Annotated in this window: 58 protein-coding genes (1 of these 58 only partly in view); 45 read left to right on the top strand and 13 right to left on the bottom strand. The window is 65.2% G+C overall.

The window, feature by feature from the left end; translation table 11 throughout:
• Window positions 1-34 precede the first annotated feature (34 nt).
• Window positions 35-613 (top strand): heme NO-binding domain-containing protein, encoded by a 579-nt coding sequence (locus Q4G22_RS01400; RefSeq protein WP_303384101.1) that lies wholly within the window; start codon window positions 35-37, stop codon window positions 611-613.
• Window positions 610-1,623: a GGDEF domain-containing protein gene (locus Q4G22_RS01395; protein WP_303384100.1), complete on the top strand. Its 1,014-nt coding sequence runs from the start codon at window positions 610-612 to the stop codon at window positions 1,621-1,623. Before Q4G22_RS01400 ends, Q4G22_RS01395 begins: the two co-directional genes overlap by 4 nt.
• A 367-nt stretch (window positions 1,624-1,990) precedes the next feature.
• Here Q4G22_RS01395 and Q4G22_RS01390 read toward each other — a convergent pair whose 3' ends face one another.
• Both Q4G22_RS01390 and Q4G22_RS01385 read right to left on the bottom strand, forming a co-directional pair.
• Window positions 1,991-3,010, bottom strand: a complete 1,020-nt coding sequence (locus Q4G22_RS01390) for a zinc-dependent alcohol dehydrogenase family protein (RefSeq protein ID WP_303384099.1) — start codon at window positions 3,008-3,010, stop codon at window positions 1,991-1,993.
• Window positions 3,011-3,156: 146 nt separating this feature from the next.
• Window positions 3,157-5,559 carry a penicillin acylase family protein gene (locus Q4G22_RS01385; RefSeq protein ID WP_303384098.1) on the bottom strand — a complete coding sequence of 801 codons (2,403 nt, stop codon included), beginning with the start codon at window positions 5,557-5,559 and terminating at the stop codon, window positions 3,157-3,159.
• 125 nt (window positions 5,560-5,684) lie between these two features.
• Here Q4G22_RS01385 and Q4G22_RS01380 point away from each other — a divergent pair, with 125 nt between their 5' ends.
• Window positions 5,685-6,548, top strand: a complete 864-nt coding sequence (locus tag Q4G22_RS01380; protein WP_303384097.1) for an NAD(P)-dependent oxidoreductase — start codon at window positions 5,685-5,687, stop codon at window positions 6,546-6,548.
• Window positions 6,549-6,638: 90 nt separating this feature from the next.
• Here the strand turns inward: Q4G22_RS01380 and Q4G22_RS01375 are convergent, their stop codons facing one another.
• From Q4G22_RS01375 to Q4G22_RS01365, 3 genes are read right to left on the bottom strand one after another with little or no spacing between them, the layout of a single operon-like run.
• Window positions 6,639-7,559, bottom strand: a complete 921-nt coding sequence (locus Q4G22_RS01375; RefSeq protein WP_303384096.1) for a pseudouridine-5'-phosphate glycosidase — start codon at window positions 7,557-7,559, stop codon at window positions 6,639-6,641.
• On the bottom strand, window positions 7,556-8,428 hold the full coding sequence (locus Q4G22_RS01370; RefSeq protein ID WP_303384095.1) for a PfkB family carbohydrate kinase: 873 nt from the start codon (window positions 8,426-8,428) through the stop codon (window positions 7,556-7,558). Before Q4G22_RS01370 ends, Q4G22_RS01375 begins: the two co-directional genes overlap by 4 nt.
• A complete protein-coding gene (locus Q4G22_RS01365; protein ID WP_303384094.1) occupies window positions 8,421-8,774 on the bottom strand; it encodes a helix-turn-helix transcriptional regulator in 354 nt (117 codons plus the stop codon). Before Q4G22_RS01365 ends, Q4G22_RS01370 begins: the two co-directional genes overlap by 8 nt.
• Before the next feature lie 177 nt (window positions 8,775-8,951).
• Here Q4G22_RS01365 and Q4G22_RS01360 point away from each other — a divergent pair, with 177 nt between their 5' ends.
• The 5 genes from Q4G22_RS01360 (at window position 8,952) to Q4G22_RS01340 (ending at window position 11,659) form a co-directional block, all read left to right on the top strand.
• On the top strand, window positions 8,952-9,323 hold the full coding sequence (locus Q4G22_RS01360; protein WP_303362329.1) for an AtpZ/AtpI family protein: 372 nt from the start codon (window positions 8,952-8,954) through the stop codon (window positions 9,321-9,323).
• 41 nt (window positions 9,324-9,364) lie between these two features.
• Window positions 9,365-10,072, top strand: coding sequence for a F0F1 ATP synthase subunit A (locus tag Q4G22_RS01355; protein ID WP_303362337.1), 708 nt, complete (start codon window positions 9,365-9,367; stop codon window positions 10,070-10,072).
• Between the two features lie 64 nt (window positions 10,073-10,136).
• A complete protein-coding gene (locus Q4G22_RS01350; RefSeq protein WP_090611015.1) occupies window positions 10,137-10,373 on the top strand; it encodes a F0F1 ATP synthase subunit C in 237 nt (78 codons plus the stop codon).
• Between the two features lie 81 nt (window positions 10,374-10,454).
• Window positions 10,455-11,090 carry a F0F1 ATP synthase subunit B' gene (locus tag Q4G22_RS01345; protein ID WP_303384093.1) on the top strand — a complete coding sequence of 212 codons (636 nt, stop codon included), beginning with the start codon at window positions 10,455-10,457 and terminating at the stop codon, window positions 11,088-11,090.
• Entirely contained in the window at window positions 11,087-11,659 is a 573-nt protein-coding gene (locus Q4G22_RS01340; RefSeq protein WP_303384092.1) for a F0F1 ATP synthase subunit B, read from the top strand. Before Q4G22_RS01345 ends, Q4G22_RS01340 begins: the two co-directional genes overlap by 4 nt.
• A gap of 73 nt (window positions 11,660-11,732) precedes the next feature.
• On the opposite strand, the gene Q4G22_RS01335 is transcribed toward Q4G22_RS01340, so the two are convergent.
• Together Q4G22_RS01335 and Q4G22_RS01330 are read right to left on the bottom strand one after the other, a co-directional pair.
• Complete coding sequence (locus Q4G22_RS01335) at window positions 11,733-12,497, bottom strand: FadR/GntR family transcriptional regulator (protein ID WP_303384091.1); 765 nt, start codon at window positions 12,495-12,497, stop codon at window positions 11,733-11,735.
• 132 nt (window positions 12,498-12,629) lie between these two features.
• Window positions 12,630-13,286: an OmpA family protein gene (locus Q4G22_RS01330; RefSeq protein WP_303384090.1), complete on the bottom strand. Its 657-nt coding sequence runs from the start codon at window positions 13,284-13,286 to the stop codon at window positions 12,630-12,632.
• Between the two features lie 192 nt (window positions 13,287-13,478).
• Here Q4G22_RS01330 and nth point away from each other — a divergent pair, with 192 nt between their 5' ends.
• The 25 genes from nth to cysE all read left to right on the top strand — a co-directional run bounded on the left by nth (window position 13,479) and on the right by cysE (window position 35,015).
• Window positions 13,479-14,141 carry an endonuclease III gene (nth, locus tag Q4G22_RS01325; protein WP_303384167.1) on the top strand — a complete coding sequence of 221 codons (663 nt, stop codon included), beginning with the start codon at window positions 13,479-13,481 and terminating at the stop codon, window positions 14,139-14,141.
• A complete protein-coding gene (locus Q4G22_RS01320) occupies window positions 14,138-15,145 on the top strand; it encodes an adenosine kinase (RefSeq protein ID WP_303384089.1) in 1,008 nt (335 codons plus the stop codon). Before nth ends, Q4G22_RS01320 begins: the two co-directional genes overlap by 4 nt.
• Window positions 15,146-15,308: 163 nt before the next feature.
• Window positions 15,309-16,568 (top strand): beta-ketoacyl-ACP synthase II, encoded by a 1,260-nt coding sequence (gene fabF, locus Q4G22_RS01315; RefSeq protein WP_303384088.1) that lies wholly within the window; start codon window positions 15,309-15,311, stop codon window positions 16,566-16,568.
• Window positions 16,568-17,749, top strand: a complete 1,182-nt coding sequence (gene mltG / locus Q4G22_RS01310) for an endolytic transglycosylase MltG (RefSeq protein ID WP_303384166.1) — start codon at window positions 16,568-16,570, stop codon at window positions 17,747-17,749. Before fabF ends, mltG begins: the two co-directional genes overlap by 1 nt.
• A 118-nt stretch (window positions 17,750-17,867) precedes the next feature.
• A complete protein-coding gene (locus Q4G22_RS01305; protein ID WP_303384087.1) occupies window positions 17,868-18,311 on the top strand; it encodes a hypothetical protein in 444 nt (147 codons plus the stop codon).
• A 378-nt stretch (window positions 18,312-18,689) separates the two neighbouring features.
• Window positions 18,690-18,953 carry a hypothetical protein gene (locus tag Q4G22_RS01300; RefSeq protein WP_303384086.1) on the top strand — a complete coding sequence of 88 codons (264 nt, stop codon included), beginning with the start codon at window positions 18,690-18,692 and terminating at the stop codon, window positions 18,951-18,953.
• A 349-nt stretch (window positions 18,954-19,302) separates the two neighbouring features.
• A complete protein-coding gene (locus tag Q4G22_RS01295) occupies window positions 19,303-19,668 on the top strand; it encodes a permease (protein ID WP_303384085.1) in 366 nt (121 codons plus the stop codon).
• A 34-nt stretch (window positions 19,669-19,702) separates the two neighbouring features.
• Window positions 19,703-20,965: a DNA-packaging protein gene (locus Q4G22_RS01290; RefSeq protein WP_303384165.1), complete on the top strand. Its 1,263-nt coding sequence runs from the start codon at window positions 19,703-19,705 to the stop codon at window positions 20,963-20,965.
• Between the two features lie 204 nt (window positions 20,966-21,169).
• Window positions 21,170-22,312, top strand: a complete 1,143-nt coding sequence (locus tag Q4G22_RS01285) for a phage portal protein (RefSeq protein WP_303384084.1) — start codon at window positions 21,170-21,172, stop codon at window positions 22,310-22,312.
• A gap of 4 nt (window positions 22,313-22,316) precedes the next feature.
• Complete coding sequence (locus Q4G22_RS01280) at window positions 22,317-22,550, top strand: hypothetical protein (protein WP_303384164.1); 234 nt, start codon at window positions 22,317-22,319, stop codon at window positions 22,548-22,550.
• A 2-nt stretch (window positions 22,551-22,552) separates the two neighbouring features.
• Window positions 22,553-23,083, top strand: coding sequence for an HK97 family phage prohead protease (locus Q4G22_RS01275; RefSeq protein WP_303384083.1), 531 nt, complete (start codon window positions 22,553-22,555; stop codon window positions 23,081-23,083).
• 132 nt (window positions 23,084-23,215) lie between these two features.
• Entirely contained in the window at window positions 23,216-24,367 is a 1,152-nt protein-coding gene (locus tag Q4G22_RS01270; RefSeq protein ID WP_303384082.1) for a phage major capsid protein, read from the top strand.
• 201 nt (window positions 24,368-24,568) lie between these two features.
• Entirely contained in the window at window positions 24,569-25,174 is a 606-nt protein-coding gene (locus tag Q4G22_RS01265; RefSeq protein WP_303384081.1) for a head-tail connector protein, read from the top strand.
• A complete protein-coding gene (locus Q4G22_RS01260) occupies window positions 25,174-25,515 on the top strand; it encodes a head-tail adaptor protein (protein ID WP_303384080.1) in 342 nt (113 codons plus the stop codon). Before Q4G22_RS01265 ends, Q4G22_RS01260 begins: the two co-directional genes overlap by 1 nt.
• Window positions 25,512-25,931 (top strand): DUF3168 domain-containing protein, encoded by a 420-nt coding sequence (locus Q4G22_RS01255; RefSeq protein ID WP_303384079.1) that lies wholly within the window; start codon window positions 25,512-25,514, stop codon window positions 25,929-25,931. The genes Q4G22_RS01260 and Q4G22_RS01255 overlap by 4 nt, the downstream gene beginning before the upstream one ends.
• A 10-nt stretch (window positions 25,932-25,941) precedes the next feature.
• On the top strand, window positions 25,942-26,355 hold the full coding sequence (locus tag Q4G22_RS01250; protein ID WP_303361909.1) for a phage major tail protein, TP901-1 family: 414 nt from the start codon (window positions 25,942-25,944) through the stop codon (window positions 26,353-26,355).
• Window positions 26,355-26,669, top strand: coding sequence for a gene transfer agent family protein (locus tag Q4G22_RS01245; RefSeq protein WP_303384078.1), 315 nt, complete (start codon window positions 26,355-26,357; stop codon window positions 26,667-26,669). Before Q4G22_RS01250 ends, Q4G22_RS01245 begins: the two co-directional genes overlap by 1 nt.
• The gene (locus Q4G22_RS01240; protein ID WP_303384077.1) at window positions 26,666-26,875 is read left to right on the top strand and encodes a rcc01693 family protein; all 210 of its coding nucleotides are present in this window, start codon (window positions 26,666-26,668) and stop codon (window positions 26,873-26,875) included. Before Q4G22_RS01245 ends, Q4G22_RS01240 begins: the two co-directional genes overlap by 4 nt.
• Window positions 26,876-26,904: 29 nt before the next feature.
• Window positions 26,905-27,558 (top strand): phage tail tape measure protein, encoded by a 654-nt coding sequence (locus Q4G22_RS01235; protein ID WP_303384076.1) that lies wholly within the window; start codon window positions 26,905-26,907, stop codon window positions 27,556-27,558.
• Window positions 27,559-27,568: 10 nt separating this feature from the next.
• Window positions 27,569-28,201: a DUF2460 domain-containing protein gene (locus tag Q4G22_RS01230; RefSeq protein ID WP_303384075.1), complete on the top strand. Its 633-nt coding sequence runs from the start codon at window positions 27,569-27,571 to the stop codon at window positions 28,199-28,201.
• A complete protein-coding gene (locus Q4G22_RS01225; RefSeq protein WP_303384074.1) occupies window positions 28,198-29,091 on the top strand; it encodes a DUF2163 domain-containing protein in 894 nt (297 codons plus the stop codon). Before Q4G22_RS01230 ends, Q4G22_RS01225 begins: the two co-directional genes overlap by 4 nt.
• Window positions 29,081-29,521, top strand: a complete 441-nt coding sequence (locus tag Q4G22_RS01220) for a peptidase (protein ID WP_303384073.1) — start codon at window positions 29,081-29,083, stop codon at window positions 29,519-29,521. Before Q4G22_RS01225 ends, Q4G22_RS01220 begins: the two co-directional genes overlap by 11 nt.
• 16 nt (window positions 29,522-29,537) lie before the next feature.
• Complete coding sequence (locus tag Q4G22_RS01215) at window positions 29,538-33,407, top strand: glycoside hydrolase/phage tail family protein (RefSeq protein ID WP_303384072.1); 3,870 nt, start codon at window positions 29,538-29,540, stop codon at window positions 33,405-33,407.
• The gene (locus Q4G22_RS01210) at window positions 33,394-34,110 is read left to right on the top strand and encodes a DUF2793 domain-containing protein (protein ID WP_303384071.1); all 717 of its coding nucleotides are present in this window, start codon (window positions 33,394-33,396) and stop codon (window positions 34,108-34,110) included. Before Q4G22_RS01215 ends, Q4G22_RS01210 begins: the two co-directional genes overlap by 14 nt.
• A 77-nt stretch (window positions 34,111-34,187) precedes the next feature.
• Window positions 34,188-35,015 carry a serine O-acetyltransferase gene (cysE, locus tag Q4G22_RS01205; RefSeq protein WP_303384070.1) on the top strand — a complete coding sequence of 276 codons (828 nt, stop codon included), beginning with the start codon at window positions 34,188-34,190 and terminating at the stop codon, window positions 35,013-35,015.
• A 68-nt stretch (window positions 35,016-35,083) separates the two neighbouring features.
• Here the strand turns inward: cysE and Q4G22_RS01200 are convergent, their stop codons facing one another.
• Both Q4G22_RS01200 and Q4G22_RS01195 read right to left on the bottom strand, forming a co-directional pair.
• Entirely contained in the window at window positions 35,084-36,142 is a 1,059-nt protein-coding gene (locus Q4G22_RS01200) for a quinone-dependent dihydroorotate dehydrogenase (RefSeq protein WP_303384069.1), read from the bottom strand.
• Window positions 36,139-36,468, bottom strand: coding sequence for a DUF952 domain-containing protein (locus tag Q4G22_RS01195; RefSeq protein ID WP_303384068.1), 330 nt, complete (start codon window positions 36,466-36,468; stop codon window positions 36,139-36,141). The genes Q4G22_RS01200 and Q4G22_RS01195 overlap by 4 nt, the downstream gene beginning before the upstream one ends.
• Before the next feature lie 113 nt (window positions 36,469-36,581).
• Between Q4G22_RS01195 and Q4G22_RS01190 the strand changes: the two genes are divergently transcribed.
• Window positions 36,582-38,186, top strand: coding sequence for a bifunctional UDP-sugar hydrolase/5'-nucleotidase (locus tag Q4G22_RS01190; protein ID WP_303384067.1), 1,605 nt, complete (start codon window positions 36,582-36,584; stop codon window positions 38,184-38,186).
• Here the strand turns inward: Q4G22_RS01190 and Q4G22_RS01185 are convergent.
• Together Q4G22_RS01185 and Q4G22_RS01180 are read right to left on the bottom strand one after the other, a co-directional pair.
• Window positions 38,179-38,595 carry a carboxymuconolactone decarboxylase family protein gene (locus Q4G22_RS01185; protein ID WP_303384066.1) on the bottom strand — a complete coding sequence of 139 codons (417 nt, stop codon included), beginning with the start codon at window positions 38,593-38,595 and terminating at the stop codon, window positions 38,179-38,181. The two genes, Q4G22_RS01190 and Q4G22_RS01185, sit on opposite strands and share 8 nt — an antisense overlap.
• Complete coding sequence (locus tag Q4G22_RS01180; protein ID WP_303384065.1) at window positions 38,595-39,410, bottom strand: cyclase family protein; 816 nt, start codon at window positions 39,408-39,410, stop codon at window positions 38,595-38,597. Before Q4G22_RS01180 ends, Q4G22_RS01185 begins: the two co-directional genes overlap by 1 nt.
• A gap of 193 nt (window positions 39,411-39,603) precedes the next feature.
• On the opposite strand from Q4G22_RS01180, the gene Q4G22_RS01175 reads away from it, so the two are divergent.
• From Q4G22_RS01175 to ispG, 5 genes are read left to right on the top strand one after another with little or no spacing between them, the layout of a single operon-like run.
• Window positions 39,604-40,896 (top strand): adenylosuccinate synthase, encoded by a 1,293-nt coding sequence (locus Q4G22_RS01175; RefSeq protein ID WP_303384064.1) that lies wholly within the window; start codon window positions 39,604-39,606, stop codon window positions 40,894-40,896.
• On the top strand, window positions 40,896-41,492 hold the full coding sequence (locus tag Q4G22_RS01170) for an NAD(P)H-dependent oxidoreductase (protein ID WP_303384063.1): 597 nt from the start codon (window positions 40,896-40,898) through the stop codon (window positions 41,490-41,492). Before Q4G22_RS01175 ends, Q4G22_RS01170 begins: the two co-directional genes overlap by 1 nt.
• A gap of 2 nt (window positions 41,493-41,494) precedes the next feature.
• Window positions 41,495-41,710: a DUF2842 domain-containing protein gene (locus tag Q4G22_RS01165; RefSeq protein ID WP_303384062.1), complete on the top strand. Its 216-nt coding sequence runs from the start codon at window positions 41,495-41,497 to the stop codon at window positions 41,708-41,710.
• Entirely contained in the window at window positions 41,707-42,369 is a 663-nt protein-coding gene (locus Q4G22_RS01160; protein ID WP_303384061.1) for a thiamine diphosphokinase, read from the top strand. The genes Q4G22_RS01165 and Q4G22_RS01160 overlap by 4 nt, the downstream gene beginning before the upstream one ends.
• Window positions 42,370-42,394: 25 nt before the next feature.
• Window positions 42,395-43,519: a flavodoxin-dependent (E)-4-hydroxy-3-methylbut-2-enyl-diphosphate synthase gene (gene ispG / locus Q4G22_RS01155; RefSeq protein ID WP_303384060.1), complete on the top strand. Its 1,125-nt coding sequence runs from the start codon at window positions 42,395-42,397 to the stop codon at window positions 43,517-43,519.
• Between the two features lie 204 nt (window positions 43,520-43,723).
• Here the strand turns inward: ispG and Q4G22_RS01150 are convergent, their stop codons facing one another.
• Window positions 43,724-44,464: a DsbA family protein gene (locus Q4G22_RS01150; RefSeq protein WP_303384059.1), complete on the bottom strand. Its 741-nt coding sequence runs from the start codon at window positions 44,462-44,464 to the stop codon at window positions 43,724-43,726.
• A 140-nt stretch (window positions 44,465-44,604) separates the two neighbouring features.
• Here Q4G22_RS01150 and Q4G22_RS01145 point away from each other — a divergent pair, with 140 nt between their 5' ends.
• The 4 genes from Q4G22_RS01145 (at window position 44,605) to Q4G22_RS01130 (ending at window position 50,089) form a co-directional block, all read left to right on the top strand.
• The gene (locus Q4G22_RS01145; RefSeq protein ID WP_303361896.1) at window positions 44,605-45,030 is read left to right on the top strand and encodes a GNAT family N-acetyltransferase; all 426 of its coding nucleotides are present in this window, start codon (window positions 44,605-44,607) and stop codon (window positions 45,028-45,030) included.
• 61 nt (window positions 45,031-45,091) lie between these two features.
• Window positions 45,092-46,228 carry a pyridoxal phosphate-dependent aminotransferase gene (locus tag Q4G22_RS01140; protein WP_303384058.1) on the top strand — a complete coding sequence of 379 codons (1,137 nt, stop codon included), beginning with the start codon at window positions 45,092-45,094 and terminating at the stop codon, window positions 46,226-46,228.
• The gene (locus Q4G22_RS01135) at window positions 46,225-47,463 is read left to right on the top strand and encodes an N-acetylmuramoyl-L-alanine amidase (RefSeq protein WP_303384057.1); all 1,239 of its coding nucleotides are present in this window, start codon (window positions 46,225-46,227) and stop codon (window positions 47,461-47,463) included. The genes Q4G22_RS01140 and Q4G22_RS01135 overlap by 4 nt, the downstream gene beginning before the upstream one ends.
• 79 nt (window positions 47,464-47,542) lie before the next feature.
• Window positions 47,543-50,089 (top strand): penicillin-binding protein 1A, encoded by a 2,547-nt coding sequence (locus Q4G22_RS01130; protein WP_303384056.1) that lies wholly within the window; start codon window positions 47,543-47,545, stop codon window positions 50,087-50,089.
• Between the two features lie 124 nt (window positions 50,090-50,213).
• Here the strand turns inward: Q4G22_RS01130 and Q4G22_RS01125 are convergent, their stop codons facing one another.
• Window positions 50,214-51,596 carry a dipeptidase gene (locus Q4G22_RS01125; RefSeq protein WP_303384055.1) on the bottom strand — a complete coding sequence of 461 codons (1,383 nt, stop codon included), beginning with the start codon at window positions 51,594-51,596 and terminating at the stop codon, window positions 50,214-50,216.
• Window positions 51,597-51,751: 155 nt separating this feature from the next.
• On the opposite strand from Q4G22_RS01125, the gene hemA reads away from it, so the two are divergent.
• Together hemA and Q4G22_RS01115 are read left to right on the top strand one after the other, a co-directional pair.
• Window positions 51,752-52,981, top strand: a complete 1,230-nt coding sequence (gene hemA, locus Q4G22_RS01120) for a 5-aminolevulinate synthase (protein WP_303384054.1) — start codon at window positions 51,752-51,754, stop codon at window positions 52,979-52,981.
• Window positions 52,982-53,092: 111 nt separating this feature from the next.
• Window positions 53,093-54,299: the 5' portion of a helix-turn-helix domain-containing protein gene (locus tag Q4G22_RS01115; protein ID WP_303384053.1), read on the top strand. The gene runs 56 nt beyond the window's last position; only the first 1,207 of its 1,263 coding nucleotides appear in the window; the start codon lies at window positions 53,093-53,095; its stop codon lies beyond the right edge, outside the window.

Here is a 54,299-nt window from a genome sequence, read left to right as displayed (position 1 = left end):
ATTTAGTGCTAGTTCCGCTGTGCAAGGGGGCACAATGCACGGATTGATAAATCGCTCGATCGAAGGTTTCCTGCGCCATACCTATGGCGATTCGTTCTGGCATGATGTCGCCGGGGCCTCGGGGATTGATGCGCGCGGCTTTCAGACGATCCGCAACTATCCCGATGCAGTCAGCTTTGGGCTTATCAATCAGGCGGCGCTGCGGCTGGACAAGCCCGAGGCCGAATTGCTTGAGGATCTGGGCGCGTGGCTGGCGGCGCGCGAACCCTTGCGGCGGCTGCTGCGGTTTTCGGGGCGTGATTTCGCGGATTTCCTGTTCTCGCTGGAAGAATGGCCGGGCCGGGCGCATATGGTGATCCCGGATCTGGGGATGCCGCGCATTCGGATCGAGCCGAAATCGGGGGATGAATTGCGCGTGGTGATGCCGGACTGTTTCAACGAATGGCGCAGTGTGATGGCGGGGCTGATCCGCGCGATGGCCGACGATTACGGCGCGCTTGGCTTGATCGCGGTCGAGGGTAACGGCGTGCGGGTGCAGATTTCCGATGATGCCTTTGCCGAAGGCCGCGCCTTTGAACTGGGCGCGTTCCCCGCGCCCGAGGCGGCAAGATGAGCGGCGCCTTGCCCCCCGCCATCGCCATGGCCCTTGCAGCGCTGGATGCCTTGTTGCCGATGCACCTGCGGTTGGATGCCGATGGCGCGGTGCTGGGGGCCGGGCCGACGTTGCGCAAGCTGTTGCCCGAAGATTGCCAGCGGCTGAGCGATGCCTTTGTGCTGACGCGGCCCGTCTCGGCCGAGGATGATCTGATCGTGCTGGCGGCAGCGGCGCGGCGTGGGGACCGGGTGTTTTTGCGAATGACGCAGCCGCCGGGCCTGTCGTTGCGCGGCCATGCGGTGCCGTTGAATGATGGTGCGCTGCTGGTCAATCTGGGGTTCGGCATCGGGCTGGCTGATGCGGTGCGCGATCTGGCCCTGACCGATGGCGACTTTGCCCCGCCGGAACTGGCGATGGAGCTGATGTTTCTGCACGAGGCGAACCGTGCCGTCATGGACGAACTGTCCCGCTTTAACCTCCGCCTGGAAGAAGCGCGCGAGGCGGCGGAAATTCAGGCCTTCACCGATCCGCTGACCGGGCTTTACAACCGGCGCGGGCTGGAACTGGCGCTGTCGGTCGCCCTTCGTTCCGCCGAGGCGGCGCGGGGGCAGGGCGAGCGTGGCGGCTTTGCGCTGGCGCATCTGGATCTGGACCGCTTCAAAGAGGTGAACGACCGTCTGGGCCATGCCGCGGGCGATGAGGTGCTGATCCACGTCGCCGATGTGCTGCGCGCCGCGACCCGCAGCAATGACACGGTGGCGCGGGTGGGCGGGGATGAATTCGTGCTGATCCTGTCCGGCACCACCGCCCCCGAGGCGCTGAACGCGCTGTCCCGCCGCATCATCAGCGGCATCGAACAGCCGGTCGAGGTGGATGGCAACGCCTGCCAGGTCTCGGCCAGTATCGGCATCGCCATTTCGTCGCGCTATCGCCACCCGAACCCGGAACGGATGCTGTCCGATGCCGACGAAGCGCTGTATGCCTCCAAGAACGCGGGGCGGGGCAGGGCGACGCTGCACGACGGCTGACTGCCCGGCTTTGCGCTGTTTGCAGATGAGTGGGGCATCCCGTGGCGCAAGCGATAAAACAATGTGCTGAGGTTGGTGAACGTCGCGGTGATACACCGTCCGCATATGGGCTGATTTGATCCGCCGCTGCCACCGGGACCATTTTCCACCGGCAGAAACACTGGTGCGGGCAGCCTGTGCGACTGTGGTAAGCGGGGGATTGCTGATGAAATCCGGCACCAACGGGTGTGGTCATGCGCAAAGGCACCGCCGCGCCCTGGGCCGGTTTGCTGCGCCAGCGCATCCGACAGCGGTGCACAAACGCAACCGCCCCCCGCTGCCACATGGGCACCGCCACGCCAGATCGACCGGCGCGGCGGTTTGATGGTTACGATACCGTCAGCATCGTCTTGATGGCGCGGCGTTCGTCCATGGCTTTATAGCCCTCGGCGACCTCGGCCAGTGGCAGGACCAGATCAAAGACCTTGCCGGGCTGGATCTGGCGGTCCAGCACGCGGGCCATCAGGTCGGGCAGGAAGCGGCGCACCGGGGCCGGACCGCCCAGCATCCGCTGTTGTTTAAAGAACAGTTGCTGCCCTTCCAGATTAACCCCATGCGGCACGCCGACATAGCCGATGGTGCCGCCCGGACGGCAGACACCCATGGCCTGCTCCATGGATTCCGCCATGCCGACGCATTCCAGCACCGATTCCGCGCCCACCCCGTCGGTCAGGTCCATGATACGGGCGATGCCATCGGCACCGCGTTCGGCCACGATGTCGGTTGCGCCGAACTCCAGCGCCAGTTTCTGCCGGGGTTCGTGGCGCGACATGGCGATGATGCGTTCCGCGCCCAGCTGCTTCGCGGCCATGACGCCCATCAGCCCCACCGCGCCGTCACCCACCACGACCGCCGTGCCGCCCGGACGCACGCCCGATGCAACGGCGGCATACCAGCCCGTCCCCAGCACATCCGACACGGCCAGCATATGCGGGATCATGTCGGCGTCGGGCGTGTGTTCCGTCGCGACCAGCGTGCCGTCGGCCAGCGCCACGCGGGCAAAGGGGGCCTGCGCGCCCAGCATGAATTCGCGCTGCACGCAGGATGACTGGAACCCGAACTGGCAATGCGGACAGGTGTTGTCCGACAGACAAAAGCTGCCCACGACGAACTGACCGGGGCGCAGGGTTTTCACCTCGGAACCGACCTCGATCACGGTGCCGCAATATTCGTGCCCCATATGCATCGGCTGATCCAGCGCCTGCGCCCCGCGATAGGGCCACAGGTCTGATCCGCAGATGCAGGTTGCGGCAAGCTGGATGATGGCATCGGTGGGCTTCAGGATTTTGGGGTCTTCGACCTGTTCAAACCGCACATCGCGCGGACCGTGCATGACGGTGGCATACATGGGATTTCTCCTTCCGGGTGCCGGCAAACTGCCGGTCGTGGCGCGATGATAGCGCAAAACGCCCGGCTGACTATGACAAGTTTCAGCTTGTCGTTATGTCGCGGACTCATGAATGCGCGGTGGCGCCGGGGGCGGGTGGTGCCGGATCAGGGAGCCGGTTCCAGCCGGGTGATCCCGCGCGCGGCGGCGCGGGCAAGGGCCGGGTCCAGCGACATGGTGACATATTCGCCCCGCCGCCACAGCCCGGCCATGTCGTCATAATGGCGCGACAGCGGGTGCCCCGATTGCCCGGTCGAGATCACGAACACCGAACTGTCCGGGTCGGCCAAATCATAGACCGCGCGATAGCCTGCCCCGGTGATCTGCCGCCACGGATCAGGCCCGAAACCTGCCGATCCTGCCCCCGCCAGCGTGAAATCCCCGCCCGAGGTCGATTGCACCAGATTGACCACCCAGCCAAGGCCGGGGATGCCGCCAAGCGCCGGGTTGATCTGATGCGCCTCATGCGCGTTGCCCCACCGCCAGCTGGTGACATCGGGACCAAAGCGGGCGCTCAGGTCCAGAATCGCCGCGTCCAGCGCCTGCCGGGCCAGCGTGGCGCAATCCTCGACCGGGGCGCTTTGCACCACGTCGCACCAGCGCGCCGCGCCACGGGTGTTGCGGAAGGCGGCCTCGATAAAGGCCGGATACAGGCGGCGGATGTCGTCAGACAGAGGGCCAAGCTCGTCGCGGATCATCCGGTCCTGCAAGGCGGCCATCCAGGCGGCATAGATCAGCGGCTCGGGCAGGTGTTCGCTCATGGCGCCGTCCCATTCGGCCAGCAGGCCAAGCGCATCCTGCCGCTGCCGTTCGGTCGTGCCGGGGGCGGCGGGTTCGCCAGTGAACCACAGTTCCGCCCCGACCAGCGGCAGCAACTGCCGCGCCACCGGTGACACGATGTCCAGTTGCGTTTCAATCAGGCTGTCGCGGGAATGGATGTCGCGGTCGTTCATCAACCGGCCAAGGCGGGCCATGCGCGGACCGCCCGCCCCCTCGCCGGTGGCGGTGACAAGACCAACGGCAGGCGCGGGTTGCGGGGCCGGTTCCTGCCCCTGCCAGCGGTTCGCGGGCACCCAGCCGGGGGCGGGCAGGCGGCCTGCGGTCTGGCTGGCCGGGTCGCGGCGCGGCACCGCGCCGGCGATGATGTGGGCGACGCCCTGCTGATCGGCCAGCAGCACGTTCAGCGCCGGAGCGGTCATGCTGGTCAGCGCGCGGGCCGCCGCGTTGCGGTCACGCGCCGTCATCAGCCCCAGCAGCGCGGAAAAGCTGGCGTCATCGGCCCGCGCGCCGGTCCAGCTGATCGCGGTCACATGCCCCACGGGCGCAACCTGCGCCAAGGCCGGGCTGGTCATCACCGGCCCGTTCACGGTGCTGCGCAGCGTGATGGCGCGGTCCTGCCCGTCCAGAACGCGGATGATTTCGCGCGCGGTGTCAAAGCTGGTCCAGCCCTGTTCGGTGCGATAGCGGTTGTTGTCGCCCGGCTGCACTTCTTCGATCAGCACGTCGGTATCGTCCAGCGCGGCGGGGGTGATCCCCCAGGCCAGCGCGGCGTTGCGCCCCGACAGCACCAGCGGCAGCCCCGGAATCGTGCCGCCCATCACCCCGCCCGAGGTCAGATCCAACCGCGCCAGATACCACAGGCCGGGCGCGGTCAGCGGGCCTTGCGGATCATTGGCCAGAATCGCGCCCCCCATGGCGGTGCGGTTGGGGGCGACCGCGAAACCATTGGCCGTCAGCCCGGCATCGGAGGGCAAAAATCCCGCCAGTTCGGTCGCCCGGCCGGGGGGCAAGGGCAACCGCTCGGGCGGCAACAGCCGTGCGCCGGGGAACAGCCCGGCATAATCCGGCAGCGCCATTCCCCCCGGCGGCGCCAGCAGATCGACCCCGCGACCGGGCGCGGCCAGCGACAGGCGCGCGCGCAGCACCTCGTCCGCCATGGCGGTGCTGGAGGCCGCCGCCATCAGCTTGAGGATGGCCAGCGAATCGGCGGGCTGCCAATAGGCAATGTCGCCGGGATAGAGAAAGAATTCCGGCGCACCCCGCCCCCGCGCGCCTTGGTTGATCTGGCGAATCCACTCGTTCACGCCGCGCGCATAGGCGTCCAGCGCGGCGCGGGCCTGTGGCGTCTGCGATGTCAGTGCCTGCTGCGCCAGCCGCTGAAAGCCGATGCGCCGGGCCAGATCGTCGGCGGGCAGCGTGCGTTCGCCATAGATTTCCGACAGACGGCCCTGCGCGGCGCGGCGCAGCGCCAGCATCTGAAACAGCCGGTCCTGCGCATGGGCCAGCCCGAGGGCAAAGAACACGTCTTCGTCGCTCTGCCCAAAGATATGCGGCACGTTTTCGGTGCTGCGGATGATGTCTACCGGCGCGCTGATGCCCGGCACGCTGATCGTGGTGTCATAATCGGGCAGCGAGCGGATGGCGAAATACCAGATCAGCACGGCACCGGCCACAAAGGCGGCGATCATGCCGATGGTGATCCTCAGCAGCCAGCGGAAAAGCGTCAGCATGGGGTCGTGGCGGTCCTTGGCGGCTGGCAGGGCGGCTTGACCCGCGCGCCCTTGGGTGGTGGGGTGCTGCATAGGACAGCCGCGCAGGATTTTCAACGCACGGCAGAGTGAAAGGACAAGGCAGCATGGCGCATGTGGCGTTTCTGGGACTGGGCGTGATGGGTTTTCCGATGGCCGGGCATTTACGCGCGGCGGGGCATCAGGTGACGGTCTATAACCGCAGCCCCGCCAAGGCCGGCGCATGGGTGGCGCAGCATGGTGGCCGCAGCGCGCCCACCCCGCGTCAGGCCGCCGAGGGGGCGGATTTCGTCATGGCCTGTGTCGGCAATGACGACGACCTGCGATCGGTTGTGTTAGGTGATGACGGAGCTTTTGCCGGGATGACGCCGGGCGCGGTGTTCGTCGATCACACCACGGTATCGGCCAAGATCACGCGCGAACTGGCCGAGGTGGCGCGCGGGGCCGGGCTGGGCTGGGTCGATGCGCCGGTCTCGGGCGGGCAGGCGGGGGCGGAAAACGGCGTGCTGTCGGTAATGTGCGGCGGCTCTGACGCCGATTACGCGCGGGCCGAGCCGGTGATCGCCGCCTATGCCCGCATCTGCCGCCGCATGGGCGAGGCGGGCGCGGGGCAGGTGGCCAAGATGTGCAACCAGATCGCCATCGCCGGGCTGGTGCAGGCGCTGTCGGAATCGCTGGCCTTCGCGCAGAAATCCGGTCTGGACGTGGCGGCGCTGGTCGAGGTGATCTCTCAGGGCGCGGCGGGCAGCTGGCAGATGGTCAACCGTCACGCGACCATGGCCGAGGATCGGTTCGACTTTGGCTTTGCGGTGGATTGGATGCGCAAGGATCTGGGGATTTGTCTGGACGCCGCCGATGAGGTCGGGGCCAGCCTGCCGGTAACGGCGCTGGTCGATCAGTTCTATAAGGATGTGCAGCGCATGGGCGGCGGGCGGTGGGACACGTCGTCCCTGATCGCGCGGCTGCGGTAAGGGATCGCCCAAGGGGGGCGGGGCAAACAGGAAGCGGCTTGAGTCGGTTTCCTGTTTGCTTGAATCCGCACCTTCGAACGGGCTTTGTGCTCAGGGCTGCCGCGCCATTTCCGCTGCAATCTCTGCCGCCAGCCGCGCATTGTTCAGCACCAGCGCGATGTTGGATTCCAGCGAGCGGCCGCCGGTCAGTTCAAAGATGCGTTGCAGCAAAAACGGCGTGACCGCCTTGGCGGTGATGCCCTGGGCGTCGGCATCGGCCAGGGCCTGTTCAACCACCGGAGTGATCTCGTCCAGCGGGATTTCGTCGGCCTGCGAGATCGGGTTCGCCACCAGTTGCCCGCCGGGCAGACCCAATGCGGCGCGCATATCGGCGGCGGCGGCGATGTCGGCGGCGCTGTCCATGCGCAGGGGCGCGGGCAGGCCGGACTGGCGCGACCAAAAGGCGGGCAGGTCGTCCTGGCCATAGGCGATCACCGGCACGCCCAGGGTTTCCAGCGTTTCCCATGTCTTGGGCAGGTCCAGAATCGCTTTGGCCCCCGCACAGACCACCGTCACCGGGGTCTGCGCCAGCTCATACAGGTCGGCGCTGATGTCAAAGCTGGTTTCAGCCCCACGATGCACGCCGCCGATGCCGCCCGTCGCAAAGACGCGGATTCCGGCCAGATGCGCGCCGATCATGGTGGCGGCAACGGTGGTCGCGCCGGTGCGGCCCTGTGCCAGACAGACGGGCATATCGGCGCGGCTGACCTTCATCGCCTGATCCTGCGGGGTCTGGGCGAGGCGTTCCAGTTCGTCATCGGTCAGGCCGATGTGGATATGACCGCTCATCACCGCGATAGTGGCGGGTTCGGCACCAGCCTGACGGATCGTGTCTTCGACCTTGCGGGCCATTTCAAGGTTCTGCGGATAGGGCATCCCATGGGTGATGATGGTCGATTCCAGCGCCACCACCGGGCGGCCAGAGTCCAGCGCGGCACGGACGGCGGGGGCGAATTTCAGCGGGGGGTTCATGGGACATCCTTTCCAGAGACATGGGCGGCGGCGGCCTGCGCGGCGCGTATCAGCGCCGTTTCGCGGTCGGACCCGTCGCGTTCGGCGGCGATATGGGCGGCCAGAAAACAATCACCCGCCCCGGTCACACGGGCGATGCGGACGGCGGGGGGCAGGGCGGTGATCGGGGCGGCATTGGCGGCGGCCTCGGCCACCAGCTCGCCGCCGTCGGTCACGATGACGCGGGGCGCGCCGCGTGCGACCACGGCGGCAGCGGCTGTGGCGGCATCGGCGCAGGGATGGCCGGCCAGCGTCTGTGCCTCGGCCCGGTTCAGGTAAAACGTGCCGCGCCGGGCGGCTATCAGCGGTTCCAGCCGCTCGGCCTTGCCGGGGCTGGCCGGGACGATGCGCAGATCGGCGCGGGCAAGGCGCGGGTCATGGGCGATCTGCGCCAGCAGCGCCTGTGTCAGATTGCCGTCCAGCACCACCGGGCCGGTCCAGCCCGGCAGCGCGCCGTCCAGCGGCGCAAGGATCGCATCGCCCGCCGCTTCGAGCGAGTGGGCGTCGGCGATGGCGGCGATCAGGCCGTGGGAATCCTCGATGGCCATATAGCAGTCGGTCGGCAGGTCGTCGCGCCGGGTCAGATGGTCGCAGATCACCCCCAGCCGGGCGGCCTGATCGGTCAGCGCCGCGCCTTCGGGATCGCGGCCCACGGCGGACAGAATCGCGGGCGCCATACCCCAGCGGGCCAGTGCGACGGCGACGTTCAGCGCCACGCCGCCCGGCACATGGGCGATGCGGCCCGGCACGTCCTGTCCGGCCTGCATCGCGCGCGGCGCGCGGCCGATCACGTCCCACAGCATCGCGCCGATACATAAGATGTCAGTCATCAGCTTCCCCAAGCTGAGCGGCCAGAAACCGCTCGAAATCGTCCAGATCCACCGGGTCGAACTGGCCAAAGCCCTGCATCCAGACCGAGGCCGCGCGCATCCCGTCCGGGTCCAGCTTGCACCATGTGATCCGGCCCCGGCGTTCCTGCACAATCAGCCCCGCCGCCGCAAGGGTGGCCAGATGTTTCGACACGGCGGCAAGGCTGATGCCGAACGGCTCGGCCACGTCGGACACGGCCATGTCGTCCTCTAGCAGCATGGCCAGCACCCGCCGCCGTGTCGGGTCGGCCAGCGCGGCAAAGATGGCGTCCAGCCGGGCGGGATTGGGGCGGTTCTGGTCGGTCACGGCGGGCCATGCTTAACTGCGGGGTTGAATATGGACCGGGCCGATGGGCAAAGTCCAGCCCCGGCCTGTTGGCGATGACATGAATAAAAACAGTCTGTTAGATCGTGACGGGGGTTGCTTGACTCGGGGGCGGGCAGCGCCTATCACCCCGGACAACCGATGACGGGGACATGAGCCATGGCCGATCAGCCGGACAGCGGGGCACAGCGGGCGCTTGACGCCGCGCGGCTGCGCGATCTGGAGCGACGGATTGCCGAACTGACCCCAAAGGATGAAGGGCCAAGCCCTTTGGCCGGGCATGACAAGGCGCATATCGCCTGGCGCATGGTGATCGAGCTGGTGTCGGGGCTGGGGATCGGCTTTGGCATCGGATACGGGTTGGACTATTGGCTGGGCACTACGCCCATCATGCTGATTGTCTTTATCTTTCTGGGCTTTGCGGCGGGCGTCAAAACCATGATGCTGACCGCGGGCGAACTGAACAGGCCGGAACCGCCCGGCGCAGATCAACGGGCCGGGCGCGAAACCGGCAAGGACGAGGGGAACTGAACGTGGCAGCAGGTAACGAGGGCGGTCTGGTCTTTCACCCGATGGATCAGTTCATCGTGAAACCCCTGTTCGGCGACGGGCCGGTTCACTGGTATACCGTTACCAATGCCACGCTGTGGATGTTCCTTGCCATCGTCGCGATCACGCTGCTGCTGGTCGTGGGCACCCGTGGCCGCGCCATCGTGCCGAACCGCACCCAGTCGATCGCCGAACTGGGCTATGGCATGGTTCACAAGATGATCGAGGATATTGCGGGCAAAGAGGGGCTGAAATTCTTCCCCTATATCATGACGCTGTTCATGTTCATCGTGTTTTCCAACATGCTGGGCCTGATCCCGCTGGCTTTCACCACCACGTCGCATATCGCGGTGACGGCGGTGCTGGCCGTGGCGGTGTTCGTGACCGTGACCATCGTCGGCTTTGTCAAAAATGGCGCGCATTTCCTTGAACTGTTCTGGGTGAAATCCGCGCCGCTGGCGCTGCGCCCGGTGCTGGCCGTGATCGAGGTTATCAGCTATTTCGTCCGCCCGCTGAGCCATTCCATTCGTCTGGCTGGCAACATGATCGCGGGCCACGCCGTTATCAAAGTGTTTGCAGGCTTTGCCGCCATCGCGCTGGTGTCGCCCCTGTCGGTGGTCGCCGTGACCGCGATGTATGGGTTCGAGGTGCTGGTGGGCTTTATCCAGGCCTATGTGTTCACCATCCTGACCTGCGTCTATCTGAAGGACGCGCTGCACCCGTCGCACTGACGGGCGCGGCCCCGCGCGGGTCATCCAACAGAATTCACAACTTCCAACCGCAAGGAGAAAAGACATGGAAGGCAATATCGGAGAGCTGGGTCAGTACATCGGCGTTGGTCTGACGGCCATCGGCATGGGCGGCGCCGCCATCGGTGTGGGCAACGTTGCTGGCAACTTCCTGGCGGGCGCGCTGCGCAATCCGTCGGCTGCCGCCGGTCAGACCGCGACGCTGTTCATCGGCATGGCCTTTGCCGAAGCTCTGGGGATCTTTTCGTTCCTCGTCGCGCTGCTGCTGATGTTTGCGGTCTGATCCTTTCCCATCCTTGCGGCGGGGTGGGGGCGCGGGTGCGTTCCCTCCCCTTCGTGACCTGATAGGCCAAGGGTGAGGATTATGATTAGCCTGTTACAGCAGACCGCGCCCGTCGTGGTCGAGGAAACGATCGAAATCATTACCGTCGAACCCGACGTGATCGGCGTGGCGGGTGATGTCGCACATCACGGCGCTGATGTGACCCACGAGGTTGCCAGCACGGGGTTGCCGCAGCTTGATGTATCGACCTTCCCGAACCAGATCTTCTGGTTGGTCATCACGCTGGGCGTGATCTATTGGATTCTGTCGCGCATCGCGCTGCCGCGCATCGCGGCGGTTCTGTCTGACCGGCAGGGTGCCATTACCGGCGATCTGATGGCCGCCGAGGAATTCAAGCGCAAGGCGCAAGAGGCCGAGGCCGCCTATGACAAGGCGCTGGCCGATGCCCGTGCCGAGGCGCAAAAGATCGTGGCCGCCAACCGGGCTGAAATTCAGGCCGAACTGGATGCCGCCATCGCCCATGCCGATGCGGAAATCGCCGCCCGTGCCTCGGAATCGGAACGTCGTATTGGCGAAATCCGTGCCTCGGCGGCGGCGGATGCCGAAACCGTGGCCCGCGACGTGACGGCCGACCTGCTGCGCGCCTTTGGCGGTGCGGCGGATCAGTCGGCCATTGATGCGGCGGTGGATCGTCGTCTGAAAGGGGCCGTGCAATGAACAAGCCGTTCACCATCCTTGCGGGTGTCGCCAGCGGTATGATCGCTGCTGGTCCGGCCATGGCGGCTTCCGGCCCGTTCTTCAGCCTGCACAACACCGATTTCATCGTGTTGCTGGCCTTTCTGCTGTTCGTGGGCATCCTTGTTTACTTCAAGGTGCCTGCGCTGATCGGCAACCTGCTGGACAAGCGGGCCGAGGGTATCCGCGCCGATCTGGACGAGGCACGTCGCCTGCGCGAAGAGGCGCAGGAGATTTACGCCAACTATGAACGCCGTCAGCGCGACGTGAAGGTTCAGGCCGACGAGATCGTGGCCAATGCCAAGCGCGAGGCGGAATTGCAGGCCGCCAAGGCCAAGGACGATCTGGCCAGCTCGATCGACCGCCGCCTGAAGGCTGCGCAAGATCAGATCGCCAGTGCCGAGGCGGACGCCGTTCGCGCCGTCCGTGATCGCGCGGCGGCTGCGGCGATTGCCGCCACGGGGGAACTGCTGGGTCAGCAGGTCGCCTCGGGCAGTCGTTCGGCCGGGATTGACGACGCCATCGCAGATGTGGCGCGCAAGCTGAACTGAGCTTTCAGCGAGGGACAAGATCAGACCCCGGCCTGCAAGGGCCGGGGTTTTTCGTTGCGGCCCCGGACAGCCACTATTCCGCGATATGGCGCAGCCGCAGCCGGGCGATGTCGGCATTGGCATCGCTGCGCGCCTGCGCCGCCAGCCGGGTCGAGACGAAATCCAGATGCACCACAATCGCCTGACGCGCGCGCGGCCCGTCGCGGTCTTGCAGCGCGGCGTTGATGGCGCGGTGCTGATCCAGCAGCGCGGCGCGGATGGCGGGATCGTCGAACAGGCGGGCGCGGTTATAGAACACCCCTTCGCGCAGCAGGTCATACATGGCGCGCATCATATGCAGGGCGATGATGTTGTGGCTGGCCTCGACGATGGCCATGTGGAACTGCACATCCAGCGCCGATTCCACCTGCGCGTCGTTTACCTGCCGGGCCTTTTCCATCTGCGCCAGCGTCGCCGCGATCACGCCCAGATCGGCGTCGCTGGCATGACGCGCGGCACGCTCGGCGGCCAGCCCCTCGATGTCTTTGCGGAAATCCAGATAGTCATAAGGCGCGCGTTCGTGGCGCGAGATCAGCCGCACCAGAGCGGGGGCAAAGGCCGATCCCAGAACCTCGGCCACATAGATGCCGGAACCGGGACGGCTGGTCAGCAGGCCCGCCTGTTGCAGATCGGCGATCGCTTCGCGCAAGGATGGTCGGCTGACGCCAAGGCTTTCGGACAGCTCGCGTTCTGCGGGCAGGCGTTCGCCGGGGCGCAGGATACCTTGCAGGATCAGCGATTCGATCTGGCTTTGGACAGCTTGCGACAGCTTTTGCGCTGGGATTTTCTGAAACGGCATGGCGGCCCCGCGTGGATTGGTCAGATTTTAGGACCAGTCGGGGGCCAAGTCCACCGCGCCAAGTGCTGGCGCGGGGCCTTGGATCCTGGGCAGGGCAGGAAGGGAGACCGGCTGCCCGGTCCCCGCTGTGGTTTACTGCGTCGGGCGGATCAGGATTTCGACACGGCGGTTCTGGGCGCGGCCCGCATCGGTCGCGTTCGAGGCGACGGGCTGGTTCGGGCCGACGCCGCGTGCGGTCAGACGAGCCTGGTTCACGCCAGCAGCGGCGAGGATGCCCGTGACCGATTGCGCGCGGCGCTGCGACAGGTCCATGTTCAGCGCCATCGAGCCGGTGCTGTCGGTATGGCCGATCACCTCGACCCGGCTGTTGGGGTATTGGTTCAGGTTGCGCGCAACGGCATAGAGGTCGCTTTGCGCCGGGCCAGAGACCGCCGCCGAATTGGTGGCGAACAGGATGCCTTCGGGCATGACGACTTGCAGATAGCTGCCGTGGTTGACGATCTGCACGTTCGGGTTGCTGATCTGCTGTTGCAGCGCCTGCGCCTGACGGTCAAGGATGTTGCCTGCCACCGCGCCCGCGGCCGCGCCGATAATCGCACCACGCGCGGCGTCGCGGCCACGGTTGTCGCCATCCTCGGTCGCGCCAATAACGGCGCCCAGCACGCCCCCGGCGATGGCGCCTTGTTGGGTGCGGCTCATACCGCCGATGGGCTGGCCGGTCTGGTCGGTGCAGGCGGCGATGGCCATTAGGCCGGCGGTGGCCATAAGCAGGCTGATACGGGTTTTCATCTGTGTTCCCTTCGTTGTGCCGCGGCGTGATGCCGGGGCGTGATTCCGTGGCACGAACAGGTGCCGGTGCCTTAACGCCGCGCAGCTTGGGCCGGTTCCGCGAAAGATTCCAGTCACATCGGCGTGGCGCGGTGCTTGCATCATCATGACGCAGCGGTCAAAAGGTGGGCTATGGCAAAAGCGGCGAACAAGATGGTCAGGACGGGGCGCATCCCCGAGGCACTGCCCTATCCGGTGCAGGTGGCGATTTTTTCGCGGCTGGCCAGCGCCACCCCCGAACCGCAGACGGAGCTGGAGTTCAGCAATCCCTTTACCCTGCTGGTGGCAGTGGCGCTGTCGGCGCAGGCGACCGATGCCGGGGTGAACAAGGCCACGCGCGGGCTGTTTGCCGCCGCCGATACCCCCGCCGCGATGCTGGCCCTGGGCGAAGACGGGATCATCGACCACATCAAGACCATCGGGCTGTTCCGGCAAAAGGCGCGCAACGTGATCGCCCTGTCGCGCATTCTGGCCGAGGATTACGGCGGCGAGGTGCCCGACAGCCGTGCCGCTTTGATGAGCCTGCCCGGCGTGGGCCGCAAGACGGCGAATGTGGTGCTGTCCTGCGCCTTTGGCTATCCGGCGCAGGCGGTGGATACGCATATTTTCCGCGTCGGCAACCGCACCCGGATCGCGCCGGGCCGCGATGTCGATGCGGTAGAGCGCGCCATCGAGGATAACGTGCCCGCGCGGTTTCAGGCTCATGCGCATCACTGGCTGATCCTGCATGGCCGCTATATCTGTCAGGCGCGGCGGCCGCGTTGTGGGATTTGCCCGATTGCCGACCTGTGCCCCTATGAGGACAAGACCGAATGACGACGCCTTATGTGATTGGCATTGGCAATGCCGTGATGGACGTGATCGCCTCGGCCACGGATGAGGGGCTGGCCAAGCTGGGGGTCGAAAAGGGCATCATGCAACTGACCGACCGGGCGCGGTCGGAATATCTGATGGCGGCGCAATCGGCGGATCAGGGTGCGGGCAAGGCGCGGCTGGTGCCGGGCGGCTCGGTGGCGAACACGCTGGCCGGGATCGGGATGCTGGGCTTGCGCACGGCGTTTATCGGGCGCGTGGCCGACGATGCGCTTGGCCTGTCTTATGCCGAACAGACCGAGGCGGGGGGGACGGTCTTCGTCAATCCGCCCGTTGGCGGCGATCAGTTGCCGACCAGTCGCAGCATCATCATGGTGACGCCGGATGGTGAGCGGTCGATGAACACTTACCTTGGGATTTCGGCGGAACTGGGGCCGGGTGACGTGAATCCGGCGGTGTTTCAGGGCGCGGGCTGGCTGTTCCTTGAGGGGTATCTGTTCGACAAAGCCCCCGGAAAGGCGGCGTTTCTGAAGGCCGCCGAGGCATGCCATGCGGCGGGCGGGCAGGCCGGGATCGCGCTGTCGGACCCGTTCTGCGTCGATCGCCACCGCGAGGATTTCCGCCGTCTGGTCGCCGGGCCGATGGATTATGTCATTGGAAACGTTCACGAATGGGAATCGCTGTATCAATGCGATCTGGACGCCGCGCTGGATCAGGCGGCGCGTGATTGCGGCCTGGTGATCTGCACCCGTTCCGGCGATGACGCGATCTTGATCCGCGCCGGTCAACGGGTGATGGCCCCGGTGCGCAGGGTGGTGCCGGTCGATGCCACGGGCGCGGGCGATCAGTTCGCCGCCGGGTTGATCTATGGGCTGGCTGTGGGTGCTCCGCTGGAGGTGGCGGGGCGGATGGGCTGTGTCGCGGCGGCCGAGGTGATCGGCCATCTGGGCGCGCGGCCACAGCGGGATTTGCGCGTGGATTTCCGCGCCGAGGGATTGGCGCCCTAAGGCGGGGGCCAGCCCCCGGACCCCCGGAATATTTGGAAACGAAAGACGCGGCTTAACGATCCTGAAAGGGCCTGTGGGCTATACGGGATTCGCGGCGGCGTTGCGTGGGCGGAACCGGGGGTGTATCAGGACGGGACATGAGAGCAGATCAAGGATAGTGCGAATGCGCAGGGTTGTTGTCACCGGACTGGGGATCGTGTGTCCGCTGGGGTCTGGCGTGGATGCGGTCTGGGAACGGCTGCTGGCCGGTCAGTCGGGCGCCGGGCCGATCACGCGGTTTGATGCGTCGGATGTGGTGACGAAATATGCCTGCGAGATTCCGTTCGGGGACGGCGCGGGCGAGTTCAACCCCGACGACTGGATGGAGGCCAAGGACCGGCGCAAGGTTGATGACTTTATCCTGTATGGCATGGCCGCGGCGACGCAGGCGGTGCAGGATTCGGGTTGGGTGCCTGCAAGCGATGAAGATCGGGAACGCACTGGTGTGATGATCGGCTCGGGGATCGGCGGGCTGACCTCGATTGCCGAAACGGCGGTGCTGATTAAAGAGCGCGGGCCAAAGCGGGTGTCGCCGTTCTTTATTCCTGGCGCGCTGATTAACCTGGTGTCGGGGCAGGTCAGCATCCGGTTCGGGTTCAAGGGGCCGAACCATGCGGTGGTGACGGCCTGTTCGACGGGTGCCCATGCGATTGGCGATGCGGCGCGGCTGATCGCGCTGGGTGATGCCGATGTGATGGTGGCGGGCGGGGCGGAATCGCCGATTTCCGAGATTGGCATTGCCGGGTTCAACGCCTGCAAGGCGCTGTCCACCAAGCGCGAGGATGACCCCAAGGCCGCATCGCGCCCGTGGGATACGGACCGCGACGGCTTTGTGATGGGCGAGGGTGCGGGCTGTGTTGTGCTGGAGGAATATGAGCACGCCAAGGCGCGCGGCGCCCGGATTTACGCCGAGGTGTTGGGTTATGGCCTGTCGGGTGATGCGTATCATATTACCGCCCCATCCGAGGATGGCGATGGCGGGTTCCGGGCGATGAAAAACGCGCTGCGGTCTGCCGGGCTTGGGCCTGAGGCGGTGGACTATATCAACGCGCATGGCACCAGCACCATGGCCGACACGATTGAACTGGGGGCGGTGGAACGGCTGCTGGGCGATCATGCCGGGAATGTGGTGATGTCGTCCACCAAGTCGAGCATCGGGCATTTGCTGGGCGCGGCGGGCGCGGTCGAGGCGATTTTCTGCATTCTGGCGATCCGTGACCAGATCGCGCCGCCGACGATTAATCTGGATAACCCGGCGGTTCAGGCGAAGGTCGATCTGGCCGCCAATGCCGCCGTGCGGCGCAAGATTGATGTGGCGCTGTCGAACAGCTTTGGCTTTGGCGGCACCAATGCCTGTCTGATCGTGGGGAAGGTTGACGCATGATCTGGCGGCACATCGCCTCGAATTTTCTGACGCTGATGGTGGTGGTGCTGGTGGCGGTGGCCGGGGCCATTGCCTGGGGCAAGCATCAGTTCAGCGGGCCGGGGCCAAGCGATGTCGCGCAATGTGTGCAGGTTGCGCCGGGGGCCAGCCTGAGCGCCGTTTCAGGGCAGTTGGCGGCGCAGGGGGCGATCAGCAACGCCTATATCTTTCGCGCCGGGGCCGATTATGAGGGCAAGGCCGGTGATTTGAAGTTCGGCAGCTATCTGGTGCCGCCGCAGGCCAGTATGCAGGACATTTTAGGTGTGATTACCGCGGGCGGCCCCAGCACTTGTGGCACCGAGGTGATCTTTCGTGTCGGTGTGCGGGGCAACACGGTGGTGCTGCGCGATCTGAATCCGGCGACGGGCGCCTATGAGGATATGGCGCGCTATGATCCGGCGAGCGAGCAGCCTCCGGCCGAGATTCTGGCGGCCGAGGATGCTGCCGATGCGCGGTTGCGTATCGCGGTGGCCGAGGGCACGACCGCCTGGCAAGTGGCCGAGGGGCTGAAGGCGGCGCGGTTCATGTCGGGCGAGGTGGGCGCGGTTCCGGCTGAAGGGTCTCTGGCGCCGGATACCTATGAGGTGCAGAAGGGGGCTGACCGCGCGGCCTTGCTGGCCGAAATGGGACGGCGGCAAGCGGTGATTCTGGCGGCGGCATGGGAATCGCGGCCCTTTGGTCTGCCCTATGATTCGCCCGAGGAGGCGCTGATTATGGCCTCGATCGTTGAAAAGGAAACCGGGGTGGCGGACGAGCGCCCGCAGGTCGCCAGCGTGTTCGTGAACCGGCTGAATACCGGGATGCGGCTGCAAACCGACCCGACGGTGATCTATGGGGTGACGAACGGGCGTGAGGTGCTGAACCGGGGGCTGCGGCGGTCGGAACTGAATGCGCGGACGGCCTATAACACCTATCAGATCGACGGTTTGCCGCCGACTCCGATTGCTAACCCCGGACGGGCGGCGATTCAGGCGGCGCTGAATCCGGCGGATACCGACTATGTGTTCTTTGTGGCGGATGGCACCGGCGGGCACGCTTTCGCGCGCACCTTGGATGAGCATAACGCCAATGTCGCCCGCTGGCGCGAGATCGAGCGGCAGCAGGGTCTGCCCACCGATACGCCAGTGCAGGACGGCGGCTGAGCAAGCGCCTGAAGGTGCGTATCTGGGCAAACAGGAAGCCGGTTTTCGGGAACTTTGGCGGGCGTTTCTTCGTTTCGATTTGGGCCGCATTGGGTGGTTCTGAAACTGGGGATGTAAGATGAAACTGTCCGAGCTTTTTGCGAACCTGTCGCGTGGCGCGCAGGATTTCGAGGCGCGCATCGAGAAATGGCAGGAAGATTTCAAGGGCCGTCAGGATGAGCTGATGGCCAGCGCCCGCAAATGGCGCGAATCGGCAGAGACGCGGCAGAAGGATCTGGACGCGCAGATCTCGGGCTATTTCGACGAGGCCAGCGAGCAGGTGAAAGCGCAATGGGCCGAGGCCAAGGAAGGCTGGGATTCCGAAGTGGCCAAGGTCCGCGCCAAAGGGGCCGAGATGCGCGCCAAGGCGGCGCAGATGCAGGCCGAGGATATGGCCGACTGGGCCGAAGCCTATGCGGCGAATATGGTCGCCTTTGCGCAGCAGGTGCAGGACGAAGCGGCGGATGCCGTTGCGGCGGCGGCTGAGGCGCGGGCGAAGGCGGCCAGCAGCAAAGAAGCTTGATGTGGCATTTCAGCGGCGGGCGCGGTCGGTCGCCTGCCGCAATGGCGGTCGTCTGTTCGGCCGGGGGTTGCGCATGACATCGGCAAGTAAAACGCCGCCGGTGACAAGGCCGCGCATGGTCAGTTTGGGGGCGCGGTATCCTCTGCTTCGAGCAGCCATGTTGAGGGTTTTGGCCAAGAGGTTGCGCAGGTTTGGCCTGCGCAGCATCAGGGCTGAAAGAACGGCGCAGAACCGGGCGGTGCCGGGGCCGGACGCCAGATATTTATAGGTGCAGGTAAAGGCGCCGTTGCGCTCTGGGGTGGTAGTCGTGTGCCCGGATCGTTCTGCATCCGCTGAACGATCATGTCGATCAGTGCATATTTGCTGAGGAAATGATGGGTGAAGCCGCTTTTGGTGATACCCGCCGCCTTGGGCGACGGCCTGAAGGGCGGTATGCAGTTGCGGGGACTGTTTGCGGTGCGTGTGGGGCCGGTCTGGGTCAGCAGATTTATTACCGAAATGCCCGAAACGCTGGAGCCGATTCTGGCCATAGCCCAGCTGTCGATGACACATCGGAACACCAAGACGCTGATGCGCGTGGGCGGCGCTGAGGGGGGCGAGAAAGGCCGGACCCATGCGGCAGGTCGGAAATGGGATGACTGATTCCTGCCGGTGCGAGATTTGGCGCACAATTTTAGGGTGCTCTGTTGCGCTGCGGCGCTGTTGCATGGTGGCGCGCGGTCAAGGTGTTGCGCAAATTAAGACATTGTTTTTGCGTATAAATGCGGCGTTAAGTTTGATTGACATGCGGTTCACCTTGACTCGGCGAACGCCCTAAGGTAGAAACCTCACATGCTGGGAGAAGTGGGCAAGCGGCACGGGGCAACCCGTTGGCCGCTTTTTTCATTTCTCGCTCGTGCGGACAGAACACGAGGCGGGGCAGTGATTCATGGACGATCAGGGGTTTGTCGCCACCGGGAAACCGGCGGCGCTGGATGCCGCATCGCGGGCGATGCGGGACGATGGTGTTCTGGCCGCACTGGAGCGGGTTGCCAGGAGTGAAAAGGAACAGGGGCTGGATGCGGTTGATTTCGTGACCCGCCTTTTGTGGAGCTATGTCAGCGATTTGGAAAAACGCTGGCAGGATATGGAACTGGCCGGAGAGGCCGGACCAACCAAAGATGCGTTGAAAAATGCCGTTGCAGCGGTGCGTGACGTTCGAGAGGCGTCGCAGCTGGTCATGCAGGAAAGGGGGAAAGTTGACAAACTTCGCAAGGACATTGCCGGAGCAGTCGGGGGCGGCGCCCTTGACCTTGACGCGGCACGAGACGAGATCGGGCGCCGCCTGGCTTGCCTGCGCCGAGCCGGAGGAGGTTGACGAATTCCTGAACGGGCTGAGCGAGAACGCCCTGATGGCGTTGCCGTGGCTGTTCGAGTTTTGGGCTTTGCCGCATCAATTGCCGCCCGAGGGTGACTGGAAGTCTTGGGTGATCATGGGCGGGCGTGGTGCGGGGAAAACTCGGGCCGGGTCGGAATGGGTGCGGCGGATGGTCGAAGGGCCGACGGCGGCGGCGCCGGGGCAGTGTCATCGGGTTGCGCTGGTCGGCGAGACCTTCGATCAGGCGCGCGAAGTGATGGTGATGGGCGAGTCGGGGATTCTGGCCTGCTCGCCCCCCGACCGGCGGCCTGTGTGGGAGGCTGGGCGGCGGCGGCTGGTCTGGGCCAATGGCGCGACGGCGACGGTTTATTCGGCGCATGAACCCGAGGCCCTGCGCGGGCCGCAGTTCGACGCGGCCTGGGTGGATGAGCTGGCCAAGTGGAAAAAGGCGGAAGACACCTGGGACATGCTGCAATTCGCGCTGCGTCTGGGTGAGCATCCGCAACAGGTGATTACCACGACGCCGCGCAATGTTGGCGTGCTGAAGCGCATTCTGGGCAATGCCAGCACGGTCACGACCCATGCGCCGACGGATGCGAACAGGGCCTATCTGGCCGAGAGCTTTCTGGCCGAGGTCGAGGCGCGCTATGGCGGGACACGACTGGGGCGGCAGGAGCTGGACGGCGTTTTGCTGGATGACGTCGAGGGCGCGCTGTGGACGACGGCGATGCTGGAAGGGTGCCGGATTGATGCGGCACCGCGGCTGGATCGCGTCGTTGTGGCGGTGGACCCGGCGGTGACGGCGGGGCGGGCGAGTGACGAATGCGGGATCGTGGTTGCCGGGGTGATCAGCGATGGTGGGCCGGGTGAGTGGCGCGCGGTCGTGCTGGAGGATGCCAGCGTTCGGGGCAGCCCGGTGGATTGGGCCAAGGCGGCGATTGCGGCGATGGACCGGCACGGGGCGGAACGGCTGGTCGCCGAGGTCAATCAGGGCGGTGATCTGGTTGAGCAGGTGATCCGGCAGGTTGATCCTTTGGTGCCATTCCGTGCTTTGCGCGCGACGCGCGGGAAGGGTTTGCGGGCCGAGCCTGTGGCGGCGCTGTATGAGCAGGGGCGCATCAAGCATCTGCGGTCGGGTCGGCTGGGTCAGCTTGAGGATCAAATGTGCCAGATGACGGTGCGCGGCTGGGAAGGGCGAGGCTCGCCCGACCGGCTGGATGCGATGGTCTGGGCGATCCACGAGCTGATGATCGAGCCGGCGGCGCGGTATCGGCGACCGCAGATGCGGATGTTGTGAGGGATGCCGGGGGTCGCCCCCGCGCACCCGGTCAGGGGATGAAAACCCCTGACAGCCCCCGAGGATATTGGGGCAAGCAAGAAGTCGTGGGGCTGCCTTTCGGGGTGGCCCCTTTTTCGTGGCGGGCTGTCGGAGGCGAGGATGGCGTTTGGTTTGTTTGCGCGGGGCGGGAAGGCGGCTGTTGCCGCGCCCGAAGCCCCCGCGATGGAAAGAAAGGCGAGCGCGACCGGCCGGGTGGTGGCGATGGCTGCCGGGTCGGGTCGGGTGGTGTGGTCGGCGCGGGATACGGGGTCGCTGACGCGGGCGGGGTTTGTCGGCAACCCTGTCGGGTTTCGCTGTGTCAAGATGATCGCCGAGGCGGCGGCGGCGGTGCCGCTGATCTGCGAAGATCGGGACTGCCGCTATGACGCGCATCCGGTGATGGATCTGCTGCGGCGGCCCAATCCGGGGCAGGGCCGGGCCGAGTTGTTCGAGGCTTTGTTCGGGCAGATTTTGCTGTCGGGCGACGGGTATCTGGAAGCGGTTGGCGTGACGGCGGACCGGGTGCCGGAAGAACTGCATGTGCTGCGTTCGGACCGCATGAACGTGGTTCCGGGGGCGGATGGCTGGCCGGTGGCGTATGATTACGCGGTTGGCGGGCGCAAGCATCGGTTCGATATGACCGGCAGCCCTGATCCGATTTGCCATATCAAGGCGTTTCATCCGCAGGATGACCACTATGGTTTGTCGCCGATGCAGGCGGCGGCGGTGGCGCTGGATGTGCATAACAGTGCGTCAAGCTGGTCGAAGGCGTTGCTGGATAATGCGGCGCGGCCCTCGGGCGCGTTTGTGTATCGCGGGGTCGATGGGCACGGCAGCCTGTCGCCCGAGCAATACGACCGGCTGGTGATGGAGATGGAGCTGAACCATCAGGGCGCGCGCAATGCCGGGCGGCCGATGCTGCTGGAAGGCGGGCTGGACTGGCGGCCGATGGGGTTTTCGCCCAGCGATATGGAGTTCCACGAGACCAAGAAGGCTGCGGCGCGGGAAATCGCGCAGGCCTTTGGCGTGCCGCCGATGCTGATCGGGATACCCGGCGATGCGACCTATGCCAATTATGCCGAGGCGCATCGGGCGTTTTACCGGCTGACGGTTCTGCCTTTGGCGACGCGGGTGGCGGCGGGGGTCGCGTGGTGGCTGTCCGAGCATCTGGGCCATGAGATCGAGCTGCGGCCCGACCCCGATCAGATTCCGGCGCTGGCGGCCGAGCGGGATCAGCAATGGGCGCGGATTTCCGGTGCCTCGTTCCTGACGGATGCGGAGAAGCGGGCCTTGCTGGGCCTGGCGCCGCTGGAAAGCGATGGGTGAGGCGATGGAGGGATCGCGTTTCGTCAAAGACGCCTTTGGCTGGCACGACCAGCGGTTCGAGGCGCAGGAGCGGATCATGGCCTTGCAATTCGGCACGGTCGAGAAACGGCTGGAGCGGATCGAGACCCTGATCGAACGGCTGGAAAAGCGGCTTTGGGTCACGGTTTACGGCGTTGTCGCCGTGATCCTGACCCAAGGCGTGCAGAGCATTCTGAATTTTGCGCCGAAGGGGTTTTGAGGATGGATCTGGGGCTTGAGCTGAAATTCGCGGGCGGCGCGCCCGTTCTGACCGAAGGATCGGTGATCGAGGGCTATGCCAGCCTGTTCGGCTTGACCGATCAGGGCGGCGATGCGGTGGCGCGGGGGGCCTTTGCGGCGTCCTTGGCGCGGCTGGCGGCCAAGGGCGACAAGGTGCGGATGCTGTGGCAGCATGACCCCGCCAAGCCCATCGGCGTCTGGGACGAGATCCGCGAGGATGACAAGGGGCTGTGGGTCAAGGGGCGTCTGCTGCCCGATGTGGCGCTGGCCCGCGAGGCGGCGGCGCTGATCGCGGCGGGGGCGATTGACGGGCTGTCGATCGGCTATCGCACCATCCGCGCGGAACGGGATCAAGCCGGGCGTCGTAGCCTGAAAGAAGTCGAATTGTGGGAGGTGTCGCTGGTGACCTTCCCGATGCTGCCCGAGGCGAAGGTCGGCCGCAAAGATGCGGATGATCTGCGCGAGATGGCGGCGGTGTTTGCGCAGGCGGCAGAGGCTTTGCGCGGCGCGTGACCAGCGACGGACGGGCCGGGCAGGATCAGGGTGGCAGCCCGACTGTCCGGCCGGATGACGAATTCGGGGCGTGTGACCGCGCGCCCCGTGACGTGGGGCGCGAGGCCCCGACCTTGCGATGAGGAGAAGTCGATGACCGAGGTGAAAGCCGCGGCCGGGGGCGATGCGCCCGGCGAACTGAAGGGGGCCGTTCTGGGGTTTGTGAACGAACTCAAGAACTTTCGTGAAGATGTTGAAAAGAAACTGCAAGCACAGGACGAACGCATGACCATGCTGGACCGCAAGACCGCTTTCCGGGGCCGCGCCCCTCTGTCCACCCAGGCCGAGGTGGACGTGCCGCATCAAAAGGCGTTCAACGCCTATCTGCGCAACGGCGATGATGCCGCGCTGCGCGGCCTGCCTGTTGAGGAAAAGGGCCTGACCGTTGCATCCGACGGCGGCTTTCTGGCCGCTCCGCAGGTGGCCGAGCAAGTGCAGGTCGTGCTGACCGGCGCGACATCGCTGCGCAAGCTGGCCAATGTCGTCACCGTTGAAAGCGCCACCTATGAGGTGCTGGTGGACAAGGCCGATACCAGCGCGGGCTGGGCGACCGAGACCACAGCCCCCGAAGCGCAATCGCCGGGTGTGGATCGCGTGGTGATCCCGGTGCACGAACTGTCGGCTATGCCCAAGGCCAGCCAGCGCCTGCTGGATGATGCGGCCTTTGACGTGGAAGGCTGGCTGGCGGAACGCATCGCCGACAAGTTTGCCCGTGCAGAAGCCGCCGCGTTCATCAACGGCGATGGTCAGGACAAGCCGCGCGGCCTGCTGTCCTATCCCACTGCCGGTGTTGGCGAGGAAGCCGAAGGTCAGATTGGCACCGTGTCCACAGATGAACTGGGCATTATGGCTGCGGATGACCTGATCGGGCTGGTTTACGCGCTGGGTGCGGAATATCGCGCGAATGCGGCCTTTGTGATGAACTCGAAAACCGCCGCCATAATCCGCAAGATGAAGGATGGCGAGGGTCGCTATATCTGGACCGATCAGTTCGCGGCTGGTCAACCCGCGCTGTTGCTGGGCTATCCGGTGATGATTTCCGAGGATATGCCGGATGTCGCCACCAAGGCCAACGCATTGGCCTTTGGCGATTTCCGTGCCGCCTATACCGTGGTCGAGCGCCCCGACCTGCGCGTTCTGCGCGATCCGTTCAGCGCCAAGCCGCATGTTCTGTTCTATGCCACTAAACGTGTCGGTGGCGGTGTCACCGATTTCCGGGCCGTGAAGCTGCTGCAAATCGCCTGATCCGGTTCGGGTCCGGGGAGACAGAGGGCTGCGCAAAGCGCGACGGGCTGACCAGCTGCATACTGTCCGCGCGTGCCAGAGGCCGGCGCGCGGGCGTGGCCCTCTGTTTCTGATGTATGAAGGTGCGGGCCGTCCGATGGGGCGGCCCTTTTTTATCTGGATGACGGATAAGGCGGACGGCAGGACGGGAGGTTCGGAAAAGTGATGCTGATCGAGGAAACGGCGCCTGCGGCGGAGGTATTGCCCGTCGCCGCATTGCGCGACCATTTGCGGCTGGGATCAGGGTTTGATCTGGCCGAGGATGCGGCAGAGACGGCGGCGCTGGCGGGCTTTCTGCGCGCGGCCATTGCCACAATCGAGGCGCGGACCGGCAAGGTATTGTTGACCCGGCGCTTTAGAATGCAGGTGAACGACTGGCGCGACCGGCTGGGGCAGACGCTGCCTTTGGCGCCTGTGCTGGCGGTTGAGCGGATCGAGATCAACGACGGGCGCGGGATTGCCACGGAATTGCCGCCCGAAAGCTGGCGTCTGTTGCAGGACCAGCAGCGACCGATGATTCTGCCCGCCGGGGTCATGCTGCCGCATGTGCCGCGCGCGGGGTTCGTGACGGTGCAGTTCGTGGCCGGCTTTGGCGAGACATGGGATCGCGTTCCCGCCGATCTGGCGCAGGCAGTTCTGATGCTGGCGGCGCGATATTACGAGGATCGCAGCTTTGAAGGGTCGCGCGGGGCAATGCCCTTTGGCGTCAGTGCGCTGATCGAGAAGTGGCGCCAGGTGCGGACCCTTGCCGGGCGAGGGGCGCGTTGATGGCGGCGATACCAAGGTTGACGGTGCCGCTGGTTCTGGAGGCGCGCGACAAGCGGCCTGACGGCATGGGCGGCTTTGTTCTGGAGTGGCGGGTTTTGGGCCGTGTCTGGGCCGAGATGAAGTCGGGTGCCGGTGCGGCAGCGCGTGACGAGATCGGTCCGGTCGCGAAGGTTGGCTGGCGGATCACGCTGCGCGGTGCTGGTGTCGGCGACCCCCGCCGTCCGGCGGCGGGGCAGCGGTTGCGGATGGGGCAGCGGCTATTCGCCATTCAGGCGGTGGCAGAGCGTGACATGCAGGGACGCTGGCTGACCTGCTTTGCGACAGAGGAAGATCAGACATGAGCTATGCTGCGGCTATCGCGCTGCAAGGCGCGGTTTATCAGCATTTGCGCCTTGATCCGGCTTTGGCCGGTCTGGTGGGCGATGCGATTTATGATGCGATGCCAATCGAGGCACCGGCGGGCACCTATGTCGCGCTTGGCCCCGAGGATGTGGCGGATGCGGGCGATTACACCGCCCGCGGATCGCGCCATGATTTTGTGGTTTCGGTTCTGACAGGCGCGGATGAGGGTGGCGGGTTTCGCACCGTCAAGGCCGCTGCCGCCGCAGTTTCAGATGCGCTGGAGCGCGGCGATCTGCGGCTGGATCAGGGCCATCTGGCAGGGCTGTGGTTCCTGCGCGCACGCGCGCGTCGGGATCGCAAAGGAGCGGCGCGGCGGGTTGATATGACCTTCCGCGCCCGGATTGATCTGGGCTGAGGAGACAGTGATGGCAGTGCAGAATGGGCGCGATCTGCTGATAAAGATGGATATGACGGGCGATGGCTCGTTCCAGACGATTGCGGGGCTGCGCGCCTCGCGGTTGAATTTCAACGCCGAAACAGTGGATGTCACCAGCCTGGAAAGCGAAGGCGGCTGGCGCGAATTGCTGGGCGGCGCGGGTGTGCGCAGTGCCAGCGTGTCCGGTTCGGGCGTGTTCCGCGATGCGGCGACCGACGGGCGTGCGCGGCAGATCTTTTTCGACGGCGAGGTGCCGCGGTTTCAGGTGGTGATCCCGGATTTCGGTATCGTCGAGGGACCGTTTCAGATCACCAGCCTGGAATATTCCGGCAGCTACAACGGCGAGGCGACCTATGAGGTCAGCATGGCCTCGGCCGGGGTGCTGGAATTTACGGCGCTGTGATGGCCAATCCGATGGCGGGAGAGGTCGATGTCGTGCTGAACGGCGAGGTTCTGACGGCCAGGCTGACGTTGGGTGCACTGGCCGAACTGGAACAGGACCTAAAGGCCGAAAGCCTGCTGGTCCTGGTCGAGCGATTCGAGCAGGGCCGGTTTTCGGCGCGCGATGTTCTGGCCGTTCTGGCGGCTGGTCTGCGGGGCGGTGGTTGGCGCGGGCGCGTCGATGATCTGCTGGCGGCGGACATCGGTGGTGGCCCGCTGGCTGCTGCACGTCTGGCGGCGGCCTTGCTGGCGCATGCGTTCCGGTTGCCGGAATGAGCAGCGCGCGCCCAAAGGGGCTGGATTGGCCGGGGCTGATGCGCGCGGGCATCCGGGGGTTGGGGCTGCGTCCGGCTGAATTCTGGGCGCTGACCCCGGCTGAACTGGCATTGATGCTGGGCGTCGAACGCGGCGCGGGCCATATGACGCGCGACCGGCTGGCAGAGCTGGCCGCGCGCTTTCCCGACCAGCCCACGGGGGGCTGAGGGATCATTCATTTCAGGGGGCAGGGCGCATGGCGGATGCGAACCGGTTCGATGACGATTTCGACGGCTGGGATCAGGCGGGCGCGCAGGCCAGCCGGGTGACAGCGGAGTTTCAGGCGGAAATGGCGCGGCTGCGGGATCAGGCGGCCTATACCTCGCGCGAGGTGGACAAGCTGGCGTCGGGGCTGGGTAGCGGGCTGAGCCGGGCGTTTCAGGGGGTCGCGCTGGACGGGCTGAAGCTATCGGATGCGTTAAAGGGCATTGCACGCAGCATGGCGGACACGGCGTTTTCCATGGCGATGAAGCCAGTTGAAAACGCGCTGTCGGGGGCGCTGTCGAGCGGCATTGCGGGGATGTTGTCGGGTGCTGCGCCTTTCGCCAAGGGCGGCGCTTTTACCGAAGGGCGGGTGATGCCGTTCGCCAAGGGCGGTGTGGTCAGCGCACCGACCTATTTTCCGATGCGCGGCGCAACGGGCCTGATGGGCGAGGCGGGGCCAGAGGCGATCATGCCCTTGCAGCGCGGGCCTGATGGGCGGCTGGGCGTGGCTGCCGGGTCAGGGGGGCGGGCGGTGAATGTCACTGTCAACGTATCAACCCCCGATGTGGCGGGGTTCCAGCGCAGTCATGCGCAGATTGCCGCACAACTTAGCCGGGCGATGGCGCGCGGTGATCGTAACGGGTGAGGAGGTTCACATGGCATTTCACGACATCAGATTTCCGGCGAACCTGTCTTTCGGTTCCGTCGGCGGCCCCGAGCGGCGCACCGAGATCGTGGCGCTGACTAACGGGTTCGAGGAGCGGAATACACCCTGGGCGCATTCGCGCCGCCGCTATGACGCGGGCATGGGGTTACGGTCGCTGGATGATATGGCGCGGCTGCTGGATTTCTTTGAGGCGCGTCAGGGGCAGTTGCATGGCTTTCGCTGGAAGGACTGGTCTGATTACAAAAGCTGTCCGCCGACCCGCGCGCCGCAATTTGGCGACCAGGTGATCGGAGCGGGTGACGGGGTAACGACCGCATTCCGGTTGCAGAAATCCTATGTGTCGGGGCCGGCCCGCTATGACCGCCCGATCGTCAAGCCAGTGGTCGATACGGTGCGTGTCGGGATCAGTGGTGTCGAGCTGTTTCAGGGCATCAGCTATACGGTTGACCACGAAGCAGGAATCGTCACGCTGGCCAGCCCGCCGGAAAGCGGTGCCATTATTACCGCCGGGTTCGAGTTCGACGTTCCGGTTCGCTTTGACACTGACCGGATCGCGGTGTCGGTTGCCTCGTTCAAAGCGGGTGAACTGCCGCAGGTTCCCGTAATCGAGGTGCGGGTATGAGTGCGACCTGTTTTGCCCGTGCCTGGGCCATCACGCGACGCGATGGTGTCGTTCTGGGCTTTACCGACCACGATAGCGTGCTGGAGTTCGAGGGAATCAGCTTTCGCCCCGAACACGGCATGTCGGCCATGGCATTGGTGCAGGCCGCCGGGTTGTCGGTGGACAATACCGAGGCTGAAGGTGCGCTGACCGATGACGCGATTACCGAGATCGACCTGATGGCCGGGCGCTGGGATGGTGCCGAGCTGCTGATGTGGGAGGTGGACTGGACCGCGCTTGATATGCGGCGGCTGGTCTTTCGTGGATCGCTGGGCGAGATCGTCCGCAGCCGTGGTGCCTTTCGCGCGGAACTGCGTGGGCTGAGCGAGCCGCTGAACCATTCGCGTGGGCGGGTGTATCACCCACGCTGCTCGGCTGGGTTGGGGGATAGCAAATGCGGGGTCGATCTGGTGCGCGACGGTTTGTTTGCGCGCTGGCCGCTGGCAAGCTGTGTCGAGGGGCGGTTGTTTCGCTTTGCCGAAAGCGGGTTTGAAGCGCGCTGGTTTGAGCGCGGCGTTCTGCATGTAGAAACCGGGGCGGCGGCGGGTTTGCGCGCCCGGATCAAGAATGATCGCGCGCGGGCTGGTGGCGGGCGCGAGATCGAGCTTTGGTCGGCGCTGGCCATCGTGCCCGCGCCGGGTGATGTGATCCGGCTGGTTGCCGGTTGCGACAAAAGCCCGCGCGCCTGCCGGTTCAAGTTTGACAACTATCTGAACTTTCGTGGCTTTCCGCATCTGCCTGGCGAGGATTGGCTGGCCGCGCCGCAAAGCGGATCGCGGCGGGTTGATAATTCAGGCTATGAGCGCGCGAATATTTGGGCCCCTGCGCCGGAGGATACCTATGGCGCGTGATGTGGTTGCGATTGCGCGGGGCTGGATCGGCACCCCTTATCACCATCAGGCCAGCGTCAAGGGTGCGGGCAGCGATTGTCTGGGCCTGATCCGGGGCATCTGGCGCGATCTGAACGGGGGGTGCGAACCCGAGGACGCGCCGCCCTATACGGCGGACTGGGGCGAAATCGGCGGGCAAGAGGTGCTGATGCAGGGCGCGTTGCGGCATCTGCGGCCCGTGCCCGCCACCGCCCCTGACATGCCCGGCGAGGTCTTGCTGTTTCGAATGCGACAGGGGGCCATCGCCAAACATCTTGGCATTCTGGCCCGCACAGGGCCAGCGGCCAGCTTTGTCCATGCCTATGAGCGGCACGGGGTGATCGAAAGCCCGCTGAGCGGGCCATGGCGTGCGCGGATCGCGGCGCGTTTCCGGTTCCCTGAAACCAACTGAACTAAAGGAGGCCCGAATGGCCACGATTCTGCTGTCTGCGGTTGGCGCTTCGGTCGGAGGCGGGTTTGGCGGCGCGTTTCTGGGCCTGACGGGGGCCGTTGCGGGGCGTGCAATTGGTGCGACTGTGGGGCGGGTCATCGACCAGAAGCTGCTGGGCGGCGGATCGCGCGCAGTCGAGACCGGGCGCATTGACCGGCTGCGTCTGCCCACGGCGGGCGAGGGCCAGCCGATCCCTCGTATCTGGGGACAAATGCGTCTGCCGGGGCATGTGATCTGGGCGACCCCGTTGCAGGAAGTTCGCCGCACGCAGGGCAGCGGCAAAGGCAGCCCGCAGCCGCGCGTGACCGAGATCAGCTATATGTTGTCGGTGGCGTTGGCGCTGTGTGAAGGCGTCATTCTGGGTGTGGGCCGGGTCTGGGCCGATGGCGAGGAAATTGCCGCCACTGATCTGAACATGCGCGTCTATCATGGCGATGATATGCAGATGCCCGACCCGGCGATTGCTGCGTCCGAGGGCGATGCCGCCCCGGCCTATCGTGGCACGGCTTATGTCGTGCTGGAGAATCTGGCGCTGGAACGCTGGGGCAATCGGATGCCGCAATTGACGTTCGAGGTGACGCGGGCGGCGCAGGACGGCAGTGGGTTGCAACGCGATGTGCAGGCGGTGGCGATGATCCCCGGCACGGGCGAATATGCGCTGGCGACTACCCCTGTCACCTATGACTTTGGCCTGGGTGAGACGGTTTCCCTGAATCGTAACACGCCAACCGGCGGCACGGATTTCAGCGCCTCGCTGGATATTTTGGGGTGCGAACTGCCCAATGTCGGGTCGGTGTCGCTGATCGTGTCGTGGTTCGGCGATGATCTGCGGATCGGGCATTGTACGGTGCAGCCCAAAGTGGAGCACGCCGACCTTGACGGTTCGGAAATGCCGTGGCGTGCCGGTGGGATCACCCGCGCCCAGGCGACCGAGGTGGCGCAGGTCGATGGCCGCCCGATTTATGGCGGCACACCCAGCGATCAGTCGGTGGTCGAGGCGCTGCGGGCCATTGCGGACAGCGGGCGCAAGGCGATGTTCTATCCCTTTATCCTGATGGAGCAGATCGCCGGGAATGGCCGTCCCGATCCCTATGGCGCGGACGAACAGGCGGTGATGCCGTGGCGTGGGCGCGTGACCACGGCCATTGCCCCGGATCGCGAGGGCAGCACCGATGGCACTGCGGCAGCGGATGCCGAAGTCGCGGCGTTTTTGGGGCGTGCGCAACCTGGCGATTTCCGCCGCGAGGGTGACCGGATCATCTATTCCGGACCAGAGGAGTGGTCTTATCGTCGGTTCATCCTGCATTACGCACATCTGTGCGCGGCCTCGGGCGGGATTGATTCCTTTCTGATCGGGTCGGAAATGGTGGCGATGACCCGTATTCGTGGGGCCAACGGTCGCTATCCGGCCGTGGAAGGTCTGATCCGTCTGGCGCGTGAGTGCCGCGAGATTCTGGGGCCGGATGTCAAGATCGGCTATGCCTCGGACTGGTCGGAATATTTTGGCCATCACCTGCCGGGCGGCGATGTGCGCTTTCATCTGGACCCGCTGTGGGCGGATGATGCGATCGACTTTGTGGGTATCGACAACTATATGCCTCTGTCCGATTGGCGCGACGGCGAGACCCATGCGGATGCGCATTGGGGTCGGATCGACAATCCCGATTATCTGCGCGCTAATGTTGCCGGGGGCGAGGGGTTTGATTGGTATTATGCCTCTGATGCGGATCGTGCGGCGCAAATCCGCACGCCCATTCAGGACGGTGCCCATGGCGAGGACTGGATCTGGCGCTACAAGGATCTGCGCGGCTGGTGGGGCAACACCCATCACGAACGCATTAACGGTGTGCGCCAGCAGCGCCCGACCGCCTGGGAGCCGGGGCTGAAGCCGATCTGGTTCACGGAATACGGCTGTGCGGCGCTGGACAAGGCCACGAACCAGCCGAACAAATTTCTGGATGCCATGAGTTCTGAAAGCGTGTTGCCGCATTACTCCAACGGGCGGCGCAATGATGCGTTGCAGGCGGCCTATGTGCAGGCGTTCACCAGTTACTGGCGTGACCCGGCCAACAATCCGGTGCGGCAAGGCGGGGGGCAGATGATCGACATGTCGCGCGCTCATGTCTGGTGCTGGGATGCGCGGCCTTTTCCGGCATTTCCCGCCCGCACGGATTTGTGGAGCGACGGCCCCGCGTGGGAGCGGGGGCATTGGCTGAACGGTCGGGCCGGTGCCGTGGCGCTGTCGGCTGTGGTGGCCGATCTGTGCCGCGAGGCAGGGGTTGCGGACTTTGATACGTCGGGTCTGTCGGGTGTCGTGCGCGGCTATGCGTTGCAGGGCGGAGAAACCGGACGCGCGGCGATGCAGCCGCTGATGCTGGCCTATGGTTTTGACCCGGTGGAACGGGACGGCAAGCTGAGCTTTGTCATGCGCGACGGTCGGGTGACAGCTGATCTTGGCCCCGACGATATGGCGATTGCGGGCGAATTGGCCGGACCGGAAACGGCGCGGGCACCACAGTCGGACATCTCGGGCCGCATCCGGCTGACTCATATCGAGGCGGGTGGGGATTATGCTGTCACCACCGCTGAAACGATGCTGCCAGATGACGATCAGGGTTCGGTCGCGGAAAGCGAATTTCCCATGGCGCTGACCCGTGGCGAGGGGCGCGAGGTGGCCGAACGCTGGCTGGCCGAGTCGCTGGCCGCGCGGGATACGCTGCGCTTTGCGGTGCCGCCGTCGTGGTCTTCGCTGGGGCCGGGTGACATCGTGCGGCTGCGCAGTGACAAGGGCGGCACGCATCGCTGGCGTATCGACCGGGTGGAACGCGCCGGTGCGATCACGGTCGAGGCGGTGCGTGTCGATGCGTCCAGCTATGCGGCGCCCGAAGCGGTCAGCGACAGCCCGGCGCCGGTTGCCTTTCGTCCGGCGCTGCCGGTCTGGCCGCTGATGCTGGATCTGCCGCTGATGAATGGCGACGAAATGCCGCACGCCCCGCATCTGGCAGTGACGGCGACGCCTTGGCCGGGTTCGGTCGCGGCCTATATTTCGGTGGGCGAGGATGGTGGGTTCGATCTGAACACCACTGTTCTGCGCCGTTCGATCATGGGGGTGACCGAAACCGATCTGCCGGCGGCCCGACCCGGTATGACGGATCGCGGCCCCGCGCTGCGTGTGCGGCTGAAAGGCGGCGGTCTGAAATCGGCCTCGCATACAGGGCTGCTGGCGGGTGCCAACCTGATGGCCATCGGTGATGGCGCACCGGGGCGGTGGGAACTGTTCCAGTTCCTGACCGCAAGGCCGGTTGCGCCCGATGTGTGGGAGGTCTCGGGGCGGTTGCGCGGTCAGGCGGGGACAGATGCGCTGATGCCCGCCGTTTGGCCTGCTGGCAGCGCGGTTGTGCTGCTGGATGGTGCGGCGCAGCAACTGGACCTGCCGCCGTCGGTGCGGGGGCAGATGCGCCATTGGCGCATAGGTCCGACCGTGCGGGGGCCGGATGACGGCAGCTATCGCAGCCTGTCGGCGCAGGTGCAGGGTAACGGGCTGCGGCCGCTGTCGCCCTGCCATCTGCGGTTGCAGGGCGGCGTGCTGACATGGGTGCGGCGCACACGGATCGGTGGCGATGGCTGGGACGGGCTGGATGTGCCCTTGGGCGAATCGCGCGAGGCGTATCTGGTGCGGCTGACCCGGAACGGACAGTTGCTGTCCGAGACCGTCACTTCGCTGCCCCGTCTGATCGTTCCGCCCGAATTGGCCGGTTCGGGCCCGTTCACCGCCGCTGTGGCACAGCTTTCGGATGAATACGGCGCAGGCCCTTTTGCAAGGAGAGTTTTCGATGTCTCTGAATGACACCCAACGGCTGGGGATGCCGCTGCTGCAACCCGCTCAGGCACAGAAACATGTCACCGTGAACGAGGCGCTGATGCGTCTGGACGGGCTGGTGAATCTGGTGCTGCAAAGTCGCAGCGTCACAGAGCCGCCGCAGACGGTGACGGATGGTGAATGCTGGGGCGTGCCCTCGGGCGCGTCGGGTGATTGGGCCGGTCAGGCGGGCAAGATCGCCGTCGCCAGCAATGGCGGCTGGGTTTTCGTCCGTCCGCAGGCCGGGATGCGCGCTCAGATCGTTGATCTGGGGGTCGAGGCCGTTCACGACGGCCGGGTCTGGGTGCCGGGTGCCCTGTCGATGGGCCTGTTCGGATCAGCGCTGATGGCTGGCATGACCGAAGCCGAAGTTGCCGTGACCTCCGGCACCAGGCTGGACACCGGGATCACCATTCCGGCGGGGGTCATGGTCATCGGTGCCGCTGCGCGCGTGACCCAGGCCATCACTGGCAGCCTGACCACATGGAAGCTGGGGAATACGGGGGCCGAGGATCGCTTTGGCGGCGGCCTTGGAACGGGGCAGGGGGCATGGGCGCGCGGCCTGCTGGGCAGTCCGATGTCGTTTTACAGCCCCGACACCATCGTGATGACCGCCGAGGGTGGCAGCTTTACCGGCGGCGTGGTCAGGATCGCTGTTCACTGGCTGGAACTGCGCATTCCGCGCAGCTGACACTTTCGGCCCGCCCGCGCTTTTCGCTGGCCTGTATCTGCGCTAAGACAGATGCAGCACAACCAGTGGGCGGGCCGATGAATATTCAGACCAACAGCAAACGCGCCATATCGCATGAAAAAGATGCGATATGGGCGCAGATTTGCACCGAGGCCCGCGGCGCGGTTCAGGATGAACCGCTGCTGGGCGCGCTGATCCATGCCGGGCTGCTGTATCATCGCAGCCTGGAAGCCGCGCTGGCCTATCGTTTTTCCATGAAACTTGCCTCGGACGAAATGTCCGAACAGATCCTGCGCGAGATTGCCGATCAGGCATACGCGCAGACGCCCGCGCTTGGCGATGCCGCGCGTGATGATTTGCTGGCCGTCTATGAACGTGACCCGGCAACGCACCGGCTGATTCAGCCGATCCTGTTTTTCAAGGGTTTTCAGGCGCTGCAAGCCTATCGTATCGGCCATTGGCTGTGGGAACAGGGGCGGCACGATTTGTCGTATTTCGTGCAGATGCGCTGTTCGGAATGCTTTGGCGTCGATATTCACCCCGCCGCGCGGATCGGCACTGGCGTGATGATCGACCACGCCCATTCCATCGTCATCGGTGAAACGGCGGTCGTCGGCAACGACGTGTCGATGTTGCACTCTGTCACGCTTGGCGGCACCGGCAAAGAGGACGGCGACCGCCACCCGAAAATCGGCAACGGCGTGCTGATCGGTGCCGGCGCCAAAGTGCTGGGCAATATCACGATTGGCGATCATTCGCGTATCGCGGCAGGCTCGGTCGTGCTGCATGATGTGCCCCGCTGCAAGACGGTCGCGGGGGTCCCGGCGCGTGTCATCGGCGATGCGGGTTGCGACACACCGGCTGCGTCGATGAACCAGATTCTTGGCATCAGCGACCCGGCCTGAGGCATCTTCTGTCTGTAAATATCCCACGGGGGTTCGGGGGTGTGAAACCCCCGCCTTTGGGCGATTCCTTACCCCCAGTCAGCCACTCCGCTGCCAGTCAATTCCGCCAAGGTGATCCCTTCGCGCGCCAGCCGGTCGTTCAGCGCGCGCGCAATATCGGCGGCCAGCGAAAACCCCTGATAAATCAGTGCTGAATAGATCTGCACCGCGCTGGCTCCGGCACGCAGCTTTTCCCATGCCTGATCGGCGCTGGCGATGCCGCCCACGCCGATCAGCGGCACGTTTCCCCCTGTTTCCCGATACAGCCGCGCCAGAACGCGGGTCGAGCGGTCGAACAGCGGCGCGCCGGACAGCCCACCAGCCTCGGATTGCCAGCGGGCGTCCAGCCCTTCGCGCGAAAGCGTCGTATTGGTGGCGATGATGCCATCCACACCAACCTCGCGCGCGACGGCGGCGATGTCGGCGATCCCTGCATCATCCAGATCGGGGGCGATTTTCACAAACACCGGGCGGCGCACCGCCAATTCATCGCGCGCGGCGATCACCCCCGCCAACAGCGCGGTCAAGGCATCCGCCCCCTGCAAATCCCGCAGCTTTTCGGTGTTGGGGCTGCTTACGTTCACCGTCAGAAAATCGGCCGCATCCCCCGCCACCCGCACCACTTCGGCAAAATCCGCGGCGCGATCCACGCTATCCTTGTTCGCGCCGATGTTCAGCCCCACCGGAATCCCCGCAGGGCGCGTCTTCATCCGCGCGGCAATCGCTGCCGCGCCATCGTTGTTGAACCCGAAACGATTGATGATCGCGCGATCCTTGCTCAGCCGGAACAGGCGCGGCTTGGGGTTGCCGGGCTGCGGGCGCGGTGTGGCGGCCCCCAGCTCGACAAAGCCAAATCCTGCCTTCATCAGTACCGCTACGGCGCGGGCGTTCTTGTCATAGCCAGCGGCCAGCCCGACCGGGTTCGGCAGGCTTAGCCCGGCGACCCGCACGGCCAGCCGGTCTGATGTCACCGGCCCGCCGTTCAGTGGCACCAGCCCCATAGACAGCGCCCTGATCGACAGATCATGCGCGCGCTCGGGGTCGATGCGGTGCAGCGCGGCCAGCCCCAGCTTTTCCAGCATCGTCATTCCAATTCTCCCGGATCATGGCCGTCCGGCCCTTGCGGCAAGGGGCGCGACCAGATCACGTCGTCCATCCGCAACGCCCGGTAAAGATGCGGAAAATCCTGCCCGCCGCGCGACTTTTCCCAGACCACACCATCCATACCGGCATTGCAGGCCAACAGCATCAGATCACCCGCGCCGTTGAAATGCTTGTTCAGCGTGCCGGCCAACTGGGCAGCGGTGGAAAAATGCACGAATCCATCAGCCAGATCGACCGGGGCACCGGCGGTCTGGCCATTGGCTTGCATATCAGCCCATTCAGCCGGGCGAAGAACCTTGTAGATCAGCATAACCGCATCTGCCGCCGCATTCCGGCCAAGGTCAACCCCGCATCACCTGTTTGACCCGATGGCCCGACTGCGCCAATCTGTCGCCATCACCAACCGACAGCCGAGGAACCCCGATGACCTTCCGCCTTATGGCCACGACTGCTGCGCTGGCCCTGTTCGCGGGCCATGCGCAGGCCGAATATGTTTTGCATGTGCTGCATATCAACGACCTGCACAGCCGGATCGAGCCGATCAACAAATACGACAGCACCTGCGACGCTGAAACGCGCGCGGCGGGTGAATGTTTCGGCGGGATTGCCCGCCTTGCCACCGCCGTCAATCAGTTGCGGGACCAGATCCGGGCCGAGGGCGGCAATGTCATCGTGCTGGATGCGGGCGATCAGTATCAGGGCAGCCTGTTCTATACGACCTACAAGGGGACCGATACGGTCGAGTTCATGAATGCCGTCGGCTTTGACGTGATGGCATTGGGCAATCACGAATTTGATGACGGTCCCGAAGGGGCGGCCGTGCTGGCCGATGGGGTGGAATTCCCGGTGATTTCCGGCAACCTCGACCTGTCGCAATCGAATGTGCTGAAAGGCAAGATCGGCAGTCACACCGTGCTGGATGTCGGCGGTGAAAAGATCGGCATCGTCTCGGCCCTTGCGATGGATACGCCGGAAACCGCCTCGCCCGGCCCGAACGTGATCTTTCAGGATGACATGGACAGCCTGAAATCCGATGTGCAGGAACTGACCGAACAGGGCGTGACCAAGATCATCGCGCTGACGCATACCGGCTATCTGCGCGATCAGGAATTTGCGGCGCAGGTGCCGGGGCTGGATGCGGTGATCGGCGGCCATTCCCACACGCTGCTGGGCGATATGGAGGGCGCCGAAGGCCCCTATCCCACCATGATCACGGGCGCGGACGGGCGCGATGTGCCGGTGGCGACGGCCTATGCCTATTCGAAATATCTTGGCCACCTGACCCTGACTTTTGACGATGACGGCAATCTGACCAGCGCCAGCGGTCAGCCGATCCTGCTGGACAACGCGATCCCCGAGGATGAAACCCTTGCTGCCCGCATCACCGAGATGGCTGCCCCCATCGACGAGTTGCGGCAAAGGGTCGTGGCCGAGACATCGGCAGCCATCGACGGCGACCGCGCCAATTGCCGCCAGCGTGAATGCGAGATGGGCAATCTGGTCGCTGACGCCATGCTGGACCGGGTGCGCGCGCAGGGTGTGCAGATCGCCATCCAGAACGGCGGCGGGCTGCGGGCCTCGATCGACGCAGGGCCTGTGACCATGGGTGAAATCTATACGGTCCTGCCGTTCCAGAACACGCTGGCGACCTTTCGGCTGAAGGGGGGCGATGTGGTCGCCGCACTGGAAAACGGCGCCAGCCAGTATGAGGAAGGTGCGGGCCGTTTCGCGCAGGTTGCCGGGCTGAAATACACGGTCGATCCCGCCGCCCCGGCGGGCAGCCGGATCAGCGATGTGCAGGTGCGGGGCCGTGACGGCACGTGGTCGCTCATCGACGCGGATGCGGAATATGGCGTGGCCAGCAACGATTACATGCGGCAGGGCGGCGACGGTTATCGCGTCTTTGCCGAACGGGCGACCGATGCCTATGACTTCGGCCCCGATCTGGCCGAGGTGCTGGCGACCTATATGCAGGTGCAGGACGGCGGTTATACCCCGGTGATCGACGGGCGCATCACCGTCAAGTGACCTGATCGCCATCGGGCGCGCGGAAGCGCGCGTCCACCGGCACCGACAGCGCGGTGGCCAGCGCATTCGTCTGGCTGGCCATTGCGATCACCGCCAGCAATTCGGCGTGCTGCGCATCGCTCATCCCTTTGGCCCGCGCCGCTGCCGTGTGCGAGTGGATGCAGTAATCACAGCCATTCGCCACTGACACCGCCAGATAGATCAGCTCCTTGACCAGCGGGTCCAGCGCGCCGGGGGCCATCACTGCTGACAGCCGATCCCAGGTTGCCGCCAGCAAGGCCGGATCATGGGCCAGAGCGCGCCAGAAGTTGTTGACGTAATCCGTTCCGCGCGCGGCGCGGATGGCGTCGAATGTGGCGCGGGCCTGCGGGCTGGCGTCCTTATCGCGCAGCAAGGGCAGAACGGCCATCAGATCACCGCCATCACGCGCGCAGGCCCGCCGGTGCCGCGCTTGTGCTTGGGCGCGCCGACAAAGATCGTCGCCCCGGTCGCGGGCAGATCGTCCAGCCCGGCCAAATTCTCGATCCCGTAACGCCCGCCAGGCAGCCACGAATAATGCACCGCGAAATCGGCCGAGTTGCCGGGGTCCAGCGACAGCGTATCGACGCCGATCCCCGCCACATCCATCCCCGCCAGCAGGTCAGTAGCTGCCTTGGAAAAGCCGGGAAAGGCCAGCGTGCCATCGGGCGTGCCGCGATAGGCCGCGTCGCCCAGCTTGCCCGCCCAGCCAGACCGCATCGCCACCAGTGCCCCGGCCGGAATATCGCCGTGATCGCGGGTGAAGGCCGCCACATCTTCGGCATCGACGGTGGCATTCGGATCGTCCGCCGCCTTGGCGGAAATGTCGATGATGCACAGCGGGCACATCAACTGCGCCACCGGGATCTGATCCACTGACAGCCCGTCCGACGAAAAATGCAGCGGCGCATCGACATGGGTGCCTGAATGTTCCCAGATCGTCAGCTTCCACAGCTGATAACCGTCGCGGTCGAACACCTTGTCCGGTTCATAGGCGATGCCCGGCTTGCCATCAAAGGTCGGGAACGTCTCGTCCCAGGCATGGGTCAGGTCCACGACCCGCCCCGATGACGCCGCCAGCGCGGGTCGCGCCGCGACTGGTCCCAAGGCCACCGCCGCCGCCCCCGCTGCGGCGGCCCCCATCAGCAGGTGCCGCCGCGACATGGCATCATGACGCACCGATTCGATCAAACAGGCATTGCACATCGCTTTCCCCCATTCATGTCGCCATGCTGCGTCCGATTCCGCTGCCGTGCAAAGAAAAATCACCGCTCCGCGTGCTGTTTGCCCAAATACGCATCTGCGGGCGGGGCAGGACAAACGGAAATCCCTGCTTTCCCCGCCCCCGCGCATCCGTTAGACCATGCACCGGCATCGCAGAACCGAAAGGGATCAGATTATGGCCAATGTGGTGGTTGTCGGCGCGCAATGGGGCGACGAGGGCAAGGGCAAGATCGTTGACTGGCTGTCCGAACGCGCCGACGTGATCGCCCGTTTTCAGGGCGGCCATAATGCCGGCCATACGCTGGTCATCGGCAACGAGGTTTACAAACTGTCGCTCCTGCCCTCGGGCATTGTGCGCAAGGGCAAGCTGGCGGTGATCGGCAACGGTGTCGTGCTGGACCCGTGGGCGCTGTTTGCGGAAATCGACAAGCTGGCCGGGCAGGGGGTGGACATCAGCACCGACAACCTGATGATCGCGGAAAACACCCCGCTGATTCTGCCGCTGCATCAGGATCTGGACAAGCTGCGCGAGGAAGCGGCGGGCAAGGCGAAAATCGGCACCACCGGCCGCGGCATCGGCCCGGCTTATGAAGACAAGGTGGGCCGCCGCACCATCCGCGTGGCCGATCTGGGCGACACTGATACGCTGGATGCCCGGCTTGACCGGCTGCTGGCGCATCACGACGCGCTGCGCAGCGGCCTTGGCGCCACGCCCATCGACCGCGCCGCGTTGCGCGCCAAACTGCTGGAAATCGCGCCGAAACTGCTGCCCTACGCGCAGCCGGTGTGGAAGATCATGGCCGACGCCCGCAAATCCGGCAAACGCATCCTGTTCGAGGGTGCGCAAGGATCGCTCTTGGATATCGATTTTGGCACCTATCCTTACGTCACCTCGTCCACCACCATGTCGGGCATGGCCGCCAGTGGCACCGGCATGGGGCCGGGGGCCATCGGTTTCGTGCTGGGCATCGTCAAGGCCTATACCACCCGCGTCGGCGAAGGCCCCTTCCCGACGGAACTGCACGACGCCGACGGTCAGCGCCTGGGCGAGCGCGGACATGAATTCGGCACCGTCACCGGGCGCAAGCGCCGCTGTGGCTGGTTCGATGCGGTGCTGGTCCGCCAGACCTGTGCCATCAGCGGCGTGAACGGCATCGCGCTGACGAAACTGGACGTGCTGGACGGGTTCGAGACGCTGAAGATCTGCATCGGCTATCAGGTCGATGGCGTCACCTATGACTATCTGCCCACTGCCGCGGCGCTACAAGCCAAGGCGACTCCGATCTATGAGGAAATGCCCGGCTGGTCCGAATCGACCGCAGGCGCGCGGTCATGGGCCGACCTGCCCGCCGAAGCGATCAAATACGTGCGCCGGATCGAAGAGCTGATCCAATGCCCGGTCGCCCTGCTGTCCACCAGCCCGGAACGTGACGACACGATTCTGGTGACTGACCCCTTCGCCGACTGATGACGGCGCGGCGGGTTCTGCTGATCGACGGCCATCCCGATGCCGGGCGGCTGTCGGCGCATCTGCTGGACAGTTACGCCGCCGCACTGCCACAAGGCACGCAAGTCACCCGCCTTGCGATCCGCGATCTGAACTTTGACCCGATCCTGCATCGCGGCTATGCGGTGGTGCAGGAACTGGAACCAGATCTGGAATCCGCCTGGGCGCAGATACAGGCTTGCGATCATCTGGTGCTGGCCTTTCCGATGTGGATGGGGGCCGAACCACCGCTGCTGTCGGGTTTTATCACCCGCGTGTTCCTGCCGGGCCGTGCCTTTCGCTATCACAAGGATGCCCCGTGGTGGGACCGGCTGCTGACCGGGCGCAGCGCCGATGTGATCGTCACCATGGACACGCCGCCACCGTTTCTGCGGCTGGCCTATTTCGACCCGCTGGGCTGGCGGCTGAAATGGCAGGTGCTGGGCTTTTGTGGGCTGCGCCCGCTGCGGTTGTTCTATCTCGGTCCGGTGCGTCGGGGCGGGGCCGAGCGTAATCTGCCACGCTGGCGCGCGCGTCTGGCACGGGCGGCGATAACCATTCCAAGGCCGAAGGGGTGATGATGGACCTGAAATCACGCAAACGCTGGTCGCTGCTGGCCCTGCTGGTGGGGCTGCCGCTGTATCTGATCTTTGCCTGGTGGCTGGTGAACTGGCTGTATGACCGCTTTGGCGATCTGCCGATGTGGTTGGAACTGCCGCTCTATATCGTGCTGGCCATCGGCTGGGTGTTCCCGCTGAAGCCGGTGTTCAGCGGCGTGGGCCGTGGTGACGAATGACACCGATTCTGCGCAGCGATCAGGGGGTCACGCTGATCGGCGGCGGCACGGTTGACCGCACTGCGCTGGCCTCTGCCCTGGCGCTGGCCCCGGTCGTCGCTGCCGCCGACAGCGGTGCCGATGCGGCGCTGGCCGCCGGGCTGGTGCCCGCAGCCGTCATAGGGGATTTCGACAGCATCAGTTCGGCGGCCCGCGCCGCCATCCCCGCCGCAAACCAGCATCCCGTGGCCGAACAGGACAGCACCGACTTCGCCAAATGCCTGATGCGGATTGCCGCGCCCTTTGTGATCGCGGTCGGCTTTGACGGGCGACGCGTCGATCATACGCTGGCCGCGATGACGGTGCTGGCCCGCCACCCGCAGCCGCCCTGCGTGATCCTGACCGCCGCCGATGCTGTGACGCTGGCCCCGCCCGATCTGAGGCTGGATCTGCCGCCCGGCACCCGTGTGTCGCTGTTCCCGCTTGGCCCCGTCACCGGCTCGTCAACCGGCCTGCGCTGGCCCATCGACGGGCTGATGCTGGAACCGGCAGGCCGTGTCGGCGCCTCGAATCAGGCGACCGGCCCGGTCCATATCCGCAGCACCGGGCCGCTGCTGGTCATCCTGCCCGCCCGGCATCTGCCCGCGCTGTTGCCGAACCCGGCGGAAAGCCCTATCTGACGCCCATCAGCGCGAAAGGTCGCCCATGACTCATAATCCGATCCGCCCGTGGCGTAATATCGAACGGCGCAAGTCGCGTCAGATCATGGTTGGCAATGTTCCTGTTGGCGGCGATGCCCCGATCAGCGTGCAGACCATGACCAACACCGACGGCACCGATGTGCGCGCCACACTGGCGCAGGTGATCGCGGCGGCGGATGCGGGGGCGGACATCGTGCGCATCAGCGCCCCCGATCAGGACACGACGCGGGCCTTGCGCGAAATCTGCCGCGAAAGCCCGGTGCCGATCGTGGCCGACATCCATTTCCACTATAAACGCGCGATCGAGGCGGCCGAGGCGGGCGCGGCCTGTCTGCGCATCAACCCCGGCAATATCGGTGACGCCGCGCGCGTGCGCGAGGTCATCAAGGCCGCCAAGGATCACGGCTGTTCGATCCGCATCGGCGTGAATGCCGGTTCGCTGGAAAAGCATCTGCTGGAAAAATACGGCGAGCCTTGCCCCGATGCGATGGTCGAATCCGGGCTGGATCACATCAAGATATTGCAGGACAACGATTTTCACGAATACAAGATCAGCGTCAAAGCGTCGGACGTGTTCCTGTCTGCCGCCGCCTATCAGCAACTGGCCGAGGCGACAGATGCGCCCATCCACCTTGGCATCACCGAGGCGGGCGGATTCGTCGGTGGCACGGTAAAATCGGCTATCGGCCTTGGCAGCCTCTTGTGGGCAGGCATCGGCGACACGATCCGCGTGTCGCTGTCGGCGGACCCGGTGCAAGAGGTGAAGGTCGGCTTTGAAATCCTGAAATCGCTTGGCCTGCGCACGCGCGGGGTGCAGATTATCTCTTGCCCGTCCTGCGCGCGTCAGGGGTTTGACGTGATCCGCACGGTCGAAATCCTTGAACAGCGGCTGGAACATATCAAAACCCCGATCAGCCTGTCGATCATCGGCTGCGTAGTTAATGGCCCCGGCGAGGCGCTGATGACCGACATCGGCTTTACCGGCGGCGGGGCAGGGTCGGGCATGGTCTATCTGGCCGGGCGGCAAAGCCATAAAATGTCGAACGAACAGATGATCGACCACATTGTCGCCCAAGTCGAGGAACGCGCCGCCGCCATCGAGGCAAAGGCTGCTGCATCTTTGGTCTGATAATATCCTGCGGGGTGAGGCGGAGCAGGAAAAGGTCCGCTGGATCTTTGACCTGCCGAACGCCCGGCCTGCGCGGGGCCGGGCTTGAGGGGGGCAAAGCCCCCTTTCTTGTGTGCCGAATGCAGCGCAGCTTGGGGTGGGAAGCACCGGGGGTTTTCCACCCCCGGACCCCCGAGGATATTTTTAAACGAAAGACGAGGCCCCTTACCCCCGCCCCGCGCGAATATCCGCAACTGTCGCCGCCAGCCCGGCCTGTGGGACGCCGCGCAGCAGCTCGTCGCCGATGATGAAGGTGGGGGTGCCGTTGATGCGCATCCGTTCGGCCAGTTGCCGGTTGGATCGCAGCACGGCGGTGACGTCTTCGGTGTTCATGGCGTTGATGATCGCGTCGGCTTCCAACCCCAGATCGCCCGCCAGCCCTTTCAGTGCGTCAAGCGTTGCCGGGCCGCGCAGGGTCATCAGCGCGTCATGTGCTTTGACATAGGCATCATCCCCGGCGATCTGTTGCACCGCGACGGCAAAGCGGGCCGATGTGTCGCTGTCTTGCCCGAGGATCGGGAATTCCTTCAGGATCAGGCGGATGTTGCCGTCTTTTTCCGTCACATCGTGGATTTCGTCGTTGAAGCGGCGGCAGACCCCGCAGCGATAGTCGATAAAGGCGACCATGGTCAGATTGCCATCGGGGTTGCCACCGACCCAGGAATGGCCGTCCTCGAACAGATCGGCGCTGTTGGCGGCGACCAGTTCCTTGTCGTTCTGGGCGTCTTCGACGGCGCGGCGCTGTTCCAGAACGTTGATCGATTCGATCAGCACTTCGGGGTTTTCCATCAGGTAATCGCGTACGGCCTGCCCAAAGGCGGCTTTTTCGGTATCGGTCATGGCGGACAGGTCCAGCGCCATGGCGGGGGTGGCGGTCAGCAGCAGGGCGGCGATCAGGCGTTTCATACGTCTTCCTTTCGGTTTCGCGGGACCATAGCCGGATCAGCGCCCGCCGCAACCGCACGGCTGCGTGAAGCGTTGCGAAAGGTTAGCTGGGCGGTGCCGCCATCTGCTGCTAACAGCGCCGCAGCATTCATGAGGAACCGATGAGCCAGGTCGAAACCACCTTTTCCAAGCCCGAGCCGCAGGAATATGCCGCTATCCGCGCTGCCTGCGGGTCTGCCCCCATTAGCGACGAACTGGCGGCGCGCGCCCTTGGTGGCACCACGGCGCAGGTGTGCATCCGTTATCCGCAGGACGGGCTGATCGGCTTTGGCCGGGTGGTGGGCGACGGGGCGCTGTTTTTCTATTTGCAGGACGTGCTGATCCACCCGGATCATCAGGGCGAGGGCTTGGGCGAACAGATCGTTACCGCGTTGATGGACGAGATCGCCAAGATCGCCCCCGAAGGCGCGACCATCGGGCTGATGTCTACCCCCGGAAACGAGGGGTTTTATGAAAACTATGGCTTCCGCACCCGCCCCAATGACGACCACGGCGCGGGGATGAGTCAAATCGTCGGGGCCAAATAGTCGGGGGATGACCCCGGCGCGGCGGCGCGCTACAAGGCCGGAAAAACCGAAAGGCCAAGCCATGCGTCACTCCACCCGCGGACAAGTCGATCCCTTCATCGTCATGGATGTGATGGAGGCCGCCGCCCGTGCCGAGGCGGCGGGCCGTCACATCATCCATATGGAGGTCGGTCAGCCATCCACCCCCGCGCCGTCGGGGGCGCGCGCGGCCTTGGCCGGGGCGCTGGATCAGCCGCTGGGTTACACGGTGGCGCTTGGCCTGCCGCGTCTGCGCGCGGGGATCGCGGGGCTTTACCGGCGCTGGTATGGCGTCGATCTGGACCCGGCGCGGGTGGTGGTGACGCCCGGATCGTCGGGGGCGTTTCTGCTGGCCTTTTCGGCGCTGTTCGATGCGGGCGACCGGGTGGCGATCGGCGCGCCCGGCTATCCCAGCTATCGCCAGATCATGCGCGCCATGTCGATTACGCCGGTGGAAATGCTGACCGAGGCGGTGAACCGTTATCAGCCGCTGCCGGATCAGATACCCGCCGATGTGCAGGGGCTGATGCTGGCCTCGCCCGGCAACCCGTCGGGGACGATGCTGGGGCTGGACGAATTGCGCGGGCTGATCGAACGGGCGCAGGGGCAGGGCACCGCTGTCATCTCGGACGAGATTTATCACGGCCTGTCTTATGGCAAACGCTGCCATACCGCGCTTGAGGTGTCGGATGATGTGTTCATCATCAACTCCTTCAGCAAATTCTTTTCGATGACCGGCTGGCGTATCGGCTGGATGGTCGTTCCCGAAAGCCATATCCGCACCGTCGAACGGATCGCGCAGAACATGTTCATCTGTCCGCCCCATGCCAGTCAGGTCGCAGCCCTTGCGGCCCTGGATTGCGAGGCCGAGGCGCGGGCCAATCTGGCGACCTATGCCGAAAACCGCCGCCTGATGACCCTTGGGCTGCCGGCTGCCGGATTCACCAGTTTCGCGCCGCCGGACGGGGCGTTTTACGTTTACGCCGATGTGTCGGAACTGACCGATGACAGCCGTGCGCTGGCGGCGGAAATTCTGGATCAGGCGGGGGTCGCGGTGACGCCGGGGCTGGATTTCGATTCCGTGCGCGGCGGGCAGACGCTGCGGTTCAGCTATGCCCGCTCCACCGCCGACATCGCCGAGGGGCTGGCCCGGCTGCGGGATTTCATGGCCCGCAGATGAGGGCCGTGCTGCTGTCCATCATGCTGGCGCTGACGGGCATTGCGGCCCCGGCGCAGGAACCGGCGTATCTGGATGCCGCCGGTTCCGCCGTCGTGCTGGGCGAAGCGCCGGGCCGTCTGGCGCGGTGGATGGGGCGCGCGCCGCATCCGCCGGTCACGCTGCGGCTGGCGCTGGATCGGGGGGTGCCGTGGCGTGCCTTTTTGCTGGACAGCCCGCCGCGTCTGGTGGTCGATTTTCGCGGGCTGGAATTCGGCACGGCGCAGCCCGCGCAGGTGCCGGGGGTTGCGGGGCTGCCCGATCTGCGCTGGGGTCAGGCCCGGCGCGACTGGTCGCGGGTGGTGGCGGAACTGCCCGGCCCTTACCGCATCGACAGCGCCGAGATGCGCACCAGTGACGGCACCAACGGCGGGGCACTGTTGGATATTGCGCTGATCCCGGTCTCGCCCGACGATTTCGCCCCGCGCGCCAGTGCTGATCCGCGAATGCTGCCCGCGCCTGCGGATCTGCCGCCTGTGGTGCCCGCGCCCGGTGAACGCCCGCTGCGGGTGATGCTGGACCCCGGCCACGGCGGCTTTGACCCCGGCGCGCAGGCCGATGGTCAGACCGAGGCGGCGCTGGTTCTGGGCTTTGCGCTGGATCTGTCGCGCGATCTGGCGCAATCGGGGGTCGAGGTCGAACTGACCCGCCGCGACGACCGCTTTTTGTCGCTGGAATCGCGCATGACCGCCGCGCGCGAGGCGGGGGCCGATCTGTTCATCTCGCTGCACGCCGATGCGCTGCCGCAGGGCGAGGCGACGGGCGCGACCGTCTATGTCTGGAACCCGTCTGCGGATGACCGGGCGATGGCGCAGCTGGTGCAGCGCCATGAACGCGACGATCTGCTGGCCGGGGTCGATCTGGACGGGGCTGACGACCAGCTTGCCGGGGCGCTGATGGCGATGGCGCGCGCCGATACGCAGCCCCGGTCGGAAAACTTTGCGAAATTCCTGACCTCCCGCATGGCGTTAGAGGGGATCAGCCTGCACCGTCGCCCGGTCAAGGGCGCGGGGTTTTCGGTGTTGAAATCGCCGGATATGGCCTCGGTTCTGGTCGAGCTGGGCTTTATCACCGATGCGACTGACCGTGCCAATCTGAACGATCCGGTGTGGCGTGGACGCATGATTGCGGCCATCAGCGGCGCGGTATCGCTGTGGGCCGAGGATGAAGCCGCGCGCCGCGACCTGCTGCGCAAATAGCGCCAATAGCAGACAGTTGCTTTGACCCAAGGGGCCGGGGCCGCTATAGCGGGGCGATTCTGTTAACAGGTCTGGTCCCTTGCTCCGCTCTGTTCTTGCCTTTTTCGGCGCGATCTTTTCGTGGTTCGTCACCGCCGCCTTTTTCATCGCATTGACGGTGGGCGGCGTGTTCTGGATGTATTCGCGCGATCTGCCCGATGAACGCACGCTGGCGCAGTATGAACCCAAGATCATCAGCCGCGTCTATTCCGGTGAAGGTCGGCTGATCGACGAATTCGCCCATGAACGCCGCCTGTTCGTGCCGATCGGCGAGATTCCCGATCTGGTGAAAGAGGCGTTCATCAGCGCCGAGGACAAGGATTTCTATCACCATCCCGGCTATGATCCGCGTGGCATCGTGGCCGCGCTGGTCGAGGCGGTGGCAACCGGCGGTGATCGGGTGCGGGGCGCGTCCACGATCACGCAGCAGGTGACCAAGAACTTTCTTCTGTCCAGCGACCGCAGCATCGAACGCAAGGTCAAAGAGGTGATCCTGTCCACCCGGCTGGAACAGTCGCTGACCAAGAACCAGATCCTTGAACTGTATCTGAACGAGATTTTTCTGGGTCAGAACAGCTATGGCGTGGCCGCCGCCGCGCAGACCTATTTCAACAAGACGCTGGCCGAACTGGCCCCGCACGAGGCCGCGACGCTGGCCGCCATGCCGCAGGCACCGGGCCGCTATCACCCTGTGCGCGCCAAGGATCGCGTGACGGAACGCCGCAATTATGTGCTGCGCGAAATGTGGCAGAACGGCTATATCGACCAGGCCACCTACGAGGCCGAGGCGGTGCTGCCGCTGCGATCCGTCCAGAACGGCGATTTCCCAGATTTCCGCCAGCAACTGCCGCCGCGCGATTACTTTACCGATGAAATTCGCCGTCAATTGTCGCGCGAATTCGGCGAGGATCAGTTCTTTGGCGGCGGTCTGGCGATCCGCGCCACCATTGAACCACAGTTGCAGGCTGTTGCCGCATCGGCGCTGCAAGAGGCGCTGGAAAGCTATGACCGGGGGTTGGGCATCTGGCGCGGCACCGGCCAGACCATCGCGGAAACCGCGCTGGCCGATCAGGCCGAATGGCGCGGCGCGCTGTTCGAGGCCGATGTGCCGCGCGACATCCCCGGCTGGTTGCCCGCCGTGGTTCTGTCCACCGAGGGCAGCGACGCCCGCATCGGGATCGAGGGGATCGAGGAAAACCCGCAGGGCCACTGGATTCCCGCCCGCGACGTGCAATGGGCGCGCCGCCGTGGCGAAGATGGGCGCCTTGGCCCGCGCGCACAGGCCGCCGGCGATCTGGTCCGCCCCGGCGAGGTGGTTCTGGTCCGCGCCATGACCAATGACAGCGACGGTAGCTTTATCCGCTGGACGCTGCGGCAGGTGCCGCAGGTGCAGGGCGGGTTCATGGCGATGGACGTGAACACGGGCCGGGTGCTGGCGATGCAGGGCGGATTTTCTTATCAGTCATCGGGCTTTAACCGGGCCACGCAGGCGATGCGCCAGCCGGGGTCCAGTTTCAAGCCGTTTGTCTATGCCGCCGCGCTGGACAATAACTATACCCCCGCCACCATCGTTGTGGACGAACCGATCCGCATCAACACGCCACAGGGGCTGTGGGAACCCCGGAACGCATCGGGCCGCCATTACGGCCCGACACCGCTGCGCACCGGGATCGAACAATCGCGCAACCTGATGACGATCCGCATCGCGCAAGACATCGGCATGAACGTGGTCGCCAGATATGCCGAGGAATTCGGCGTTTACGATCATCTGGAACCGTTCCTGGCCAATGCGCTTGGTGCGCAGGAAACCACGCTGTTCCGCATGGTCGCCGCCTATGCCATGTTCGCCAATGGTGGCGAGCGGGTGGAACCCACACTGGTGGACCGGGTGCAGGACCGGCGCGGCCAGACGGTTTACCGCCACGACCGCCGGGTATGCGAGACCTGCGGCCGTCAGGCGCTGCCCGCGGGCGAAGCGCCGGTCATCGGCAGCAACCGCGAACGGGTGATGGACGCGGTGACGGCCTATCAGCTGACCTCGATGATGGAAGGCGTGGTCACGCGCGGATCGGGCAAGGGCGTAAACCTGCCGGTGCCCTCGGCGGGCAAGACCGGCACCACCAACGATGCCAAGGACGTGTGGTATATCGGCTATACCAGCAATATCGTGGCCGGCTGCTATCTGGGCTATGACCAGCCGCGTTCGCTGGGGCAGGGGGCCTATGGCGGGACGCTGTGCGTGCCGGTGTTCAACGCCTTCATGCGGCAGGCGGTGCGCAAATACGGCGGCACGGCGTTCAAGGTGCCGCCGGGTGGTTTCTGGGTCAAGATCGACCGCGTGACCGGCCAGCGGTTGCCCGACAATGCCACCGGCGACAACGTGATTTCGGAATATTTCCGCAACGGCACCGACCCGGACTGGATGTCTCCGGTGGTTGTGTCGGGTTTTGGCGACGGGCCGGTGACGCTGCCCTGGCAGGCGACGGAACAAGAGCGTGCGCGGAATGTCACCACCTCGACCGGCGAGCGCCGGGTGATTCCGCAGCGCGCCGATTTCGGCACGCTGTCATCGGGCGGGTTGTATTAAGGGCAGGCGATGCGTTTGCGGCGCGGCTGTAACCGGGGGGCACCCCATTCGGTGGGAAAAAGGTCCAGTGGACCTTTTTCTGATCCGCCTCGCTCCGGTGAGATATTTCCAGGCCAAAGATGCCTTATTCCGGCGTGGTCAGCCCGGCCAGAATCCGCGCCCATGACCGTGCGCCGCGGTGAAAGCTGTCGAGGTCGTATTTCTCGTTCGGGGAATGGATACGGTCGTCGTCGCGGGCAAAGCCTATCAGCATCGAATCCATGTCGAGGATGGTCTTGAAGTCGCCCGCGATGGGGATTGACCCGCCCATACCGATGAACGCCGTCTCGCGCCCCCATTCCTGAGTCAGCGCCGCGCGGGCCGTGGCAAAGGCGGGGTGAGATGTGTCCATGTGGCTGGCGGGGGATGCGCCGTGGTCGATGAAGGTCACGCTGCAATCGGCCGGGACAAAGCGGCGGATGTGATCTTGAAACGCCTGCCGGATCACTTGTGGATTCTGATCTCCGACCAGACGGAAGCTGACCTTGGCGCGCGCCTCGGCCGGCAGCACGGTTTTAAAGCCCTCGCCGGTATAGCCGCCCGACAGGCCGTTGATTTCGGCGGTCGGCTGCGACCAGATCATTTCCAGCCCCGTGCGGCCCTGTTCGCCGATGGGCAGTGACAGGCCGACGCGCGACAGAAATTCGCTGGCGTCAAAGTTCAGGCTGTCCCAGTCAGCGCGCTGTTGGTTGGTCAGGTCGCGCACGCCGTCGTAAAAGCCGGGCAGGGTGATGCGCCCGCTGTCGTCTTTCAGCGCGGCCAGTGCGCGGCACAGGATCATCAGCGGATTGGCCGCCAGCCCGCCAAAGCTGCCGGAATGCAGGTCGCGGTCGGCGGCGCGGATCACCACCTCTTGCCCGACGAGGCCGCGCAACTGGGTGGCGATGGCGGGGCGACCGTCGGCATACAGGCCGGTGTCGCAGATCAGCGCGATGTCGGCGCGCAGCTCGTCGGCGTTTTCGGTCAGGAACGGCACCAGCGAGGGCGAGCCGGATTCCTCTTCGCCCTCGAACAGCAGGGTCAGGCCGGGGGGCAATTCGCCGTGGACATGTTTCCATGCGCGCACGGCCTCGATAAAGGTCATCAACTGGCCCTTGTCGTCGGATGCGCCACGGGCACGGATCTGGTTGTCGCGGATATGCGGCTCGAACGGGGGGTGATCCCACAGGTCCAGCGGATCGACGGGCTGCACGTCGTAATGGCCATAGAACAGGATGCGCCGCGTGCCGCCGGGGCGCGAATGGGCCACCACCATCGGATGACCGGGCGTGTCGCGCAGACTGGCGTCAAAGCCCAGCCGGGCCAGTTCCACCCGCAGCCATTCAGCGGCGGCGCGCACATCGCCCTTGTGCGCCGGGTCGGTCGAGATCGAGGGGATGCGCAGCAGTTCGGTCAGCCGGTGCAGCGCCGCGTCTTGCCCCCGGTCCAGTGCATCCAGCATGGCGGTAAGATTGGCCTGATCCATCATTCCTGAGCCTTTCCGTAATCTTTTCATGGCTGTTAAATGGTCGAGGTGCGGCAATTTTGCCCTGTCTTTTTCCGACATTGACCTTTATCAAGGCACAACCTCGCGTGATCTAGACAATGATCGCACCCAGCCAGCTACGCAAGGGACTGCCCGCGATGAATTATGATGCTGCACTCGACCAGGCCATCGGACAATTGCACGAAGAAGGCCGCTATCGCACGTTCATCGACATCGAACGGCGCAAGGATTACTATCCGCAGGCGATCTGGAACCGGCCGGACGGCACGCAGACCGAAATCACCGTCTGGTGCGGCAACGATTATCTGGGCATGGGGCAGCACCCCATCGTGCTGAACGCCATGCACGAGGCGCTGGATTCCACGGGCGCAGGCTCGGGCGGGACGCGCAATATTTCCGGCACCACCGTTTATCACAAGCAGCTTGAGGCCGAACTGGCCGATCTGCACGGCAAAGAGGCCGCGTTGGTGTTTTCCAGCGCCTATACGGCCAATGACGCCACGCTTTCGACGCTGCCCAAGCTGTTTCCCGGCCTGATTATCTATTCCGACGCGCTGAACCATGCCTCGATGATCGAGGGGATTCGCCGTCACGGCGGGGCCAAGCGAATCTTTCGGCACAATGATCTGGCACATCTGCGCGAACTGCTTGAGGCCGATGACCCTGCCGCGCCCAAGCTGATCGCCTTCGAATCGATCTATTCGATGGATGGCGATTTCGCCCCGATCAAGGAAATCTGCGATCTGGCCGATGAATTCAACGCGCTGACCTATCTGGACGAGGTTCATGCGGTGGGCATGTATGGCCCGCGCGGTGGCGGTGTGGCTGAACGCGATGGTCTGATGGACCGGATCGACATATTCAACGGCACCTTGGGCAAGGCGTTCGGCGTGTTCGGCGGCTATATCGCCGGGACGGCCAAGATGATGGACGCGGTGCGATCCTATGCGCCGGGTTTCATCTTTACCACCTCGCTGCCGCCTGCCGTGGCTGCGGGGGCTGCTGCCTCGATCGCCTATCTCAAGGGGGAGGGCGGGCAAAAGCTGCGTGATGCGCAACAGTTGCACGCACGCATTCTGAAGATGCGGCTGAAGGGTCTGGGGATGCCGATCATCGACCATGGCAGCCATATCGTGCCGGTGGTTATCGGCGATCCCAAGCATACCAAGGCACTGTCCGACATGCTTTTGGGCGATTTCGGTATCTATGTGCAGCCGATCAACTATCCCACCGTGCCGCGCGGCACCGAACGTTTGCGCTTTACGCCGTCGCCGGTGCATGACACGCAACAAATCGACCATCTGGTGCGTGGTATGGATGCGCTGTGGTCACGTTGTGCACTGAACCGCGCAGAAATTAGCGCATAACGCAATTCTTGGGTGAAGCCCTCGCGCGTGCGTGATAAGCTGTCATTAATCAAAAGCTGATATGTCTGTGATTCGGACGGACAGTGGCAGGCGCAGAATGGGGCAGAACGCATGAACGGGCTGTGGGCAAAATCCCCGGCGGATGACGGGTTGGCGGATCAGGACGGTTCGGCCTTCTTCGATGATGACGTTCGTCTTGGCGATCTGATGCGCGGCGAACGGGCGACCAAAGGGAAATCCCTGCTGGATGTGCAGCGCGAACTGCGCATCCGTGCCTCTTATGTCGCCGCGATCGAGAATTGCGATATTACAGCCTTTGATACGCCCAGTTTTGTCGCTGGATATGTGCGCTCATATGCGCGTTATCTGGGGATGGACCCGGACTGGACCTTCCGCCGCTTCTGTGCCGAGGCGGGGTTTCAACCCACGCATGGCATGGCCCCGACGGCGGCCGGTCCCAAGCCCACGCGCCGCCCCTCTGACCCGGCCGAGGCGCTGGCGAATCCGCGTGCGCTGTTCATTCCGCAGCAGGAAAGCTTCTGGTCTTCGGTCGAACCGCGGGCCGTTGGGTCGGTTCTGGTGCTGGCGCTGCTGGTGGCCGGTCTGGGTTACGGCGGCTGGTCCGTCCTGCAAGAGGTGCAGCGCGTCAACCTGCGCCCCGGCGAACAATCGCCCGGCGTGATTGCCGCGCTGGACCCGGTGCAATCGCTGTCGCAGCCCGCGCTGGATGAAAATGCACCGCTGGATGTCGCCGTGCTGCCGCAGCCCGAGGGGTTGGATCGTCTGTATCGCCCGCAAGTGCTGGAAGCGCCGGTGCTGATCGCGCGCGACGGGCCGATTGCCGCAATTGATCCCGGCCTGACGCAGCCGCCCGCGCCTGCGGAAACCATGGTTGCGACACATGGCGGTGCGGGTGTCGGGGCCAGTTCAGCGCTGCCGGGCAGCACGAGCTTGGTGCAGGCGATGGATTACGGCCCGCAGATGCCCGCCGGGCAATTGGCGGTGCGCACCGTTGCGCCGGATGCCCCTGCGCTGGAACTATTGGCGGCGCGTCCGGCTTGGGTGCGGGTCACGTCGGCGGATGGCACCGTGCTGCTGGAAAAGATCATGGACGCGGGCGAACGGTTTACCCTGCCCAAGCTGGAACAACCGCCCAAGCTGCGCACTGGCAATTCCGGCGCCGTGTATTTCGCGGTGAACGGCCAGACCTATGGCCCTGCCGCGCCGGGCGCGCAGGTGGTCAGCAATGTTGTGCTGTCGGCTGATGCCCTGGCCGAGAAATATGCCTTTGCCGATGTTACCGCTGATCCCGAACTGG

Origin of the sequence: Paracoccus sp. (in: a-proteobacteria) (genome assembly GCF_030538655.1) — a bacterium.
GTDB lineage: Bacteria > Pseudomonadota > Alphaproteobacteria > Rhodobacterales > Rhodobacteraceae > Paracoccus.
This window is presented reverse-complemented; position numbering and strand designations above follow the sequence as displayed.

Excerpts from the sequence above, each read along its gene's own strand:
- Q4G22_RS01295 (WP_303384085.1), top strand. The coding sequence starts at position 19,303 with ATGCGGGACGATGGTGTTCTGGCCGCACTGGAGCGGGTTGCCAGGAGT.
- Q4G22_RS01255 (WP_303384079.1), top strand. The coding sequence starts at position 25,512 with ATGAGCTATGCTGCGGCTATCGCGCTGCAAGGCGCGGTTTATCAGCAT.
- Q4G22_RS01180 (WP_303384065.1), bottom strand. The coding sequence starts at position 39,410 with ATGTGCAATGCCTGTTTGATCGAATCGGTGCGTCATGATGCCATGTCG.
- Q4G22_RS01305 (WP_303384087.1), top strand. The coding sequence starts at position 17,868 with ATGAAACTGTCCGAGCTTTTTGCGAACCTGTCGCGTGGCGCGCAGGAT.
- Q4G22_RS01275 (WP_303384083.1), top strand. The coding sequence starts at position 22,553 with ATGGATCTGGGGCTTGAGCTGAAATTCGCGGGCGGCGCGCCCGTTCTG.
- cysE (WP_303384070.1), top strand. The coding sequence starts at position 34,188 with ATGAATATTCAGACCAACAGCAAACGCGCCATATCGCATGAAAAAGAT.
- Q4G22_RS01395 (WP_303384100.1), top strand. The coding sequence starts at position 610 with ATGAGCGGCGCCTTGCCCCCCGCCATCGCCATGGCCCTTGCAGCGCTG.
- Q4G22_RS01165 (WP_303384062.1), top strand. The coding sequence starts at position 41,495 with ATGGACCTGAAATCACGCAAACGCTGGTCGCTGCTGGCCCTGCTGGTG.
- hemA (WP_303384054.1), top strand. The coding sequence starts at position 51,752 with ATGAATTATGATGCTGCACTCGACCAGGCCATCGGACAATTGCACGAA.
- Q4G22_RS01250 (WP_303361909.1), top strand. The coding sequence starts at position 25,942 with ATGGCAGTGCAGAATGGGCGCGATCTGCTGATAAAGATGGATATGACG.
- Q4G22_RS01195 (WP_303384068.1), bottom strand. The coding sequence starts at position 36,468 with ATGCTGATCTACAAGGTTCTTCGCCCGGCTGAATGGGCTGATATGCAA.
- Q4G22_RS01270 (WP_303384082.1), top strand. The coding sequence starts at position 23,216 with ATGACCGAGGTGAAAGCCGCGGCCGGGGGCGATGCGCCCGGCGAACTG.
- Q4G22_RS01280 (WP_303384164.1), top strand. The coding sequence starts at position 22,317 with ATGGAGGGATCGCGTTTCGTCAAAGACGCCTTTGGCTGGCACGACCAG.
- Q4G22_RS01285 (WP_303384084.1), top strand. The coding sequence starts at position 21,170 with ATGGAAAGAAAGGCGAGCGCGACCGGCCGGGTGGTGGCGATGGCTGCC.
- fabF (WP_303384088.1), top strand. The coding sequence starts at position 15,309 with ATGCGCAGGGTTGTTGTCACCGGACTGGGGATCGTGTGTCCGCTGGGG.
- Q4G22_RS01140 (WP_303384058.1), top strand. The coding sequence starts at position 45,092 with ATGCGTCACTCCACCCGCGGACAAGTCGATCCCTTCATCGTCATGGAT.
- Q4G22_RS01230 (WP_303384075.1), top strand. The coding sequence starts at position 27,569 with ATGGCATTTCACGACATCAGATTTCCGGCGAACCTGTCTTTCGGTTCC.
- Q4G22_RS01170 (WP_303384063.1), top strand. The coding sequence starts at position 40,896 with ATGACGGCGCGGCGGGTTCTGCTGATCGACGGCCATCCCGATGCCGGG.
- Q4G22_RS01340 (WP_303384092.1), top strand. The coding sequence starts at position 11,087 with ATGAACAAGCCGTTCACCATCCTTGCGGGTGTCGCCAGCGGTATGATC.
- Q4G22_RS01185 (WP_303384066.1), bottom strand. The coding sequence starts at position 38,595 with ATGGCCGTTCTGCCCTTGCTGCGCGATAAGGACGCCAGCCCGCAGGCC.
- Q4G22_RS01290 (WP_303384165.1), top strand. The coding sequence starts at position 19,703 with ATGGCGTTGCCGTGGCTGTTCGAGTTTTGGGCTTTGCCGCATCAATTG.
- Q4G22_RS01245 (WP_303384078.1), top strand. The coding sequence starts at position 26,355 with ATGGCCAATCCGATGGCGGGAGAGGTCGATGTCGTGCTGAACGGCGAG.
- Q4G22_RS01145 (WP_303361896.1), top strand. The coding sequence starts at position 44,605 with ATGAGCCAGGTCGAAACCACCTTTTCCAAGCCCGAGCCGCAGGAATAT.
- Q4G22_RS01320 (WP_303384089.1), top strand. The coding sequence starts at position 14,138 with ATGACGACGCCTTATGTGATTGGCATTGGCAATGCCGTGATGGACGTG.
- Q4G22_RS01200 (WP_303384069.1), bottom strand. The coding sequence starts at position 36,142 with ATGACGATGCTGGAAAAGCTGGGGCTGGCCGCGCTGCACCGCATCGAC.
- Q4G22_RS01220 (WP_303384073.1), top strand. The coding sequence starts at position 29,081 with ATGGCGCGTGATGTGGTTGCGATTGCGCGGGGCTGGATCGGCACCCCT.
- Q4G22_RS01360 (WP_303362329.1), top strand. The coding sequence starts at position 8,952 with ATGGCCGATCAGCCGGACAGCGGGGCACAGCGGGCGCTTGACGCCGCG.
- Q4G22_RS01215 (WP_303384072.1), top strand. The coding sequence starts at position 29,538 with ATGGCCACGATTCTGCTGTCTGCGGTTGGCGCTTCGGTCGGAGGCGGG.
- ispG (WP_303384060.1), top strand. The coding sequence starts at position 42,395 with ATGACTCATAATCCGATCCGCCCGTGGCGTAATATCGAACGGCGCAAG.
- Q4G22_RS01190 (WP_303384067.1), top strand. The coding sequence starts at position 36,582 with ATGACCTTCCGCCTTATGGCCACGACTGCTGCGCTGGCCCTGTTCGCG.
- Q4G22_RS01260 (WP_303384080.1), top strand. The coding sequence starts at position 25,174 with ATGGCGGCGATACCAAGGTTGACGGTGCCGCTGGTTCTGGAGGCGCGC.
- Q4G22_RS01380 (WP_303384097.1), top strand. The coding sequence starts at position 5,685 with ATGGCGCATGTGGCGTTTCTGGGACTGGGCGTGATGGGTTTTCCGATG.
- Q4G22_RS01355 (WP_303362337.1), top strand. The coding sequence starts at position 9,365 with ATGGATCAGTTCATCGTGAAACCCCTGTTCGGCGACGGGCCGGTTCAC.
- Q4G22_RS01370 (WP_303384095.1), bottom strand. The coding sequence starts at position 8,428 with ATGACTGACATCTTATGTATCGGCGCGATGCTGTGGGACGTGATCGGC.
- Q4G22_RS01240 (WP_303384077.1), top strand. The coding sequence starts at position 26,666 with ATGAGCAGCGCGCGCCCAAAGGGGCTGGATTGGCCGGGGCTGATGCGC.
- nth (WP_303384167.1), top strand. The coding sequence starts at position 13,479 with ATGGTCAGGACGGGGCGCATCCCCGAGGCACTGCCCTATCCGGTGCAG.
- Q4G22_RS01350 (WP_090611015.1), top strand. The coding sequence starts at position 10,137 with ATGGAAGGCAATATCGGAGAGCTGGGTCAGTACATCGGCGTTGGTCTG.
- Q4G22_RS01125 (WP_303384055.1), bottom strand. The coding sequence starts at position 51,596 with ATGATGGATCAGGCCAATCTTACCGCCATGCTGGATGCACTGGACCGG.
- Q4G22_RS01150 (WP_303384059.1), bottom strand. The coding sequence starts at position 44,464 with ATGAAACGCCTGATCGCCGCCCTGCTGCTGACCGCCACCCCCGCCATG.
- Q4G22_RS01160 (WP_303384061.1), top strand. The coding sequence starts at position 41,707 with ATGACACCGATTCTGCGCAGCGATCAGGGGGTCACGCTGATCGGCGGC.
- Q4G22_RS01210 (WP_303384071.1), top strand. The coding sequence starts at position 33,394 with ATGTCTCTGAATGACACCCAACGGCTGGGGATGCCGCTGCTGCAACCC.
- Q4G22_RS01135 (WP_303384057.1), top strand. The coding sequence starts at position 46,225 with ATGAGGGCCGTGCTGCTGTCCATCATGCTGGCGCTGACGGGCATTGCG.
- Q4G22_RS01175 (WP_303384064.1), top strand. The coding sequence starts at position 39,604 with ATGGCCAATGTGGTGGTTGTCGGCGCGCAATGGGGCGACGAGGGCAAG.
- Q4G22_RS01390 (WP_303384099.1), bottom strand. The coding sequence starts at position 3,010 with ATGTATGCCACCGTCATGCACGGTCCGCGCGATGTGCGGTTTGAACAG.
- Q4G22_RS01235 (WP_303384076.1), top strand. The coding sequence starts at position 26,905 with ATGGCGGATGCGAACCGGTTCGATGACGATTTCGACGGCTGGGATCAG.
- Q4G22_RS01335 (WP_303384091.1), bottom strand. The coding sequence starts at position 12,497 with ATGCCGTTTCAGAAAATCCCAGCGCAAAAGCTGTCGCAAGCTGTCCAA.
- Q4G22_RS01375 (WP_303384096.1), bottom strand. The coding sequence starts at position 7,559 with ATGAACCCCCCGCTGAAATTCGCCCCCGCCGTCCGTGCCGCGCTGGAC.
- Q4G22_RS01400 (WP_303384101.1), top strand. The coding sequence starts at position 35 with ATGCACGGATTGATAAATCGCTCGATCGAAGGTTTCCTGCGCCATACC.
- Q4G22_RS01225 (WP_303384074.1), top strand. The coding sequence starts at position 28,198 with ATGAGTGCGACCTGTTTTGCCCGTGCCTGGGCCATCACGCGACGCGAT.
- Q4G22_RS01345 (WP_303384093.1), top strand. The coding sequence starts at position 10,455 with ATGATTAGCCTGTTACAGCAGACCGCGCCCGTCGTGGTCGAGGAAACG.
- Q4G22_RS01330 (WP_303384090.1), bottom strand. The coding sequence starts at position 13,286 with ATGAAAACCCGTATCAGCCTGCTTATGGCCACCGCCGGCCTAATGGCC.
- Q4G22_RS01385 (WP_303384098.1), bottom strand. The coding sequence starts at position 5,559 with ATGCTGACGCTTTTCCGCTGGCTGCTGAGGATCACCATCGGCATGATC.